55 protein-coding genes, 5 tRNA genes and 2 pseudogenes (2 of these 62 cut by a window edge) are annotated in these 57,671 nt (G+C 42.9%); 38 read left to right on the top strand and 24 right to left on the bottom strand.

All coding sequences use genetic code 11. The annotated features are described in order from the left end of the window. Together MHH79_RS01020 and MHH79_RS01025 are read left to right on the top strand one after the other, a co-directional pair. On the top strand, window positions 1–484 hold the end of the coding sequence (locus MHH79_RS01020; RefSeq protein WP_100506613.1) for a SulP family inorganic anion transporter. The gene continues 953 nt to the left of window position 1, outside the view; 484 of the gene's 1,437 nt are visible here — the last part of the coding sequence; its start codon lies off the left edge, out of view; it ends in the stop codon at window positions 482–484. 145 nt (window positions 485–629) lie between these two features. Continuing rightward, window positions 630–1,550 carry a bile acid:sodium symporter family protein gene (locus MHH79_RS01025; RefSeq protein WP_080030707.1) on the top strand — a complete coding sequence of 307 codons (921 nt, stop codon included), beginning with the start codon at window positions 630–632 and terminating at the stop codon, window positions 1,548–1,550. Window positions 1,551–1,559: 9 nt separating this feature from the next. Here MHH79_RS01025 and MHH79_RS01030 read toward each other — a convergent pair whose 3' ends face one another. The 13 genes from MHH79_RS01030 to MHH79_RS01090 form a co-directional block, all read right to left on the bottom strand. Next, window positions 1,560–2,312 (bottom strand): alpha/beta hydrolase, encoded by a 753-nt coding sequence (locus tag MHH79_RS01030; RefSeq protein ID WP_100506614.1) that lies wholly within the window; start codon window positions 2,310–2,312, stop codon window positions 1,560–1,562. Continuing rightward, the gene (gene feuC / locus MHH79_RS01035) at window positions 2,309–3,319 is read right to left on the bottom strand and encodes an iron ABC transporter permease FeuC (protein ID WP_003234980.1); all 1,011 of its coding nucleotides are present in this window, start codon (window positions 3,317–3,319) and stop codon (window positions 2,309–2,311) included. Before feuC ends, MHH79_RS01030 begins: the two co-directional genes overlap by 4 nt. Then, entirely contained in the window at window positions 3,312–4,316 is a 1,005-nt protein-coding gene (locus MHH79_RS01040) for an iron ABC transporter permease (RefSeq protein WP_340034908.1), read from the bottom strand. The genes feuC and MHH79_RS01040 overlap by 8 nt, the downstream gene beginning before the upstream one ends. Window positions 4,317–4,334: 18 nt before the next feature. Beyond that, complete coding sequence (gene feuA, locus MHH79_RS01045; protein ID WP_014478641.1) at window positions 4,335–5,288, bottom strand: iron ABC transporter substrate-binding protein FeuA; 954 nt, start codon at window positions 5,286–5,288, stop codon at window positions 4,335–4,337. Window positions 5,289–5,378: 90 nt separating this feature from the next. Continuing rightward, the gene (btr, locus tag MHH79_RS01050) at window positions 5,379–6,968 is read right to left on the bottom strand and encodes a bacillibactin transport transcriptional regulator Btr (protein ID WP_340034909.1); all 1,590 of its coding nucleotides are present in this window, start codon (window positions 6,966–6,968) and stop codon (window positions 5,379–5,381) included. Window positions 6,969–7,157: 189 nt separating this feature from the next. After that, window positions 7,158–8,402 carry an exo-beta-N-acetylmuramidase NamZ domain-containing protein gene (locus tag MHH79_RS01055; protein ID WP_340034910.1) on the bottom strand — a complete coding sequence of 415 codons (1,245 nt, stop codon included), beginning with the start codon at window positions 8,400–8,402 and terminating at the stop codon, window positions 7,158–7,160. A 13-nt stretch (window positions 8,403–8,415) separates the two neighbouring features. After that, the gene (gene nagZ, locus MHH79_RS01060; RefSeq protein WP_340034911.1) at window positions 8,416–10,344 is read right to left on the bottom strand and encodes a beta-N-acetylhexosaminidase; all 1,929 of its coding nucleotides are present in this window, start codon (window positions 10,342–10,344) and stop codon (window positions 8,416–8,418) included. 27 nt (window positions 10,345–10,371) lie between these two features. Then, window positions 10,372–11,697 carry an N-acetylmuramoyl-L-alanine amidase gene (amiE, locus tag MHH79_RS01065; RefSeq protein ID WP_015482714.1) on the bottom strand — a complete coding sequence of 442 codons (1,326 nt, stop codon included), beginning with the start codon at window positions 11,695–11,697 and terminating at the stop codon, window positions 10,372–10,374. 56 nt (window positions 11,698–11,753) lie between these two features. Further along, on the bottom strand, window positions 11,754–13,124 hold the full coding sequence (locus MHH79_RS01070) for a PTS transporter subunit EIIC (protein WP_015482715.1): 1,371 nt from the start codon (window positions 13,122–13,124) through the stop codon (window positions 11,754–11,756). Window positions 13,125–13,149: 25 nt separating this feature from the next. Next, on the bottom strand, window positions 13,150–14,001 hold the full coding sequence (locus tag MHH79_RS01075) for a MurR/RpiR family transcriptional regulator (protein WP_251218072.1): 852 nt from the start codon (window positions 13,999–14,001) through the stop codon (window positions 13,150–13,152). A 16-nt stretch (window positions 14,002–14,017) separates the two neighbouring features. Beyond that, window positions 14,018–14,932 (bottom strand): N-acetylmuramic acid 6-phosphate etherase, encoded by a 915-nt coding sequence (gene murQ / locus MHH79_RS01080; protein WP_015482716.1) that lies wholly within the window; start codon window positions 14,930–14,932, stop codon window positions 14,018–14,020. Between the two features lie 109 nt (window positions 14,933–15,041). Beyond that, entirely contained in the window at window positions 15,042–15,524 is a 483-nt protein-coding gene (locus MHH79_RS01085) for a GNAT family protein (protein ID WP_015382615.1), read from the bottom strand. A 12-nt stretch (window positions 15,525–15,536) separates the two neighbouring features. Further along, window positions 15,537–15,992, bottom strand: a complete 456-nt coding sequence (locus MHH79_RS01090) for a DUF523 domain-containing protein (protein ID WP_046340199.1) — start codon at window positions 15,990–15,992, stop codon at window positions 15,537–15,539. Window positions 15,993–16,171: 179 nt separating this feature from the next. Between MHH79_RS01090 and MHH79_RS01095 the strand changes: the two genes are divergently transcribed. The 12 genes and pseudogenes from MHH79_RS01095 to MHH79_RS01150 form a co-directional block, all read left to right on the top strand. Beyond that, window positions 16,172–16,246, top strand: a tRNA-Glu gene (locus MHH79_RS01095). A gap of 3 nt (window positions 16,247–16,249) precedes the next feature. Next, window positions 16,250–16,325, top strand: a tRNA-Val gene (locus MHH79_RS01100). Window positions 16,326–16,329: 4 nt separating this feature from the next. Continuing rightward, a tRNA-Thr gene (locus MHH79_RS01105) sits at window positions 16,330–16,402 on the top strand. A gap of 22 nt (window positions 16,403–16,424) precedes the next feature. Beyond that, window positions 16,425–16,509 (top strand) — tRNA-Tyr (locus MHH79_RS01110). A gap of 4 nt (window positions 16,510–16,513) precedes the next feature. Further along, window positions 16,514–16,585: transfer RNA gene (locus MHH79_RS01115), tRNA-Gln, on the top strand. A 230-nt stretch (window positions 16,586–16,815) separates the two neighbouring features. Then, complete coding sequence (gene sigW, locus MHH79_RS01120; protein WP_003223646.1) at window positions 16,816–17,379, top strand: RNA polymerase sigma factor SigW; 564 nt, start codon at window positions 16,816–16,818, stop codon at window positions 17,377–17,379. Window positions 17,380–17,392: 13 nt separating this feature from the next. Next, the gene (gene rsiW / locus MHH79_RS01125) at window positions 17,393–18,019 is read left to right on the top strand and encodes an anti-sigma-W factor RsiW (RefSeq protein ID WP_100506620.1); all 627 of its coding nucleotides are present in this window, start codon (window positions 17,393–17,395) and stop codon (window positions 18,017–18,019) included. A gap of 160 nt (window positions 18,020–18,179) precedes the next feature. Then, complete coding sequence (gene cdaA, locus MHH79_RS01130) at window positions 18,180–19,001, top strand: diadenylate cyclase CdaA (RefSeq protein WP_003223651.1); 822 nt, start codon at window positions 18,180–18,182, stop codon at window positions 18,999–19,001. Further along, the gene (cdaR, locus tag MHH79_RS01135) at window positions 18,994–20,448 is read left to right on the top strand and encodes a CdaA regulatory protein CdaR (RefSeq protein WP_047181997.1); all 1,455 of its coding nucleotides are present in this window, start codon (window positions 18,994–18,996) and stop codon (window positions 20,446–20,448) included. Before cdaA ends, cdaR begins: the two co-directional genes overlap by 8 nt. Window positions 20,449–20,466: 18 nt before the next feature. Further along, complete coding sequence (gene glmM, locus MHH79_RS01140; RefSeq protein WP_014478651.1) at window positions 20,467–21,813, top strand: phosphoglucosamine mutase; 1,347 nt, start codon at window positions 20,467–20,469, stop codon at window positions 21,811–21,813. A gap of 433 nt (window positions 21,814–22,246) precedes the next feature. Next, complete coding sequence (glmS, locus tag MHH79_RS01145) at window positions 22,247–24,049, top strand: glutamine--fructose-6-phosphate transaminase (isomerizing) (protein WP_015252962.1); 1,803 nt, start codon at window positions 22,247–22,249, stop codon at window positions 24,047–24,049. Window positions 24,050–24,095: 46 nt separating this feature from the next. Next, a pseudogene (locus tag MHH79_RS01150) lies at window positions 24,096–24,235 on the top strand (hypothetical protein); the annotation flags it as partial. Window positions 24,236–24,473: 238 nt separating this feature from the next. Here the strand turns inward: MHH79_RS01150 and alkA are convergent. After that, the gene (alkA, locus tag MHH79_RS01155) at window positions 24,474–25,385 is read right to left on the bottom strand and encodes a DNA-3-methyladenine glycosidase II (RefSeq protein ID WP_063335962.1); all 912 of its coding nucleotides are present in this window, start codon (window positions 25,383–25,385) and stop codon (window positions 24,474–24,476) included. 272 nt (window positions 25,386–25,657) lie between these two features. Here alkA and adaA point away from each other — a divergent pair, with 272 nt between their 5' ends. The 10 genes from adaA (at window position 25,658) to MHH79_RS01205 (ending at window position 35,526) form a co-directional block, all read left to right on the top strand. After that, window positions 25,658–26,296, top strand: a complete 639-nt coding sequence (gene adaA, locus MHH79_RS01160) for a bifunctional transcriptional activator/DNA repair enzyme AdaA (RefSeq protein WP_100506621.1) — start codon at window positions 25,658–25,660, stop codon at window positions 26,294–26,296. Continuing rightward, window positions 26,280–26,822, top strand: coding sequence for a methylated-DNA--[protein]-cysteine S-methyltransferase (gene adaB, locus MHH79_RS01165; protein WP_063335964.1), 543 nt, complete (start codon window positions 26,280–26,282; stop codon window positions 26,820–26,822). The genes adaA and adaB overlap by 17 nt, the downstream gene beginning before the upstream one ends. A gap of 519 nt (window positions 26,823–27,341) precedes the next feature. Further along, window positions 27,342–28,859 (top strand): NADH dehydrogenase subunit 5, encoded by a 1,518-nt coding sequence (locus tag MHH79_RS01170; RefSeq protein WP_340034912.1) that lies wholly within the window; start codon window positions 27,342–27,344, stop codon window positions 28,857–28,859. Between the two features lie 14 nt (window positions 28,860–28,873). Continuing rightward, complete coding sequence (locus MHH79_RS01175; protein ID WP_340034913.1) at window positions 28,874–31,489, top strand: YbcC family protein; 2,616 nt, start codon at window positions 28,874–28,876, stop codon at window positions 31,487–31,489. A 76-nt stretch (window positions 31,490–31,565) separates the two neighbouring features. Next, window positions 31,566–32,093, top strand: coding sequence for a carbonic anhydrase (locus tag MHH79_RS01180; RefSeq protein WP_340034914.1), 528 nt, complete (start codon window positions 31,566–31,568; stop codon window positions 32,091–32,093). A gap of 60 nt (window positions 32,094–32,153) precedes the next feature. Then, window positions 32,154–32,444 carry a DUF6407 family protein gene (locus MHH79_RS01185; RefSeq protein WP_015252954.1) on the top strand — a complete coding sequence of 97 codons (291 nt, stop codon included), beginning with the start codon at window positions 32,154–32,156 and terminating at the stop codon, window positions 32,442–32,444. Between the two features lie 57 nt (window positions 32,445–32,501). Continuing rightward, complete coding sequence (locus MHH79_RS01190; RefSeq protein ID WP_063335968.1) at window positions 32,502–32,876, top strand: DUF2294 domain-containing protein; 375 nt, start codon at window positions 32,502–32,504, stop codon at window positions 32,874–32,876. Window positions 32,877–33,373: 497 nt separating this feature from the next. Then, a complete protein-coding gene (locus tag MHH79_RS01195) occupies window positions 33,374–33,676 on the top strand; it encodes a metalloregulator ArsR/SmtB family transcription factor (protein ID WP_003234907.1) in 303 nt (100 codons plus the stop codon). 126 nt (window positions 33,677–33,802) lie between these two features. Then, window positions 33,803–34,975, top strand: a complete 1,173-nt coding sequence (locus MHH79_RS01200) for an MFS transporter (protein ID WP_063335969.1) — start codon at window positions 33,803–33,805, stop codon at window positions 34,973–34,975. A 299-nt stretch (window positions 34,976–35,274) separates the two neighbouring features. Next, window positions 35,275–35,526, top strand: coding sequence for a hypothetical protein (locus MHH79_RS01205; protein ID WP_236822441.1), 252 nt, complete (start codon window positions 35,275–35,277; stop codon window positions 35,524–35,526). A 119-nt stretch (window positions 35,527–35,645) separates the two neighbouring features. On the opposite strand, the pseudogene MHH79_RS01210 reads toward MHH79_RS01205, so the two are convergent. Beyond that, window positions 35,646–35,792: pseudogene (locus tag MHH79_RS01210) on the bottom strand (MerR family DNA-binding transcriptional regulator); the annotation flags it as partial. Window positions 35,793–35,922: 130 nt separating this feature from the next. On the opposite strand from MHH79_RS01210, the gene MHH79_RS01215 reads away from it, so the two are divergent. Genes MHH79_RS01215 through MHH79_RS01230 form a run of 4 tightly spaced genes read left to right on the top strand, consistent with a single transcriptional unit; the run spans window position 35,923 to window position 38,878 of the window. Then, window positions 35,923–36,900 (top strand): alpha/beta hydrolase, encoded by a 978-nt coding sequence (locus MHH79_RS01215; RefSeq protein ID WP_015382623.1) that lies wholly within the window; start codon window positions 35,923–35,925, stop codon window positions 36,898–36,900. Window position 36,901: 1 nt separating this feature from the next. Further along, window positions 36,902–37,573: a two-component system response regulator YbdJ gene (gene ybdJ, locus MHH79_RS01220; RefSeq protein WP_327844622.1), complete on the top strand. Its 672-nt coding sequence runs from the start codon at window positions 36,902–36,904 to the stop codon at window positions 37,571–37,573. Next, window positions 37,570–38,556 carry a two-component system sensor histidine kinase YbdK gene (gene ybdK / locus MHH79_RS01225; RefSeq protein ID WP_340034915.1) on the top strand — a complete coding sequence of 329 codons (987 nt, stop codon included), beginning with the start codon at window positions 37,570–37,572 and terminating at the stop codon, window positions 38,554–38,556. The genes ybdJ and ybdK overlap by 4 nt, the downstream gene beginning before the upstream one ends. 58 nt (window positions 38,557–38,614) lie before the next feature. Beyond that, the gene (locus tag MHH79_RS01230) at window positions 38,615–38,878 is read left to right on the top strand and encodes a hypothetical protein (protein WP_340034916.1); all 264 of its coding nucleotides are present in this window, start codon (window positions 38,615–38,617) and stop codon (window positions 38,876–38,878) included. Here the strand turns inward: MHH79_RS01230 and MHH79_RS01235 are convergent. Together MHH79_RS01235 and MHH79_RS01240 are read right to left on the bottom strand one after the other, a co-directional pair. Then, window positions 38,863–39,633, bottom strand: a complete 771-nt coding sequence (locus MHH79_RS01235; RefSeq protein ID WP_340034917.1) for a protein kinase — start codon at window positions 39,631–39,633, stop codon at window positions 38,863–38,865. The two genes, MHH79_RS01230 and MHH79_RS01235, sit on opposite strands and share 16 nt — an antisense overlap. 84 nt (window positions 39,634–39,717) lie before the next feature. After that, entirely contained in the window at window positions 39,718–40,575 is an 858-nt protein-coding gene (locus tag MHH79_RS01240) for a hypothetical protein (protein WP_340034918.1), read from the bottom strand. Between the two features lie 131 nt (window positions 40,576–40,706). Between MHH79_RS01240 and MHH79_RS01245 the strand changes: the two genes are divergently transcribed. The 4 genes from MHH79_RS01245 (at window position 40,707) to MHH79_RS01260 (ending at window position 44,165) form a co-directional block, all read left to right on the top strand. Continuing rightward, window positions 40,707–41,891 (top strand): DUF4885 domain-containing protein, encoded by a 1,185-nt coding sequence (locus MHH79_RS01245; RefSeq protein ID WP_063335971.1) that lies wholly within the window; start codon window positions 40,707–40,709, stop codon window positions 41,889–41,891. Window positions 41,892–42,208: 317 nt separating this feature from the next. Next, window positions 42,209–43,597, top strand: a complete 1,389-nt coding sequence (locus MHH79_RS01250; protein WP_015252942.1) for an amino acid permease — start codon at window positions 42,209–42,211, stop codon at window positions 43,595–43,597. Window positions 43,598–43,708: 111 nt separating this feature from the next. Then, window positions 43,709–43,957, top strand: a complete 249-nt coding sequence (csgA, locus tag MHH79_RS01255) for a sigma-G-dependent sporulation-specific acid-soluble spore protein CsgA (protein WP_063335972.1) — start codon at window positions 43,709–43,711, stop codon at window positions 43,955–43,957. A gap of 16 nt (window positions 43,958–43,973) precedes the next feature. Beyond that, on the top strand, window positions 43,974–44,165 hold the full coding sequence (locus tag MHH79_RS01260) for a DUF5370 family protein (RefSeq protein ID WP_003234886.1): 192 nt from the start codon (window positions 43,974–43,976) through the stop codon (window positions 44,163–44,165). Between the two features lie 26 nt (window positions 44,166–44,191). Here MHH79_RS01260 and blaOXA read toward each other — a convergent pair whose 3' ends face one another. Then, the gene (gene blaOXA / locus MHH79_RS01265) at window positions 44,192–44,995 is read right to left on the bottom strand and encodes a class D beta-lactamase (RefSeq protein ID WP_063335973.1); all 804 of its coding nucleotides are present in this window, start codon (window positions 44,993–44,995) and stop codon (window positions 44,192–44,194) included. Window positions 44,996–45,167: 172 nt separating this feature from the next. Here blaOXA and cypC point away from each other — a divergent pair, with 172 nt between their 5' ends. After that, window positions 45,168–46,421: a fatty-acid peroxygenase gene (cypC, locus tag MHH79_RS01270; RefSeq protein WP_021481914.1), complete on the top strand. Its 1,254-nt coding sequence runs from the start codon at window positions 45,168–45,170 to the stop codon at window positions 46,419–46,421. Between the two features lie 40 nt (window positions 46,422–46,461). Here cypC and MHH79_RS01275 read toward each other — a convergent pair whose 3' ends face one another. Then, window positions 46,462–46,722 carry a hypothetical protein gene (locus tag MHH79_RS01275; protein WP_003234883.1) on the bottom strand — a complete coding sequence of 87 codons (261 nt, stop codon included), beginning with the start codon at window positions 46,720–46,722 and terminating at the stop codon, window positions 46,462–46,464. 267 nt (window positions 46,723–46,989) lie between these two features. Between MHH79_RS01275 and MHH79_RS01280 the strand changes: the two genes are divergently transcribed. Beyond that, the gene (locus MHH79_RS01280; protein ID WP_309529910.1) at window positions 46,990–48,609 is read left to right on the top strand and encodes an APC family permease; all 1,620 of its coding nucleotides are present in this window, start codon (window positions 46,990–46,992) and stop codon (window positions 48,607–48,609) included. 46 nt (window positions 48,610–48,655) lie between these two features. On the opposite strand, the gene MHH79_RS01285 is transcribed toward MHH79_RS01280, so the two are convergent. Beyond that, window positions 48,656–49,537: a glycerophosphodiester phosphodiesterase gene (locus MHH79_RS01285; RefSeq protein ID WP_047182005.1), complete on the bottom strand. Its 882-nt coding sequence runs from the start codon at window positions 49,535–49,537 to the stop codon at window positions 48,656–48,658. Between the two features lie 98 nt (window positions 49,538–49,635). Next, on the bottom strand, window positions 49,636–50,970 hold the full coding sequence (glpT, locus tag MHH79_RS01290) for a glycerol-3-phosphate transporter (RefSeq protein ID WP_003246460.1): 1,335 nt from the start codon (window positions 50,968–50,970) through the stop codon (window positions 49,636–49,638). A 287-nt stretch (window positions 50,971–51,257) separates the two neighbouring features. On the opposite strand from glpT, the gene MHH79_RS01295 reads away from it, so the two are divergent. From MHH79_RS01295 to MHH79_RS01305, 3 genes are all read left to right on the top strand, one after another. Continuing rightward, window positions 51,258–51,506 carry a YbeF family protein gene (locus MHH79_RS01295; protein WP_063335975.1) on the top strand — a complete coding sequence of 83 codons (249 nt, stop codon included), beginning with the start codon at window positions 51,258–51,260 and terminating at the stop codon, window positions 51,504–51,506. Window positions 51,507–51,597: 91 nt separating this feature from the next. Further along, window positions 51,598–52,515, top strand: coding sequence for a helix-turn-helix domain-containing GNAT family N-acetyltransferase (locus tag MHH79_RS01300; RefSeq protein ID WP_063335976.1), 918 nt, complete (start codon window positions 51,598–51,600; stop codon window positions 52,513–52,515). Further along, a complete protein-coding gene (locus MHH79_RS01305; protein WP_340035144.1) occupies window positions 52,512–53,762 on the top strand; it encodes an MFS transporter in 1,251 nt (416 codons plus the stop codon). The genes MHH79_RS01300 and MHH79_RS01305 overlap by 4 nt, the downstream gene beginning before the upstream one ends. 33 nt (window positions 53,763–53,795) lie before the next feature. On the opposite strand, the gene MHH79_RS01310 is transcribed toward MHH79_RS01305, so the two are convergent. The 3 genes from MHH79_RS01310 to MHH79_RS01320 all read right to left on the bottom strand — a co-directional run bounded on the left by MHH79_RS01310 (window position 53,796) and on the right by MHH79_RS01320 (window position 56,292). Further along, window positions 53,796–54,224: a hypothetical protein gene (locus MHH79_RS01310; RefSeq protein ID WP_309529909.1), complete on the bottom strand. Its 429-nt coding sequence runs from the start codon at window positions 54,222–54,224 to the stop codon at window positions 53,796–53,798. 323 nt (window positions 54,225–54,547) lie between these two features. Then, window positions 54,548–55,468: a DMT family transporter gene (locus tag MHH79_RS01315; protein ID WP_015382639.1), complete on the bottom strand. Its 921-nt coding sequence runs from the start codon at window positions 55,466–55,468 to the stop codon at window positions 54,548–54,550. After that, complete coding sequence (locus MHH79_RS01320; protein WP_181218118.1) at window positions 55,465–56,292, bottom strand: AraC family transcriptional regulator; 828 nt, start codon at window positions 56,290–56,292, stop codon at window positions 55,465–55,467. Before MHH79_RS01320 ends, MHH79_RS01315 begins: the two co-directional genes overlap by 4 nt. A gap of 210 nt (window positions 56,293–56,502) precedes the next feature. Between MHH79_RS01320 and purT the strand changes: the two genes are divergently transcribed. Continuing rightward, window positions 56,503–57,671, top strand: partial view of a phosphoribosylglycinamide formyltransferase 2 gene (gene purT, locus MHH79_RS01325; RefSeq protein ID WP_301183770.1) — the 5' portion only. Its footprint extends 1 nt past the window's final position; only the first 1,169 of its 1,170 coding nucleotides appear in the window; it begins with the start codon at window positions 56,503–56,505; its stop codon straddles the right edge of the window (only 2 of its three bases are visible, at window positions 57,670–57,671).

Consider the following 57,671-nt stretch of genomic DNA (forward strand, 5'->3'; position numbering starts at 1 on the left):
AATGGCGGCGTTAGTGGCTGTAATGGTTATGGTGTCTGTCGGCACATTTGATTGGTCTTCCTTAAAAGGTCTCAAAAAAGCGCCGCTCACGGACTCGATTGTCATGGTTGTGACTGTGGTTACGGTTGTTGTGACGGATGACTTATCTAAAGGTGTATTTGTCGGTGTTCTTTTAAGTGCCGTGTTCTTTGTGGCAAAAATCTCGAAGCTGAAAATCGTTTCTCATGCAGAGGATCAAAAGCTTAGAACGTATCAAGTGAAGGGGCAAATCTTTTTTGCGTCAGTGACGGATCTTGCAAATGCGTTTATATATCAAGAGGATATTGAGCGGGTTGTGATTGACTTAACTGAAGCTCACGTATGGGACGATTCTGGTGCGGCCGCACTTGATAAGATTGTTGCGAAGTTTAAGGAACAAGGCATTGAAGCTGAGTTAAAAGGTTTGAATAAAGCGAGTAAATCTCTAATGAAACAGATGGCATAAAATAGAGAAGCCCAGATTAATGAGATCTGGGCTTTTTTATATAACATACACTTAAGCAGCATTGATATAATAGAGAGAAGAGAAATTTTAAATAGGGGACTTGCATATGATGCTTCAGAAGCTGAACCGTGTATTGGGGAGAGTGATGCCGCTGTTGACGCCGACTAGTGTGGTGCTGGGCGTGCTGCTGTCTCAGTTTTTACATGGGTATGAATGGGCTGTGCCTTGGATCTTTGCTTTTATTACGTTTGCAGGCAGTTTGAGCGCGAACTTTCAATCTTTGAGACATGCATTGTCTCACCCTCTCCCTATGATTCTTGCACTATTCGTTCTTCATATTTTTATGCCGCTTTTTGCTTGGGGCAGCGGCCATCTTATTTTTAAAGGTGATCCTTTGACGATTACCGGTTTAACATTGGCTGTTGTGATTCCTACGGGGATTACAAGCTTGATTTGGGCAGCGATGTACAAAGGGAATGTCGGTTTGACACTTTCGATTATTCTAGTTGATACTGTGCTGTCACCGCTAATCGTACCGCTGAGTCTTTCATTGCTGGCCGGCGCTCAGGTTCATATGGATGTGTGGGGAATGATGAAAGGTCTGATTATAATGGTCGTGATTCCTTCTTTTCTGGGCATGCTGTTTAATCAGATGTCATCTCCAGAAAGAACTGCGTCTGTGAGCAGTGCGCTGTCGCCTTTTTCAAAGCTTTGCTTGATGGCAGTGATTGCGATTAACAGTTCAGCGATTGCTCCTTATTTCAAATCCATTGATTTGAGATTTGCAGGAATAGCTGTAACGGTATTCTTTATCGCGTTAACAGGCTATGCCGCTGCTTGGCTGATCGGAAAAATGATGAAAAGGCGGCAAGAGGAAATAGTCTCTCTTATATTTACGGGAGGCATGAGGAATATTAGTGCCGGCGCAGTTCTTGCCGTTACGTTCTTCCCGTCTCAGGTTGCCGTTCCTGTTGTGATCGGCATGCTGTTTCAGCAGATATTGGCTGCTTTGTTTGGCTATATGCTGAATCGTTTTGAATTAAAACCAATGTTGCAGAAAGCATAAAAAAACCGCTCATAGGGTTGAGCGGTTTTTTCCGTATAGCCATTCGAGCGCGTTGATGAACTGTTTGCAGAAATACTTGCGATGGTGCACCGCTCCTTTTTCAATTGAAAGACACAACTGGTCTTCAGTGAAGCCTTTTTCTTTTAGACTTTGATGAACTTGCTTTGTTTTTTTCAGCATATGTCGCTGAATGGATTGTTTTTCACGGCCTTCTTCACTCCCGACAGACATGAAAACACGTGCAGTGCTGGGCTTTAAAGAAGATATATGAATGGTTTCCGCTGCATTCTCGTACCAGTATGAACCAGATATAGAGCCTATTTTCCCGAACATTGACGGATATTTTAATAAGGCGAACATTGAGATGAGGCCGCCTAATGAGGCACCAATCATTCCTCTTGACTGCGGTTCCCTGGTGACGTTCCAGTTTTCTTCGATTAGCGGAATGAACTGGTTCGTTATATCAGACAGATAGTGATATCCCATTCCGCCGAAGTCCGTGAATCGATCACTGAGTGATGCAGCCGGCCATGGGGTGTATTCATCAAGCCGGTTTTCGGGTTCGATACCAATTAGCAGGAGTTCAGGGAGCCTTTGCTGTTGAAACATGCTTTCTAAAAATTCAATTTCGTCGTGAAACAAAGAATTGCCATCCTGCACATAAACAGCAGGAAATCCCCCGCTGTCTGTGCTGTAGGAAGGAGGGAGGTACAGCGTGAACCTCCTGTTGCCGGCTTTGTGTTCTGAAAGAGATCCTTTCAAGCATTCTCCCCCTTTTTTTGCTTGAAAAGCAAATATAAGAAATAAGGAACTCCGAGGATCGCCAAAATGATGCCTGCGGGCACTTCTGCGGGCTGAAAAAATAGTTTTCCGGCAAAGTCTGCGCTTATCACAAGAAGCATCCCGATTAAACCGCTCAGTGGCAGGATATAGCGATGTTCGACGCCAGCCAGTCTCCGTGAGATATGGGGAGCAATTAAGCCGACAAACGCCATGCTTCCCGCTACGGAGACACAGGCGCTGATGATTGCTACACAGGCTACGAGCAGGATGGTTTTTTCTTTATTTGATGAAATGCCGAGGCTTCTGACTGTGTCTTCATCAAAACGAATGGTGTCGAGCAGGCGGGATTTGCCGATAAGAATCGGTATAAACAGCAGCATCCATGGGAGTACGGCTGTGATATACGTCCAGTTGGCAGACCAGATGCTTCCGTTTTTCCACACCATGGCCATTTGATAGTCTTGCGGGTCCATTTTTAAAGATAAAAACAAAGACAGGGCGCTGAATCCTGAATTGATCGCAATCCCTACCAGAATAATTCTTCCTGAATCTAAATTGCCTCTGTGCCATGCAAATATGTAAATCAGGATTGCCGCGATGAGCCCGCCTATCAATCCAAAGAGCGGCATTCCCATCGCTGCCGCTATGGATGTCACTTCCTTCTGGCCTTGGAATAAGAGCATAAACGCTACAATGCCGGCTCCTGCCCCTGCGTTGATTCCGAGAATTCCAGGATCAGCAAGCCCGTTTCTCGTGATGGCCTGGATAACAGCGCCTGCAATGCCAAGACCGAGTCCAATAATAGCAGCCATGACAACCCGCGGCAGTCTTAAATCGAACAGCAAAATTTCATACTGCGGATTCGGGTCGATTTGAAAAAGAGTGGAGAGCAGCTCAGCAGGACGAACAGAAAATGATCCGCTCGTTAAGCTGAAATAGCTGACAACAAGAATCAAAGCGATGAACAATGCATATTTTTTAGCCATTTTGCTCCCCTCCTTTTCGTTTAATTAAATAAAGGAAGAAAGGTACGCCGATAATGGATGTTACGACCTCAATCGGTGTTTCAAACGGATAGTTGATAAATCTGCTTGCGAGATCACACAGGGTTAAAAAGATTCCGCCCAAAATACAGGAGCACGGAATCAGCCTGCTGTAATCAGAGCCGACGAGAAATCTCGTGATATGCGGAACAACCAACCCGCCAAACGCAATTTTTCCGGCCAGCGCTACGGCACTGCCGGTTAGAATGATGACGGAAAGCATCGCCATGATTTTAATGGTTTTTTTCTTTTGCCCCAGGCTTTTAGAAATGTCGTCCCCTAATGATACAGCGGTTACCTTTTTGCTGAGAGAAATGGCCATTATGATGCCAATCAGGAAAAACGGAGCGGCAAGCTTCAGGAAATCTGGACTCATTTGATGAAGTCTGGCACTGTACCAGAAACTGAGATCCTGAGAAATTTGAAAATAAATCGACATGGCCGCTGATAAGCTGCTGAGCAGCATGCTTGTGACTGTGCCGATGATGGCGAGTTGCACGGGGGTAAATCCGTTTGGCATCATGGCGGCAAGGCCGAATACTAACACAGCTCCTAACGCTGAGCCGATAAAAGAGTATATCATCATTTCAATCGAAGATGATTGCGGGAGCAGAACCATGCAAAGCGTAATGATAAACGCTGAACCATCTGAAACACCCATAATGGATGGCGAAGCTAAATAATTGCGCGTAATGCCCTGCATAAGCGCTCCAGAAACAGCAAGGGCTGCCCCTATGAGCAGAGCGCCGGCAGCCCTTGGAATCCGGGAGTGCCATATAATTTGATGGTCTGTGTTTCCCGGATCGAAATGAATAAGAGATGTAAAAACAATATCTGTGCTAAGATGCTTTGCCCCATAAAGGATTGAAAGCAAAAGTGACAGCGCTATAGCGAATGGAGAAGTAATCAATATGATACGTGTCCACTGTTTTGAATACATACAAAAACCTACTCTGAATTAGTTTTGTGTCAATTTTTCAGCAGCCGCTTTCAGGAAACGGACTTTGCTCCAAGCTGTGCCGCCTTGTGCGAGAGGGTCCACTGAGTTGACATACACATGGTCTTCTTTGACTGCTTTAAGGCTTTTCCAGATTGGATTTTTCTCTAAATCTTTTAAGGCATCAGGTTTGTCTGCATTTTCATCATCAGAAAATTGGACGAAAATATGGTCCGGGTTCATTTCACTTAATTTTTCTAATGAAATCAGCTCTTGCGCTTTTGCAGCTTTTACTTCGTTCGGCGCCTTAAGGCCTAAATCACCGTATAGTGTGGAGTTGAAATACACCTGTTCAGGGTAAATGTAAATGTTGCCTTGTCTGATTCTGATGACAAGCGCTTTTGAATCTTTCGCTTTATCGTTGATTTTTGTTTTTGTTTCTTTTAGATCCTGTTCATAGTCTGCAATAATTTTCTTTGCTTTTTTCTCTTTTCCAGTCAGCTGGGCAAGCAGCATCATGTTTTCCTTCCAGTTTGAAGAGATATGAGAAACTGGGATCGTCGTGCCTGCTGTGCTGATTTTTTGAAGCGTTTTTTCCGGAAACTTTGTTGAAGCAAGGATAACATCCGGCTTCATTTCAAGAATCTTTTCAATATTTGGCTCCATTTTTTCTCCGGTTGGTTTGGCTTTATCAGTGATGTCTTTGAACATATCAGGGAATTTGCCGGAGAATGAAATTGCGCCTTGCGGATGAACGTCAAGCAATTTCGCGTCTTCCATTGATTCAACGCTTCCCGTAATGGCGATTTTGTCTGTCGGTACAGTTACTTCATATGTTTTATCAAGGTATTCAATTTTCTTCTTCTCAGATGCTGTGCCGCTTGCCTTGCTGGCAGTTGATTCATTTTTGCTGCCGCAAGCTGCCGCCGTCAGAGCGAGAAGCAAGATTAATAAGGTAAGAGATATCTTTTTCATCTATAGAGCCTCCTGTTCAATTGATAACTATTATCAATTGGAATTATAGAGAATGAACAGATATAACACCATGGACAAATTCCTGATTTATCATGGACAATCTCCGGATAATAAAGAAACAGTTTGCTGAACGATGCGTTCGTGCCCGCAAGCTGAGTATTCATTCCACGGGTCAAGGGATAGAAGATAAACACGGTTATTCCGTACCGCGCTTAGGTTTTGCCATGCTTCTGTCTGCTGTAATTGCTGGTAGTAAGCTATGGTCTCCGGCTCTTTAAAAAGAAAAAGCATCATACAGTCAGCTTGGTAATTTGCGATATTTTCTAACGAAATCGCTTGTTCTGAAGGTGTGTCAGCCGTTGTTGCCGAGCTGAAACCTAAATCCCCAAAGAAAACTTCGCGGACACTTCGGTTATGTGCCAAATAGAAGTTTTGCTTATGCAGCCTCAAAAAGAGAAAACGCAGCCCTTGAACGTGCTGAAGTGTTTTTTTGGCGGCTGTTGTCTGCTGGTCATAATCCGCTAGCCACTTTTCTGCTTCGGACTCCTCCTTTAAAAATGAGGCAGTTTGCAGAAAGTGGGTTCTCCAGCTTTCTTCTGAAGGAAGGTACATGACTTCTGCGATGCGATTCAGGCGATCTTGTTCTTCTGGAGAAATAGAATCCATGCTGACAATCACATCTGGTTCTGCCTGTGATAACGTGTACAGGTTTTCTTCCCACTTTTCATTAAACCGGTATGCACTGAGCTGGACAGGTATATCTGTCGAATAATGCTGATAGTAGTAAGACGTCCATTTCGGATGCAGAGCGGCCGCAAAAGGTATGTGGTGAAGAGGGATGAGATGGCCCATTGTGCCCCTTCCGTATGCGGCGATTTTCTTTCGGCGTTTTTTCATATAGCTTGTAGGTGAACAGCCTGTATGTTTTTTAAAGATTCTGCTGAAATAAAATTCATCTTGATAACCGGTTTGGTGTGCAATTTCTTTCAATTTGCAGTTTGATTTTGCCATGAGCCGTTTTGCCTTTGTGATTCGTGTTTTCGTAATAAATTCTGTTACGCTCTGTCCTGTCCATTTTTTAAAGCTTTCACTGTAGTGTTTGGCACTGATTCCTGCCATTTGCGACAGCTGGGCAAGCGTGATTTTTGTATCGGCATGGGTTTCGATATAGTGTTTTGTTTTTTCGATTGCTGAATGTGTATCCGTTTGATCAGATAAACTGGCAGTAAAGAGGTCATAAATCAGGCTTTGTACTTCAATCACACATTTTAGCTGAGAAAGCTGAGACGATTCATTCCATAGTGCGGCAAGTTCTTGAAGCCGGACTGCAAGATTCTCGATATGTGAAACATTCATAAGCTTCAGGTTGGCTAATTCCGATTCTATGCACGGTGTGAAAATATCTTGTCCGGTTTCCTTGATATAGCTTTGAAGCCTGATTAGACAGGCTTCTATATGTCCATCGGCTGCTGGCGTAAAGCCAAAGGTCTCGTTAGGCGGACAAACATAAAGTGTCTTTTTTTGCAGAGGATTGGTGTTTGTTCCGATCGAAATATAGCCGTTTCCTTTTAAATGAAAAATCAGCACGAATGAATCGGCTAATTGCTGTTCTGAGAAGAGATCACTTGTCTTTTTTAGATATTCAATTTGTACCGGTTGATAAATCACTGCATTTTGCACGAGTAGACCACCTTTTCAGAAACGTTCAATTGATAATCATTTTCAATAAAAATTGTACCAAATAAATGAAAGTTTTCCTATATAAAGCGTGTGGGTTTTTAGCATGAAAAAACCCTTACTCGTGTGTAAAAGTAAGGGTCTTTCGTTCGATAAGAATATGTTACACGTGTAACATACAATGCTCACGTTCTAATAAATGAGATATTTTTTTCTTGTTTTGTTGAATTGTTGGAGTGTTTTTTCATAGCTGTTTATGATGTCCTCAATCGAAGTTCCATTTTCAATTTTTGTCCTGATCCAGCCGTTGCCTGCCAGTTTATTAAATGAACCTGTTGACAGGAACTCAAAATCCTCAGGATAGAGATCGTGTATGGTTTTAATGACTGAAAGACCTGTTTTAACGGCTTCAAACTTATCTCTGTCTGTCACATAGAGCTGCACACCGTGGCAAAGTGTTCCTTGATGTTTAGAAAACGTGGGTGTGAAGGATGCTGCCCTAAATGTAACGCCCGGCAAATGGAGGCTGTTTAATGTTTCTTCAAGTTCTGTGCTTTTGATAAAGGGAGCTCCGATCAATTCGAATGGCTTTGTTGTCCCTCGCCCTTCGGATATATTTGTTCCTTCAATCAGCCCGGTTGCAGGATAAACAAATGTGCTTTCCACCGTCGGCATGTTAGGCGAAGGGAGGACGAAAGGCAATCGGGTATCGTCAAAATCCATTTTTCGTTTCCAGTGTTTCATTTTTACCACTGTAAGATCGGCATCAATATCAAATTCTTTGTTGAACAGTAAAGCCAATTCGCCTATCGTCATCCCATGCTTCAATGGAATGGGATACAATCCGACAAATGAGGCGTATTCAGGTTCTAAGATTGGCCCTTCAATATGATTCCCGCCTTGAGGATTCGGACGGTCCAGCACCATAAATGGAATGCCGTTTTCTTTAGCGGCTTCCATTGCGTATGCCATTGTATAAATGTACGTGTAGAAACGGGTCCCGACATCCTGAATGTCAAACATTAGAATATCGACATTTTTTAGCATTTCTGGAGTCGGTTTTTTCGTTTTTCCGTAGAGGCTGTATACGGGAACCCCGGTTTTTTCGTCAATGTAAGAGCCTACTTCGTCTCCAGCCTGGGCGTCACCGCGGACGCCGTGTTCAGGGCCGAATAAAGCTGTCAGTTTGATATCCGGGTTCTCGTAAAGAATATCGACACTGCTTTTCAGAGATGCGTTTACTCCGGTTGGATTGGTGATCAGTCCGATACGTTTTCCCTTGAGCTGTTTTTTATAGTCTGGCAAGAGCGTGTCTATACCAGTTTGGACTTTAGGCTTTTTAGCCGTTTGATTCTTTGGATCGGGTGAAGAAGAGGCAGCGGTTATCGTTCCGAACATCATGAGCCCTGTCAGAAAAGCGAATATTGTTTTTCTCATGTGTCCCTCCTTATTAAAGCGGTTTTCCCGTTTTGATATTTAATCCGTAGCCATATGGATAAAGGGTGTCCCCCGGGTTCGTGACTGATGGGATGTCAACTGGAAGTGTGCCTTTAGGTTTTGCCTGGCCGAATATCGCCATCACTCCGGCTGGAATATTAGGTTGAAGATAACGGCCATTTGCGTATCCTTTAAAGCCATAGACTGCAATCAGTGCCTTTGCTTCTTCGAAATTGGCGGCATCATAGGGGTTGCGCAGGCTCATTAAGACAAATGGTTTGTTGTGCTGCAGTGCGGCTTTCATGACAGCTCTCGGAAACACGGTGGCCCATTTGCTTGAATCTGATATTGTGTCGTCGATGACACCGTCGTTGACGACAGGGTCATTTTTGACGACATAGGAGCCGGTTATGATATAATCAGCCTTTTTTACTTGTTTTGCATGCTCGGCATTAAATACTTGATTGGCAAAATTCATTTTGCTGAGGGATACGGATTTGATTTTCTTTCGCTTGATGAGATCGTGAATGGTTTGTTCGATTGAAGCAGTTTGTTCTTCGTAAGGTGCCACAATTAAGATTCGGCTGCCTTTTTTGGGCTTGAACGGCAAAGTGTGCTGTTCATTTTTTAATACGGTCACTGCTTTTTCAGCTATTTTTTTCTCTGCTTTCAGGTGCTGCTTGCTTCCTACGATTTTTTTGGCTTTGGCTATTTTTTCTTTTGTACTGTCGCTGTTTCGCGCTGGATACATGCCGCGTTTTATTTTCAGGGAAATGATTCTTTCAACTGATTTGTTGATTTGTTGTTCAGGAATATCCCCGTTTTTCACGGCTTCTTTCAAAGCTTGAATAACACGTGCGAATTTCTGTTCTTCTTTCATTGAAGTGACTGAGGCTGGCATTAATGCAATATCGACACCAGCTTTTACGGCCATGACCACAGCCTCTTCCTGACCGAAATGATCTGCGATTGCCTTCATATTGAGCGCATCGGTAACGATGACCCCATTAAAGCCCATTTCCTGACGAAGAAGACCTGTCATCACTTTTTGCGAAAGTGTAGCTGGAACCAGAATGTCCGATCCATCGAGTTTGCTTTTGTATGTGGTGTCGTCGAAGGCAGGGAATTGAACATGGGCTGTCATCACCATATCAGCACCAGCATCAATTGCTTTTTGAAAAGGATAAAGCTCGACCTCACGAAGCCGTTCTTGGCCATGGGAAACGAGCGGCAGTCCATAATGGCTGTCAACGTCCGTGTCTCCATGGCCCGGGAAATGTTTGAGGGCAGACGCGATATCCTGCCGCTGCAACCCTTTCATCGTGTATAAACCGAGGCATGATGTCAGTTCTCGATTGGAGCTGAATGACCGTACGCCGATTACAGGATTATCGGGATTATTGTTAATGTCCACGACAGGGCTGAAATCTGTATTGATGCCTAAGGCAGAGAGCTCTTTCCCGATGATGCTGCCGGTCTGATACGCATTGATTCTGCTTCTGGCTGCGCCCAGCGCCATATTCCCTGGGAAATTAGTGCCCTCCCCTAACCTCGTTACAATGCCGCCTTCCTGATCAATACTCAGCATGAGCGGGATTTTTGGACTTGCCTTTTGGTAATCGTCTGTCAGTTGGACAGTTTGTTTTGTTGTTTTTACATTTTCTGCAAAAAGGATGATGCCTCCGAATTGATATTTCTTGACGAGGCTGGCGACTTCATCATTCATTTCTGTAAGGGCTTGCGGAGAGGACTCGCCTTCCTTTTGCCAGTTTCTAAAATCAGGCATCAGCATCTGGCCGAGTTTTTCGTCTAACGACATACGATTGACAATCTGATTGGCATCGATTGCACGTTTGGATGCAGAGGCTTCTGTCTGTCTGGCCCCGAAAAAGCATGAAATAAAGAGAACGGCTGAAAGGATAAGCGGAAAGACAGGTCTCATAGAAACTTCCTCCTATCGTCTAATCATTCATTCCATCGCTTCATAAATCGCGGTTATGACACTTCCATAACTGCCTGTTGCAAATTGATCACCTTCAAAGACGTTTGGATTTTCTTCCGGATCAATAACTGGTGTATGCTTTTTATTTGTTAACAATGCGATGCCTAAATTGTATGCTGGATCAATAATTGTAACTGTCCCTGTCCAGCCGGTATGCCCGTAAGCATTTTCACTGGCATGAGGGCCAAACATCCATTCCATGCTTTTACTTCCGTTCCGCCTCCAGCCAAGAGCGAATGTCGGATCTGTTGCTGAAGGTGCTGTAAACAGGTCGGCTGTTTTCTGATCAAATAAAGAAATATTTCGGTATGAACCTTTGTTTAACATGACTTGCAGCAGTATGGCCATATCATCTGCATTTGAGAACAATCCGGCATGCCCAGACACGCCATCCATTGAGTAAAACGCTTTTTCGTCATGCACTTCTCCTTGCAGCGAGTTTGTGCGGATGTTAGGGAATTGAATAACGCCGTCACGTGTATTGCCCATGCGTTCAGTAGCTGCGAACTGTTTCGGTTTAAAGCCCTTTTGCAGCGGATTGTACAAGGTATGCTTCAGCCTGAGCGGTTTGTAGAGCTCTTGCTCCGTGTAGACATCAAGCGGTTTGCCGGTGAGTTTTTCGACAATACATCCGAGTAGCATATATCCAATGTCACTGTATACGTGCTTTGTCCCAGTTTGATAATCGAGCGGAATTTTCGTCAAATATTCAATCGTTTTGTCCCGTTCCTGGGAATAGTACTTGCCGGCTTTTTCCGGCGTGTAAAAGTAAAAGCTTGATGGGAGTCCTGATTGGTGCTGGAGGACATCGATGACACGTATCTTGTCTTTTCCTTTTATGAGGTCACCCGGCTGATCCTTGAAACCCGGCAAATATGCAGAAACTTTTTCATAGACGTCAAGTTTTCCTTGGCTGACTAAGCGCTGCAATGCAAAATTTGTTGCGTACATTTTTGTATTTGAGGCTAAGTCAAACATCGTGCGGGTTTTCATTTTGGCCGGACGGCGCAGCAGTTCTGATCCTTCGTACTTTTTACTGTAGCCGTATGCTGCTTTTTTTATGATGCGTCCATCCTTCACCACCACAAGAACGGCGCCTGGAAATCCTGCTGCAATATCCCGTTCTATCATCTGATCTACCTTCCTTAGCTTCTTCGTCGAGAATTGTGCAGTTTCTGCATTTATGGTTTTCGGCTCAACCAAGTTGTCTGCTGTTTGTGCGAAGGTTTCATTTGGCGCGAATATCGATAGGGTTAAAATGGCACTGAATATGAACAGTGTCTTTGTTTTCACAGGCTAGCCCCTTTCTGTGCTTCTATCCCGTTTACTATCCCTAATACAGAAACAATTTAATCGAACTGTGAAGCCATTTCATCTTTATATCCGAATGCATAGGTTAATAAAAAGCCGGCCGCGTAGGAAATAAAGAGCCCAATGATATACAAAATGATTTGCGAAGGCAGGACTAGAAAGGAAAGCGGCAGTCCGGAGACACCAATCGCAATGGTGGCTACTTGAAAATAAGCTTGAAAGGCGCCGCCGATTCCAGCTCCTAAACATGCTGTTAAAAACGGACGGCCAAGCGGCAGCGTCACTCCGAAAATAAGCGGTTCACCAATGCCGAGCAGTCCCGATGGAAGCCCGCCGGCGATTGCTTTCCTCAGTGTTGTTTTTTTCGTCTTCACGAAGACGGCAAAGGCCGCGCCTACCTGTCCTGCACCTCCCATAGCCAAAATAGGGAGCAGAGGGTCATTGCCAATTGAATTGATTAGTTCCATGTGCACAGGCGTCAAGCCTTGATGCAGTCCGGTTACGACGAGAGGAAGGAAGGTTGCGCCCAGAATAAAGCCCGCAGCGATGCCGCCGATGTCCAGGATGGACAGTAGGCCGGATGTAATGGCATCAGAAATGAATCCGCCTAAAGGCATAAATACGACATACGTTACGATTCCGGTGATTAACAGTGAAACGGTGGGTGTGACAATGATATCGAGTGATTGAGGAATAAAACGGCGAATAAATTGTTCGGTGTAAGCAATGAATATGGCTGCGAAAAGGACGCCGATCAGACCTCCCCTGCCCGGGAGAAGCTCTTCTCCAAATAAACTGATTTTTGCGATCTCCGGATTGATAATCAAGATCCCGGCCAAAGCCCCAAGTGCGGGTGTCCCGCCAAATTCTTTCGAAGCGTTAATACCAACGAGAATGCCGAGATAAGTGAACAGCCCTGATCCGATGACTGTCAGGATAACCGCAATTTGTGAGTCTGCAGAGAGCCAGCCTGCTTGAATAATTGCTTTGGTAATCCCAGTAATTAAACCGGAAGCGACTAGAGCGGGAATAAGAGGGATAAAAATGCTGGCAATTTTACGTAAGAAAAGTTTAAAAGGAGTGGCGTTTTTTCGATTGATATCGGCTTTCTTTTTGGCCGCTGCTTCTTTGACATCGGCACTTTCTTCTGCTGCTGACACGAGCTTTGAGAAAGCAGCTGTAACATGATTGACGACTCCTGTGCCGAGGATAATTTGTAAGGTTTCAGCTTCAACGACCCCCAATACGCCGTCAAGCTTTCTTAAAGCCTGAGCATCCGCTTTGCTTTCATCGTAAGGCGTAATGCGCAGGCGTGTCATGCAATGCGTATATGAAGAAATATTGGATTTTCCTCCGCATAGCTCAAGGATTTTCTGTGCGAGATGATGGTAGTTATTTTCTTTGCTCATTAAAACCCCTCCCCTTCAAGATGCCTTATTTTATTCTCATAGATTGTATGGCTGTTCTCGTTTTATCGATATAACCGGTTGTCGTTTCATACTGCTCAGCCGCCATGCCTAAAAACAAAACATCAATTATAAAAAGCTGGGCGAGGCGGGAGGAAGTGGCTGCACTTCGAATCAAGGCTTCATTGGAATGGGCTGTATACAAAGGGACATCAGCCAGTGCGGAGACGGATGTCTGACTGAATTGTGTGAGGCTGATCGTTGTGATGCCTTTTTCCTTGGCCATGGCGAACAGTTCAATGATTTCCTGTGTCTCTCCTGAAAACGAAATGGCGAATACGATGTCGTCTTTATCTGCATTTGCGATTAAAGATGCCACAAGATGAGTGTCTGTAAACGCGGTTGCTTGTTTATGAATGCGAAGCCACTTTTGCTGGGCGTCCTTGGCGACAATGCCGGAAGCCCCGAGGCCGATAAAATGCACGGTATGAGCTTTGAGAAGCAGAGAAACCGCTCGTTCAAGCTCTTTGTAGTCCATCAGGTCTGAAGTATCCTGAATGGCTTGAATGGCATTGCCGGCCGTTTTTTCGGAAATGGAGGGCAGCGGCTCGTGGGGAACAATATCCCGGTAGCCCTGAAAAGTTGGCTTTGCCAGATCGCCCGCTACTCTCATTTTTAAATCTTGAAATCCTTTTAAACCGAGTGATTTGCAGAGCCTGATGACGGCAGCGTCACTTGAATTGGCTAAGGCGCTAATTTCGTTGACGGTGCTTTCGATTGCTTTGTGAGGATGGGCTAGGATATAATCTGCAAGTTTGCGCTCGGATGGAGGGAGCTTATGCTTCATTGATTGGATGATCGCTAAACCGCCTGTGGCCATTCTAGTTCTCTCCTTATCATGGATGGTAATGTTCGATTGCTTTGTCAATGAAACCGTTTGCTTCATCGAGTAATGTCTTTGCTTGTTTCTGATCTGTGCTTGTTTTGAGCATGACGATTGCTGTTTTGACGTGATGATCGGCTTGTTCCAGGGTGTGCCTGGCTGTGTCGTATGAAGCATTTGTAAGGCTTTGGATGATGCTGATGGCGCGTTCTTTTAGTTTTTTGTTGCTGACGTTGACGTCTACCATCAAGTTTTCGTAAACCTTGCCGATTTTGACCATTACAGCGGTAGATATCATGTTTAGAATCATTTTATGAGCGGTTGCGGCTTTCATACGTGTTGATCCTGTAATGGCCTCAGGTCCGACGACAACCTCAATGCTGTGATCCGCATCCTTGCTGATGGCGGAATTTTCATTGCAAGTAAGGGCGATGGTGTGTGCTCCGACTTTGCGGGCGTATCTTAGGGCGCCTGCGGCGTACGGTGTGCGGCCGCTTGCTGCGATGGCAATGACGGTGTCATTTGAAGTGAGCTGTATGTTTCTTAAATCTTCACCTCCTGCTTCTTCACTGTCTTCAATGCCCTCTGCTGCCTGTAAAAAGGCTTTGGGGCCTCCAGCCATGATTCCGATGACCTGATCAGGGCTTACGCTGTAGGTGGGAGGACATTCAACAGCATCCATGACGCCGAGTCTACCGCTTGTGCCGGCGCCTGTATATATGAGCCGGCCTCCATTTTGAAACGATTCATATGCGCAGTCTACAGCTGTTTTGATGTCGGGGAGAACCTCCTGAACGGCTGCAGCGACTTTCATATCTTCGTTGTTGATCATTTTGAGGATGCCGAGAGTGTTTGCTTTGTGGATTTCAACTGTTTGGCTATTGCGTGATTCCGTTGTAAGACGGTGAAGGTTTAATGGTTCTGACATGAGGATGCCCCCTGTTTTAAAATGATATATCTCAATATTCAGTATATTCATTTCTGTTATGATATTTCAACTATGTTTTTAAATTTTTGAAATTTTATTTCACTCAAGACTATAAGAAATGATGAAGGATCAACTGTTCTCCAAGCGGCCCGATTCTTCGCCGTCCTTTATCAAGGAACCCGCTTTTCATATAAAGGTGTTTTGCGCGTATGTTCAGATGATTGACGGCCAAGATGATTTCGTCGCACCATGGAAAATATCCGCTCACAAAAGCGGGAAGCAAAATCATGGCTTTTTTCGCATAGCCTTTTCCGTGGTGCACAGCGTTTAAAGACAGGGAGCTGAGCAGTAAAGCAAATGGATTGTTAGAATAGGAAGCAAGCGTTTCTTTTGATGCATGTAAAATGAAAAAACCGACTGGAAGGTCGTCTTTTAAGATGACAACCGGGTATCGGTCCTGTATGCCCAGAGCCTGAGACAGCACCTCTTTCGGGAGGGAGGTAAAGCGTTTGTCATCATTAGTGAGCGTGAATGATTGAAGCTCGGGCAAGTGTTCAGGCTTATAGAAGGATAAAGAAATGTCTTGAGTCATGGGGTGGCCTCCTTACAATATGTCGTCAAGCTCGTTTTCCGAAATGACGCGGTAGCCCGCTTGTTTTAACAATGCGGCGGTTACTCCGTTGCCGGTGATTTTTTTGCCAGAGAATGTGCCGTTATAGATAAAACCGCTTCCGCAAGATGGACTGTTTTCTTTTAATATGACAGCAGAAGCGTTGATTTCTTTTGCGTAAGCCAATGTTTTCGCGGCGCCTTCCATATATAGTTCTGTGACGTCTTCTCCTGAAGCGGTCACGATTTTCGCTGTTCCATTGAGGACATCCTCGCCGGTGCCTCCTATGATTTCTGCGGGTTCGCGTGGGGTAGAGAACCCGCCGAGAAGCTCAGGGCAAGCCATGACTGCTTTCTTTTCATCGACGAGTTTTCTGATTTTCTCCGACGCTGCGTGAGAGCCGTTATATCTGCATTCAATGCCTCCAAGGCAAGAACTGACTAGAATCATATTGGTTTCTCCTCTCTTGCTTTGCTTGTCTCTATCATAAAATAAATGGCTTTAGTTGGGAGGCTTTTTCAGTTAAAAAAGGAGTTAAAAAGTTTGAAAATAAAAAATTTAATTTTCCTCTTTACAAACAGGGGGTGACCTGTATATAATAACTTTTGTCAGCTCGACGAGAACACAACGGCCCGTTGGTCAAGCGGTTAAGACACCGCCCTTTCACGGCGGTAACACGGGTTCGAATCCCGTACGGGTCACCATTTGGAGGATTAGCTCAGCTGGGAGAGCATCTGCCTTACAAGCAGAGGGTCGGCGGTTCGAGCCCGTCATCCTCCACCATCTTGCCGGTGTAGCTCAATTGGTAGAGCAACTGACTTGTAATCAGTAGGTTGGGGGTTCAAGTCCTCTTGCCGGCACTGTTTTTTCAAAATTTTATGTGGAGGGGTAGCGAAGTGGCTAAACGCGGCGGACTGTAAATCCGCTCCCTCAGGGTTCGGCAGTTCGAATCTGCCCCCCTCCACCATTATTGGGCTATAGCCAAGCGGTAAGGCAACGGACTTTGACTCCGTCATGCGTTGGTTCGAATCCAGCTAGCCCAGTCACAGACACCTTTGATCAAAAGGTGTCTTTTTTCTTTTCGGAAAAATCATTCCAACTTCTAACTGTTCAGTCTGTATAATAATTTTAAAAATATGTTAAGGTAGTTTATTCACGAATTACCATCTACACCCTGCCAAAAATTTGATAAACTTATTTTATAAAAAAATTGAAACCTTTTGAAACGAAGCTCGTATACATACAGACCGGTGAAGGCAGAGGTTAGATAAATATGGAAATGATGATTAAAAAAAGAATTAAACAAGTCAAAAAAGGCGACCAGGATGCATTTGCGGACATCGTAGATATTTACAAAGATAAAATTTATCAGCTTTGCTACCGTATGCTTGGCAATGTGCATGAGGCGGAGGATATTGCACAGGAAGCTTTCATCAGAGCGTACGTTAATATCGACAGTTTTGATATTAACCGGAAATTTTCAACTTGGCTTTATCGAATCGCGACCAATTTGACCATTGACCGCATTCGCAAAAAGAAGCCGGATTATTACCTCGATGCAGAAGTGGCTGGTACGGAAGGCTTGACCATGTATTCTCAAATCGCCGCAGATGGTGTTTTGCCTGAAGATGCAGTTGTGTCGCTGGAGCTCTCAAACACGATACAGCAGAAAATTTTAAAGCTTCCTGACAAATACAGAACAGTCATCGTATTAAAGTATATTGACGAACTCTCATTAATTGAAATCGGGGAGATTCTAAACATTCCTGTGGGGACTGTGAAAACGCGGATTCACAGAGGCAGAGAGGCTCTTAGAAAACAATTAAGGGATCTTTAAGTGGGGTGATGAAATGAGCTGTCCTGAACAAATTGTGCAGCTTATGCATATGCATCTTGATGGAGATATCCTTCCAAAAGATGAACACGTATTAAATGAACATCTGGAGACATGCGAGAAATGCAGAAAGCATTTTTACGAGATGGAAAAATCCATAGCGCTCGTACGGAGCACATCGCATGTCGAAGCCCCCGCGGATTTTACCGCTAATGTCATGACAAAATTGCCTAAGGAGAAGAAAAGAGCTTCTGTAAAAAGATGGTTCAGAACTCATCCCGTTATCGCAGCTGCTGCGGTATTCATCATTTTGATGGGCGGAGGTTTTTTTAACAGCTGGCATAATGACCACAATTTCAGCGTATCCAAGCAGCCGAATCTTGTGGTTCATAACCATACTGTGACCGTGCCAGAAGGTGAGACGGTCAAAGGTGATGTCACTGTCAAAAACGGCAAGCTGATTATTAAAGGCAAAATAGATGGGGATGTAACCGTCGTAAACGGCGAAAAGTATATGGCCTCTGCTGGACAAGTCACCGGTCAGATTGAAGAAATCAATCAATTATTCGACTGGACATGGTACAAGATGAAGTCTGCGGGGAAAAGTGTACTCGATGCATTCAGTCCGAACGGAGAAGAGTAAAGCGCGTTAGCCGCTTTGCTCTTTTTTTGCGGGCTGAGAGGGCTGGCACATTTCACTTGCTAAATCGAAATGTGGTATAATGGGCTCGCTATGTAAAGTACATATGCGTAACACGTAAAACACAAAATACGAAATGACTGAAATCTTGGAGGACGAGGAAATGGCTTTTGAGGATATCCCTTTTTTGCAGTACCTCGGCAATGCCGTTGATATTCTCCTTGTTTGGTATGTGATATATAAATTGATTATGGTGATACGCGGCACGAAAGCGGTTCAGCTGTTAAAAGGAATTGTAGTCATCGTGCTTGTTCGTATGGCCAGCCAATATTTGGGCCTCAGCACACTTCAATGGCTGATGGACCAAGCGATAACATGGGGATTTTTAGCAATTATTATTATTTTTCAGCCTGAGCTGAGAAGAGCGCTTGAACAGCTAGGCCGCGGCCGCTTTTTTTCGAGGAGCGGCACGCCTGTTGAAGAAGCGCAGCAGAAAACGATTGAGGCCATTACAAAAGCGATCAATTATATGGCGAAACGCCGTATAGGCGCCCTGCTGACCATTGAGCGGGATACTGGAATGGGGGATTATATTGAAACCGGCATACCACTGAATGCCAAAGTCAGCTCTGAGCTGCTGATCAATATTTTTATCCCAAACACCCCGCTTCACGACGGTGCGGTGATTATGAAAAATAATGAAATTGCCGCGGCCGCCTGTTATCTGCCGCTTTCTGAGAGCCCGTTTATTTCAAAAGAACTGGGCACGCGGCACAGAGCAGCTGTCGGTATCAGTGAAGTAACAGACAGTTTGACGATTATTGTGTCTGAAGAGACCGGCGGCGTCAGTGTGGCAAAGAACGGCGACCTTCACAGAGAGCTTACAGAAGAAGCGCTGAAAGAAATGCTTGAAGCCGAGTTTAAGAAAAACACCAGAGACACTTCTTCTAACCGCTGGTATTGGAGGGGCAAGAAAAATGGATAAATTCTTAAACAACCGCTGGGCTGTGAAAATCATTGCTCTGCTTTTCGCGCTCTTGCTCTATGTGGCGGTTAACAGCAACCAAGCACCGACTCCGAAAAAACCGGGTGAATCTTTCTTTCCGACATCAACAACTGATGAAGCAACTCTGACTGATATTCCGGTTAAAGCGTATTATGATGATGAAAATTACGTCGTGACGGGTGTTCCGCAAACGGTTAATGTCACGATAAAAGGCTCGACAAGCGCCGTGAAAAAGGCTCGGCAGACCAAAAACTTTGAAATATATGCCGATATGGAACATTTGAAAACCGGCACACATAAGGTTGAGCTTAAGGCCAAAAACGTGTCGGATGGGCTGACAATCTCAATTAATCCGTCTGTTACGACAGTGACCATTCAGGAACGGACGACCAAAAGTTTTCCCGTAGAAGTGGAGTACTACAACAAAAGCAAGATGAAAAAAGGCTATTCTCCGGAGCAGCCGATTGTCAGTCCGAAAAATGTGCAGATTACCGGATCGAAAAATGTCATCGATAATATTTCTCTTGTAAAAGCTTCAGTGAATTTGGAAAACGCAGATGAAACGATTGAAAAGGAAGCGAAAGTGACTGTCTATGATAAAGACGGAAACGCGCTTCCTGTCGACGTGGAGCCCTCGGTCATCAAGATTACCGTTCCGGTGACAAGCCCGAGTAAAAAAGTGCCCTTTAAAATTGAACGGACAGGAAGCCTTCCTGACGGTGTCAGCATAGCGAATATTGAATCCAGCCCCAGTGAGGTAACGGTTTACGGCTCACAGGATGTGTTGGATTCTCTTGAATTTATTGACGGCGTCAGCTTAGATTTAAGTAAAATTAACAAGGATTCCGATATCGAGGCAGATATTCCGCTTCCTGACGGTGTCAAAAAAATCTCGCCGTCAAAGGTGACTTTGCATATAGAAGTCGATAGTGAAGCGGATCAGAAGTTCGAGAATGTCCCTATCAAGACTGTAGGGCTGAGCAGCTCACAAAACATTGAATTTCTTGATCCTGAATCACAAGCGATAGACGTAACGGCTAAAGGCTCTCCCGCGAATATAAAAAAACTGAAAAAATCAGATATTGAATTGTATGTGAATGTTTCAGATTTAGAGGACGGGGAGCATAGCGTGAAGCTTGAAGTGAACGGGCCACAGAATGTAACCTGGTCCTTGGGGCGGAAAAACGCCAAAATCAAGCTGACGTCTAAGAAAAGCAATACATCAACGAATGATAACAGCAGCAATACATCAGGGAATCAGGATGACACAGATAAACAAACAAATGATCAAAAGAACAATCAGCAAGAAGATACAAAGAACACTGATAAAAACAGCAACGATCAAAACCAAGACGAAAATAAAGATCAAAACCAAGATCAGGATGAGGATGAATCCACTGCGAATTCACAATCCTCATCGGAATAAAAAAGGAGCGATTATAAAATGGGCAAGTATTTTGGAACAGACGGTGTAAGAGGTGTCGCCAATAGTGAGCTTACACCTGAGCTGGCCTTTAAAGTCGGACGTTTCGGCGGTTATGTGCTGACAAAAGACAAACAACGTCCAAAAGTGCTGATAGGCCGCGATACACGCATCTCCGGCCATATGCTGGAGGGAGCCCTTGTCGCCGGACTTTTATCCATTGGCGCAGAAGTCATGCGCCTAGGTGTCATTTCTACACCAGGTGTATCTTATTTGACAAAAGCGATGGATGCAGAGGCGGGCGTCATGATTTCCGCTTCTCATAACCCAGTGCAGGATAACGGCATCAAATTCTTTGGGGGAGATGGATTTAAGCTTTCTGATGAACAGGAGGCTGAAATTGAGCGCCTGATGGACGAACCTGAGGATAAGCTGCCAAGACCTGTCGGAGCAGACCTTGGACTTGTAAACGATTATTTTGAAGGCGGACAAAAATATCTGCAATTCTTAAAACAGACAGCTGATGAAGATTTCACAGGCATTCATGTGGCATTGGACTGTGCCCATGGCGCAACGTCATCCTTGGCGACACACCTGTTTGCTGATTTAGATGCAGATGTTTCTACAATGGGGACTTCCCCGAACGGATTAAACATTAATGACGGCGTCGGTTCGACTCATCCCGAAGCGCTCAGCGCGTTTGTCAAAGAGAAAAACGCGGATCTCGGTCTTGCGTTCGACGGTGACGGCGACCGCCTGATTGCTGTAGATGAAAAAGGAAATATTGTAGACGGCGACCAAATCATGTACATATGCTCAAAACACCTGAAATCAGAGGGCCGTTTAAAGGATGATACTTTGGTTTCAACCGTGATGAGCAACCTCGGCTTCTATAAGGCGCTCGAAAAAGAAGGCATCAAAAGCGTGCAGACAGCTGTCGGCGACCGCTACGTAGTAGAAGCAATGAAAAAAGACGGCTACAACGTCGGCGGAGAGCAGTCAGGACATCTTATTTTCCTTGATTACAACACGACAGGGGACGGATTATTGTCTGCTATTATGCTGATGAACACTTTGAAAGCCACAGGCAAGCCACTGTCAGAGCTTGCAGCTGAAATGCAGAAGTTCCCGCAGCTGTTAGTCAATGTGAGAGTGACTGATAAATATAAAGTTGAAGAAAATGAAAAAGTAAAAGCAGTTATTTCTGAAGTTGAAAAAGAAATGAACGGCGACGGCCGGATTTTGGTGCGCCCTTCAGGAACTGAACCGCTCGTCCGTGTCATGGCTGAAGCGAAGACGAAAGAGCTGTGCGATGAGTATGTCAATCGCATTGTTGAAGTCGTCCGGTCAGAAATGGGATTAGAGTAACGAAGTCTATTATCAGAGAGTGAACAAGACAAGCGAGGTTTACATAAGATAATTGTGAGACATACGGCAAAGTTGTTTAAAAAACAATTGACCGTTTATGCCACATGTTGTAAAATCAAGCTTGTCTTGTTCTTATTTTCTCAATAGGAAAAGAAGACGGGATTATTGCTTTACCTATAATTATAGCGCCCGAACTAAGCGCCCGGAAAAAGGCTTAGTTGACGAGGATGGAGGTTATCGAATTTTCGGCGGATGCCTCCCGGCTGAGTGTGCAGATCACAGCCGTAAGGATTTCTTCAAACCAAGGGGGTGACTCCTTGAACAAAGAGAAATCACATGATCTTCCAAAAAACATGTAGGAGGGGACGATTGAAAGTCCCCTTGAAATTTGACTTTCTTCGTCTCCTTTTACAATCTTAGGAGGAAGAAAAATATGTGTGGAATCGTAGGTTATATCGGTCAGCTTGATGCGAAGGAAATTTTATTAAAAGGGTTAGAAAAGCTTGAGTATCGCGGTTATGACTCTGCTGGTATTGCTGTTGCCAACGAACAGGGAATCCATGTGTTCAAAGAAAAAGGACGCATTGCAGATCTGCGTGAAGTTGTGGATGCCAATGTAGAAGCGAAAGCCGGAATTGGGCATACTCGCTGGGCGACACACGGCGAACCAAGCTATCTGAACGCTCACCCGCATCAAAGCGCACTTGGTCGCTTTACACTTGTCCATAACGGCGTGATCGAGAACTATGTTCAGCTGAAGCAAGAGTATTTGCAAGATGTAGAGCTCAAAAGTGACACCGATACAGAAGTAGTCGTTCAAGTAATCGAGCAATTCGTCAATGGAGGACTTGAGACAGAAGAAGCGTTCCGCAAAACACTTACACTGTTAAAAGGCTCTTATGCAATTGCTTTATTCGATAACGACAACAGAGAAACGATTTTTGTAGCGAAAAACAAAAGCCCTCTATTAGTAGGTCTTGGAGATACATTCAACGTCGTAGCATCTGATGCGATGGCGATGCTTCAAGTAACCAACGAATATGTAGAGCTGATGGATAAAGAAATGGTTATTGTCACTGATGATCAAGTCGTCATCAAAAACCTTGATGGTGACGTGATTACACGTGCGTCTTATATTGCTGAGCTTGATGCCAGTGATATCGAAAAAGGCACGTACCCTCACTACATGTTGAAAGAAACGGATGAGCAGCCTGTTGTTATGCGCAAAATCATCCAAACGTATCAAGATGAAAACGGCAAGCTGTCTGTGCCTGGCGATATCGCTGCCGCTGTAGCGGAAGCGGACCGCATCTATATCATTGGCTGCGGAACAAGCTACCATGCAGGACTTGTCGGTAAACAATATATTGAAATGTGGGCAAACGTGCCGGTTGAAGTGCATGTAGCGAGTGAATTCTCCTACAACATGCCGCTTCTGTCTAAGAAACCGCTCTTCATTTTCCTTTCTCAAAGCGGAGAAACAGCAGACAGCCGCGCGGTTCTCGTTCAAGTCAAGGCGCTCGGACACAAAGCCCTGACAATCACAAACGTACCTGGATCAACGCTTTCTCGTGAAGCTGATTATACATTGCTGCTTCATGCAGGCCCTGAGATCGCTGTTGCGTCAACGAAAGCATACACTGCACAAATTGCAGTTCTTGCGGTTCTTGCTTCTGTGGCTGCTGACAAAAACGGCATCGATATCGGATTTGACCTCGTCAAAGAACTCGGTATCGCTGCAAACGCAATGGAAGCTCTATGCGACCAGAAAGACGAAATGGAAATGATCGCCCGTGAATACCTGACTGTATCCAGAAACGCTTTCTTCATCGGACGCGGCCTTGACTACTTCGTATGTGTCGAAGGCGCACTGAAACTGAAAGAGATTTCTTACATCCAGGCAGAAGGCTTTGCCGGCGGAGAGCTGAAGCACGGAACGATTGCTTTGATCGAACAAGGAACACCAGTATTCGCATTGGCTACTCAAGAGCACGTAAACCTAAGCATCCGCGGAAACGTCAAAGAAGTTGCCGCTCGCGGAGCAAACACATGCATCATCTCACTGAAAGGCCTAGACGATGCGGATGACAGATTCGTACTGCCGGAAGTAAACCCAGCGCTTGCTCCGTTGGTATCTGTTGTTCCATTGCAGCTGATCGCTTACTATGCTGCACTGCATCGCGGCTGTGATGTTGATAAACCGCGTAACCTTGCGAAGAGTGTTACTGTGGAGTAATAAATGTTTAACCCCTTTGGATAAGATTGTCTAAAGGGGTGTTTTTATGTCCAAAAGAGAAAGAACATCTACAGTGGAAAAATGGATTAAAGAAGTTGATGGTACAGGAACAGGTACAGACTATCGGCCATGGCTAAAGATTCAAGATGTTTCCTCATTAGGTCGGTTAACGAGGTTAAAAGGCATAAAGACTTTTGCCTAACTGAGTTTTCTGATGTTAATACAGATATAAGAGAGCAGTTGGAATAAAGCATGCTAGAAATCCGAAAACCGAAGAGTCTATTGGAATGATAACGTGTTTTTTTATTGACAATTAATAAAGACAAAGAATTCTTGAAGTCGTACGTACAATGTACTTGTGGGACTAGGTATTTAAAGTTCATTCTTTTTTTATTGAGTACATTCCGGTTTAAGTTGAAATGATTCAGTAAAGGACACGCCATAAATAAAAGGTAGCGTATGACTCCCATTTTTTCCATGAAAACGATATTTCTAAGATTTCATCTTTCGTAGGCTTTCGATTCATATTACGTAATATTTTTATCGAATGAATTAGACCCACATCATCGATTGGAAAAGCTGTCGGGAACCTAAGGCAGCGCATTAGAACATAATTGGCTGTCCAAGGACCGATTCCTCGTATTTTAATTAAGTTTTTTTCAGCATCTTTAAAGTTCATTTTCATTAATTTTTCCCTCGATAATTCTCCACTTTCCATTAATCTGGCTATTCCAATGATATATTCACTTTTTTTTACCGTCATTTTAATATCTGCCAGGTCGGTAGGGGTTAACCGTGCAATTCGCTCGTACGGTGGGAACACCCAATACTTTTTACCATTCCATTCAATAGAATCGCCAAATGCTTCTACAAATTGCTTCTTTAAGGAGTACGCGAAGGCTAAGTTAATTTGTTGTCCTAAAACTCCCCAACATAAAGCTTCAAATAAATCGGGAATGCCGATCACTCGCAACCCATAAAATTTTCGGGCAGGCATTTTAAGTAATGGATCTGCTTTTGCCATTTCATAAAATGGTGTTAAATCCTTATCAAGATCAAACCAGTCATGAATATATTTTACAATCTCTTCCCGTTTCCACTGCTCAACAGGTCTAGAATCGTTTAGGAATTGAACAACCATTTGTTTATTATTGATTACGCTTACCTGCACTAAGCACCGAATTTCCCCAATGGCTATAACTTTTGTAATGATATTGTTCTCTATCTCATACATGCATTCATTTTTTTCCCTGGTTAGATAGCCTAGGTTAGCATTCATGTCGAAAATTTCAGGTAATGTAATGACAATAACATCATTGACTTCATGCCATGTCACTTTTTCATTCTCCTTATCTTAAATAATTATAAGAAAACTCACGCTGGTTGAAATTAGTTTATCACATAATCATCTTTACTCATTTTGTTATCTTGCTATTACATTCTAACCGCCTTATTTTTTTCTATTTATGAGGTTATAGTGTAGTTATCAAGAATGCTAAACGGGAGTAGATAAAAATGGCTCATGATATAAAAAACGCGTGTCGAAAATTTAAATTGAGATTCAATTCAAAATGAATTAGATGAGCCATGTAAGGAGAGGTGAGATAAATGCCGGATAGTATCAATAACGAACATAAAGAGAGCCATGATCATAGAATTTCGAATGATGCAGAAATGATAACAGATGAAAAGTGGGAAGCAATTATAAATAATGATGCAGCGTACAATAATCAATTTTTCTACGCTGTAAAATCGACAGGGATATTCTGTAAACCATCCTGTAAATCTCGCGTTCCGAAAAAAGAAAATGTATGTATTTTTCCAAACGCAGAACAAGCTCTCCGCGCAAATTTTCGCCCTTGTAAACGTTGCAAGCCCACTAATGAAAAAATGCCTGATAGCGAGTGGATTGATTTAATTACTGAATACATTGATAAAAATTTCAAAGAAAAATTAACGCTAGAATCGTTAGCAGATATTTGTCATGGGAGTCCGTATCATATGCATCGAACATTTAAAAAGATTAAAGGCATTACGCTGGTTGAGTATATACAACAAGTTAGAGTACACGCGGCTAAAAAGTATTTGATTCAGACAAATAAAGCGATTGGAGATATCGCTATATGTGTGGGTATAGCTAACGCGCCTTATTTTATTACTTTATTTAAAAAGAAAACTGGACAGACACCTGCACAATTTCGTGAAATGAGTAAAATGGAGGAAACGTACAATGGAAACAAAGAATAAACCGACCCTTTATTGGTCTTTACTAATGTTCAAGGATTGGAATTTTTATATTGCTTCAACTTTAAAGGGGCTTGTGTTTGTAGGTTCACAGAACAAACCAATCGAGGAATTGTTCGAATGGGCTAAGAAACGCTTTCCAGGAAGTCTTCTTGTTGAAGATGATGATAAGCTTGAACCCTATGCCGTTGAAATCACCCAATATCTAGAAGGAAAGCGGAAAAACTTTACTGTTCCAGTTGAGTACGCCGGTACGCAATTTCAGCTAGCAGTCTGGAATGCACTTTGTGAAATTCCTTATGGACAGACGAAATCCTATTCCGACATTGCAAATGATATAAATAAACCAGCAGCTGTTCGTGCTGTAGGTGCGGCTATTGGGGCTAATCCGGTATTAATTACTGTACCGTGCCACCGTGTAATAGGAAAGAATGGCTCATTAACTGGCTATCGGGGCGGATTTGAAATGAAGACACTGCTCCTTGATCTGGAAAAGCGAGTTTCATCTGAAATGAAGGTTCCTCATTGAAAGTGAATCATCATCTATAATGGGTTGGATTCTTTTAGAGGAAAGTAAAGACCAGTTTACTGATAAACTTGACAACTTTTAAAATTTAGCATATCTTATACGTAACTTAATAATCGATGCAGATGTTTATTTTTCCTTTTAATATGTAGGCCTTTAGCATTCTTTTCATATTTCATTTTAAATATTGATAGGATGAAAAAGTATCCTAATAAAAAAGGAAGAGAACATGAGTCGATTTATTTGATAATCAGGACTGTATTAAAGGAAATGAAATCATAGCATAAAGTAAAGACAAATAATAAGGTAGCTCTTCAAAAAACTTCGCTGAAGTTAGTTGAAGTGAAGCCGACAATTTTCAGGATTCAATGATCTAACATAATCATTGAAATTTTGAAGTTGTCGGCTTTTTTGTTGGAAAAAAATAGAGATAAATAAAAATTGAAATAAATAATAGACAAATATGATCTGATTGAAAGGTCTTTTGACCAATAATGAGTTTTAAAAAAGGGAGAATTTAGAATGTTAGTTTCGCTGAGTTTGTCATCATTATTAACATTATTTTTTATTATGCTTATGGCTTCTGGGATTAGTGGACTATTGTTTTTACATCCGCGAGTACCCTTGAGTTTTGTTCGCATTCATATTGGGATCTTGGCTTTACCACTTTTGGTTTCCTTACTGATTCTTGCCAATAGTGGTGTGAGTGGAAATGTTGGCCCTTGGCACTTAGATTCCTTAGCTTGTTTAATGACTTTCTTTGTTCTTGCAATTGGATTCATCATTCAGCGTTTTTCTGTACGTTACTTAATGGGGGATCGATCTTATCGAAAATATTTTATGCTTTTTACTTTCACAACAGGAGCTGCTTCAATGACATGGTTAAGTGGTGATCTCCGCTTGATGGTTCTATTTTGGGGAGCAACTCTTGTTGGTTTAACCTTACTTATTAGGTTAAACAGTGCTTGGCAAGTGGCTAGTGAAGCAGCCAAAATTTCTGGACGGTTATTTTTGTTAAGTTGGTTTTCTTTGTTTTTTGCGATGATGTGGCTTTTTCATGCCACAGGTCAATGGCAGTTATCATTGGTTGTAACAAATGAAAGTTTAGCTGGGCTGGGAGAATGGGAGAGAACAGGGATTCAGCTATTGATTGTACTGGCGGTGATCATTCCTGCAGCTCAATGGCCATTCCAAAGATGGTTGGTTGAGTCTATTGTTGCTCCAACCCCTGTTTCTGCAATTATGCATGCAGGTTTAGTAAATGCTGGAGGAATAATACTAACTCGATTTTCACCGCTATTTCATGGTGGTATCGCTTCGATTATCTTACTTCTGCTTGCTGGCATTTCTGTATTGATTGGAACTGGAATTAGTTTAGTCCAGGTTGATTATAAACGCCAGTTAGTAGGCTCCACGATTGGACAAATGGGGTTTATGCTCATTCAGTGTGCATTAGGCGCCTATATAGCAGCCATTATTCATCTTATTTTACATGGTTTATTCAAAGCTACGTTGTTTCTACAAGCTGGTTCAGCAGTAGGGCGTCATGAAGTATCGGCTCGTACTAATGAAAGAACATCCTATATATGGGTCATGGCTGGTCGGATTTTATCCTTAGTTATAGGCGTTGCTTTTTGGCTCGCTGCTCCTGGAGAGGTGTATCAATTCATTAGTGCGCTGATCTTAGGGTGGTCATTGTCCGTTTCTTGGACTCAGCTTGTCGCTTTTGGAGAGGGCCGAATTGGCCGAATTGCCGGCTTAACTGTTTTAGGAGGAGCAGCCCTCGTATATTTTATCATTCATAACCTTTTCTATAAGTGGCTGCATACAACCATTTTTCAAAGTGTTCAACCTCCAATGTCAGCTGTCATGATTGTCGTATGTCTCTTACTATTTGGCAGTGCTTTAGGTACGTGGGTTGCTCGTCATCGTTCTTCCGTTTTTTTCGCGGTACTCTATCTTTGGTTAGTTCGATTAGGTGAAGCAAAACCAAAGTCAGTAGAGAGTCACCCAGACTACCTTAAACAATATATTTCATAAGGAGCTAATCTGAGATGGGCATTACATCCGTATTAACGAAAGATAATGTAAAAAAGATAGATACAGATATTGATGTTCAAGAAAGGGATCTTAACGTTTTCATTACATTTGCCAGCCGAGTGATTGCGCCACTTTGGCCTATTTCTACATTTGCTGCACGTAATCCGTGGATGGGACTTGAAAACCAACCTTTTGATCAGGTTGCAAGTTGGTTGAAAAACACTCGCGATGTTGATATATACCCTAGTGCGTCTATGATCCGTTCAGCAAAGAATAAAGGTGAGATTGATGAAGATTTTGTGGAAATGGGGCTGCAGCGCTGGCTTGATTCACATTCCTATCACATCCCACGGGACGTGGCAGAGCGATTTTGTCATGCTGCATTAAAGTTAGATCCCCTGCCTTCCGACCTTGTATCATCACATGAGCTGGAGAAATTAGTAGATGAATGTAGTGGATTGGATCATATCGAGAATGTTTTTATGCAACCACTAAGTTCGCATATAGAGAATCAAGATGGTGAAAGGCTAGTCAATATACTAGATCATCATGTCATTAAGTGGAGTAAATTATATCTTGATGACTCTCAAGCAGGCTGGACAATGCCTAATCGTGAGGAAGGTTTCTATCGTGCTTGGCAGCATCTCATTCAATATGATCCAGCACTTAGCAAAAAGCAGCGAGAAAGGGTAAAGGGTTGGCCGAAAGAGGCACATTTGGCTTTACAGGAAGCCTTATTCGCACTAGAAATCCCAGAGTCAGAAATCCAGACTTATCTTGAAGGTCATTTACTTTCATTACCTGGATGGGCAGGGATGATGCTTTGGCGCTCCCAGCAATCGAGCCACGAACATGCACTCCTAACAGAATATTTAGCGGTTCGAATATCCATGGAGTGGGCTCTTATAAAGCCATACTTACCTTTGACTAATGAACGATCTAAGAAAAAAATTTCAATTGCTCCCCTTATAGCAGCTTGGATTCATTGGGGTGGGCTTACATTAGAAGAATGGTCACAGATGACGGCCATTGAACAAAACGAATATTTATCATTTGCCTACAGCTTTGATGAGAAACTTCGCAAGAAACTTTGGTTAGAAGCTTGGGAACAAACATACACTGATCGATTAAGCCAGAAGATCATCTCGAAACAACGTGAAACCGGCGGTAAAAAATCTGCATTAGCTCAATTAGCATTCTGCATCGATGTACGATCAGAACCTTTTCGTCGTCAACTAGAAAAAGAAGGCCCGTTTGAAACGATTGGTATTGCTGGTTTCTTCGGGGTGCCGATTGCAACTTGTGAACTTGGCAGTAAACACAGTCATGCTTCCTTGCCGATCATACAAAAACCGCAAAATAAAATAAAAGAGTTCGCAGATGAGGATGTATTCAAAAAATACAATCAACGGAAGCAAGCAATTCATTCTTTAAGCCATACCTTTAAAACGATGAAGCAGAATGCGCTCTCGAGCTTACTACTGCCTGAGCTAAGTGGACCTTGGCTTACTCTGCAAATGGCAGCCCGTAGCTTTGTGCCAAGAAAGGCGGGTCATTTCATTCGTAATCTCCGTGAGGCTTGGTTGCGCAAACCTGATACAAAACTCTCGCTTCATCATGATGCTACAGAAGCAGAAATACCTGTGGGTTTTACTGATGAAGAAAAAGTGAACTATGCTCGCCAAGCATTAAAAATGATGGGATTAACGGAAAACATCGCACCATTGGTCGTGATTTGCGGGCATGGCAGTCAAAGCACTAATAATCCTTATTCTGCAGCCCTTGATTGTGGTGCCTGCGGTGGAGCGGCCGGTGGATTCAATGCAAGAGTTTTAGCTGCTTTATGTAATCTATCAGAGGTACGAGAAGCTCTTTTAGCTGAAGGAATTAAAATTCCTGAGGATACGGTTTTTGCAGCAGCTGAACATAATACAACAGTAGATGAATTACATTGGCTTTATGTACCAGAGCTTTCCGAAGCTGCACAAGAAGCATTTGAACAAATTGAAGCCGTTATGCCGAAAGTGAGACATCATGTAAACGCAGAACGTCTGGCCCAATTACCGAATTTCCAATCGAAGCTAAAAAATCCGAAGGCTGAGGCAAACCGATTTGCGGAAGATTGGAGTGAGATACGTCCGGAATGGGGACTGGCTCGTAATGCCGCCTTTATTATCGGTAAACGTGAACTAACTCAGGATTGTGATTTGGAAGGCAGAGCCTTTCTCCATAATTATGATTGGAAGCAGGATGAAAGCGGTGAACTCCTAGCAAATATTATTGCAGGGCCTGGAACTGTAGCCCAATGGATTAATTTACAATATTACGCATCAACGGTAGCACCTCATTATTATGGCAGCGGAAATAAAGCAACTCAAACCGTTACTGCAGGTCTCGGCGTTATGCAGGGGAATGCAAGCGACTTGTTAGCCGGACTGCCTTGGCAATCGGTCATGGAATCAGATCACGAGGCCTATCATTCTCCTCTTCGTTTATTGATACTCATCCAAGCACCTAGAGAATATGTAGAACGGTTATTAAATCATGACTCAGCATTTCTGCAAAAAGTTCAAAATGGATGGGTCCGACTGGCTAATATTGATCCAGAAGGATGTTGGGAAAGCTGGTAATGATGAATCTAAGCATTTATCAAATGGATTTGTTATTCAAAATAAAAATGATAAACATAAGGAAGAGGTGTGCTGTATGAATGTAAACCAAAATAAAAAAGTATTATTTTTGACGGATATTGAAAACGGTTTGGAGCCTATTTTACAAGAAGCGACTAACACTTCTGCAGAGAATATGTTGACTATACAAAGCTATGGTGCCAGTATTTCACATCCTTTTGGAGAAATCATGAGGTCTGTTATTTTTGCAATTTACCAGGAAGATGTTGAGGAGATTTTTGTAGTAGGAACAAAAGACAAGAAGACTTCCGCAGGTAATGGACTAACTCAACTTGAAACAATGAAAGATAAAATACAAACATTGGATTATCTCTTTCAAAATTGCAAGCCTGAATTTTTAGGTGGTACGGTCGATGAATGGCTAAATGAAAATAGCAGTGACACCATTGAAAAAAGTGTTGATATGATTCGACATCATCCACTAGTGCCGTCATATGTTAAAGTTAGAGGTTTATTCGTTCATCATAAGGATGGAAAACCCTCAATTATGGAGGGTCCTGATGCTAAAACAGGTCAAGCCATACCTGATCATTGCTTGTCATGATGAAATGCAGGTTCAACTTCTAAACACCATATATGGAGAAAGCAGTTCTAAGGAGATTGTATGAGCGCTAATTTAACTGATTTTGTCACGAAAACAATAGAGGACATGAACTCGTTTGATCGTGAAAATATGGAATGTATGAAAAAACTAATTAGAAAAGCAATTGATTTTTATCATCTTAAATCTTATGAAGAAGTTGAGGAAACCCATTCAGGAAATGTTCGATTTTTGCATGTCCACTCTATGATGGAAGAAAATATGTTATCCAAAATGATAGTGGTCACAAGAAACGGTAAAACTGATTTGGATATTGAAGGTGTATATGAAGGATATGTTGTAAGAGAATATTAATGAGACGAAATCACAAATAGAATATGCCAATTTTTTTGCTCAGGAGATGTATTAGATATGAAAAAGTCGAAGGGTTCTATTGAATCAGAGATCAGTAAGTCCATTACTCAATGGGAGAAGGATTATCTTGGGCGGGGGTCTGTATCTGTTAAGACTGATATACTGCGGGACATGATCATCGTCAATTTAAAAGGGATTTTAACACCAGCCGAATATGTAGTTTGTGGATCAAAAGAGGGTATGTTATCTATCAAACAAACTCGTTCGGAGTTAGTCGAATCAGGTATAGAAGGCCTTAAGGATATTATCCTTAAAATAACTGGAGAAAAAGTGAAAAGTTTTCATACTGATTTAAGCTCCCGGACAGGTGAACGAGTGATGGTATTTAAATTATGTAATGATCTAGGGAAAAATTTGGAAAAGATCTTATAATCTAAAGAAATTAAAATGTTTTGACGGTATGGAATCTGTTGTGAATTGAACATAATGAACTGCCGCTTCTTTTGTTTTACAATTATGGCATCATTGATAACTTTTATTCATAACCTAAGCGGACATAAAGAGATGTCAATTCATAGTACACTGACTTGTTATTCCTGTCGAAAGATCTAACATCCGCTGTTGTTATGAGCGGATGTTTTTTTACATCTATTTTAAATACATGAATTTGATGCTGGTGATTAGTCACTTGAACAATATTAAATTCATTTTAATTGAAAACATCCTTGTCACCTGCCGGGTTCCCCCAAGTGTTTAGTGACATGATTATGAGACCAATTTCGTAAAGCTTGATGATAAATTTAAGCGGTGAACAAAATTGATATGCTGTCTTCAGTTTCATTTCACGGAATTAGTCAGAGATAAACCTTTAATTAAATATATCCAGAAAACGGATTGACATATCGAAATATAACGATATAATAATCGATATGGAACCAATTGAAGTATTCAAAGCCTTATCAAATGAATCAAGGCTGCAAATTTTACAATGGCTGAAGGAGCCCGATCGTCATTTTGCACCCCATGAAGGGATTGATATGAACACAATCGGGGTATGTGTCAGTCAAATAACAGACAAATTGAAAATGACGCAATCGACAGCTTCTCAATATCTTACCATCCTTTTAAGAGCCGGCTTGATTAAGGCGGAGCGTATTGGAAAGTACACATATTACAAAAGAGATGAAGAAGCCATTGGGAAACTTGCTGACTTTCTTAAAACAGAGATATAAAAATAAACATCAAAAGATGTTTATTTTTACACCATACATATCGACATATTACGATGTGTTTATTTTTTATAATAACATATCGATAATTCGTGATATGTTTATTAATAATTAAGGAGTGAATGTTTTATGTCTAACACTTGGAAAATTTATATTTTAGCCATTGTCAGCTTTTTAGTTGGAACCTCAGAGTACATCATTTCCGGAATTTTGGATCAAATTGCTCATACTCTCGGGATCACTTTAGCTGCCGCGGGCCAGCTTATTACCATTTTCTCACTTGTATATGCTCTTTCTACACCCGTACTTATGGCGTTGACAGCAAGTATGGATAGACGCAAATTGATGATGTATGCCCTAGGTTTGTTTGTGTTCGGTAATGTCCTGGCTTTTGTACTGCCTGGTTATGGATGGTTTATTGCAGCGCGGATCATTATGGCGATGGGAGCAGGTGTGGTGGTTGTCACCGCCTTAACGATTGCCGCTAAAATTGCATCGGAAGGGAAGCAGGGAAGTGCCATCGCTACGGTCGTGATGGGATTTACCGCTTCTTTAATCATAGGTGTTCCGCTTGGAAGAATGATAGCAGTAGCTTTAGGCTGGAAGTCTGTATTTGGTGCCATTGCTTTGTTGGGATTGATCGCGGTGGTCGTTATATTCTTTACTCTTCCGCATACTGAAGGGGATAAACCTGTGCCTTTGCTTCAACAGCTTGCTCTTTTTAAGAAACGGAAAGTGGCTATGGGATTATCAATCACTTTCTTCTGGCTCGGGGGATATTCTGTTGCTTACACTTATTTGTCACCGTATCTCTTGAACATCTCAGGTATAAACGGCAAGTTGCTTAGTGGTGTTTTGCTTATATTTGGAATTGCCAGTTTGGTTGGATCAAAGTTTGGGGGATATAGCACCGATAAATGGGGAGTGCCCTTTACACTCGTTGGCGGGATGACGTTGCATATCGTCACACTGATTCTGCTGTCACTTGTTACTCATTCCTATATCGGAGTGTTGGTGATTCTCATATTATGGTCGTTTGCCGCATGGTCCACCGGTCCGACACAGCAATTTCACCTGGCTACAATAGAACCGGAAATGTCAGGTGTTTTACTTAGCATGAATCAGTCAATGATGCAACTCGCTATGGCAGTTGGCGCAGGGATAGGGGGCGTTTTTGTAGAAAACGTATCATTGGCTTCGATTACCTGGATTGGTGCGTTAGGGGTTATGATTGCCATTATTTCATCATTGTTGATTTTCAATTCGCAACCGAAACAAGCGCTAAAAGATATCAATCAATAATTTCGAAAGATCTAACATCCGCTCGTTATACAAGCGGGTGTTTTTTTATAAGCTCATGTAGAAGGCACACTGAAGCTGAAAGGGATTTTTGCCGACGGAGAGCTGAAGCACAGCAAGTTATAATATACTAGGAAGGGAAATAACGGTATGGCGGAAGGGTTCTAGCGCTTCCCGCCTGTAAGATCATTACTTTGAGGATGTGTCATCGTGAATAATCAAGAGACGTATATTGAAATTAGAGGATATCGCAGTACATCAACAAAATGAGAGAGTATTCAGTGCTAATTGATGGGGCTGAGATGGGAACTATCAAAGATGGAGGAAGGCTGCGAATTGATTTACCGCCTGGTGAGCATGTTATTCAAGTGAAGATTGCTTGGTGTACAAGCCCAACTTTGAGGTTTACTTTAGCGGAAGGAGAAGTGTTGAAGTTTAGATGCGGTAGTCCGCTTCGAGGTTGGAAGTTGCTTTTGGCACTTTTTTCTGTTTTGGCACGTCCTGAAAATTATCTGTTTATCGAGCAGGAAGAAGAGAAAAAAGCTTTGTGGTGACTTTGTTGTGTGAATAAATAGGAATAAATAGATTAAATACCCCTGAATTATGTTTTGTGAAAGATTGATATAAGCGGTAGCCTTCTCAATGTCGTTCTCGGTTGGAGAAGGCTGCGTATAAGAAATTCTCGGACTTTGCGGATAGACCTTCCGATTTTAGGATTAATGTCTTCTGGGTGGATGAGTCCGATTTCATCATGGTATCGCAGTGTTTTTGTTGATACTTTGCATATCTTTGAAAATTCGCCGATCGATAGCCGAGTGATCACCTCTATGCTCCAAATGTACACCTTTCCGTAAGGGCAAAGTCAAATGTGAAAATAAAACTGTTCCAAAGTTAATCAGTTATTTATTTTCATATCGTATCCTTTCAGTATCACGTGAAAGGAGCATCATATGAAAACATTATGGAAAGTCCTCAAAATTGTTTTTGTCAGCTTGGCTGCTTTGGTTTTGCTTGTATCCGTCTCGGTATTTATTTATCACCATTTCCAGCTAAATAAGGAGGCGGCACTGCTGAAAGGTAAAGGCACATTAGTCGATGTTGACGGTAAAAAGATGAATGTGTATCAAGAGGGAAGCGGGAAGGATACGTTTGTGTTTATGTCCGGTTCGGGGATTGCTGCGCCTGCTTATGAAATGAAGGGGCTGTACAGCAAGTTTTCAAAAGAAAATAAGATTGCTGTTGTAGATCGGGCAGGTTATGGATACAGTGAAGTGTCTCACGATGACAGAGATATTGATACGGTATTGGAACAGACGAGGAAAGCGCTTATGAAAAGCGGAAATAAGCCTCCTTATATTTTAATGCCTCATTCGATATCCGGGATTGAAGCAATGTATTGGGCACAGAAATATCCTAAGGAAATCAAGGCCATTATTGCGATGGATATTGGATTGCCCCAGCAGTACGTCACGTATAAATTGAGCGGAGTTGACAGATTGAAAGTGAGAGGGTTCCACCTGTTAACCTCGATTGGTTTTCATCGGTTTATGCCTTCCGCTGTATATAATCCTGAGGCGATTCGGCAGTCGTTTTTAACTGATGAAGAAAAAGAAATCTATAAAGCCATTAACTTTAAGCAATTTTTTAATGCAGATATGGAGCATGAGCTTTTACAGTCTTACCAAAACGGCAGCAAATCTGTGAATCTGCCGGCACCAAAGGAAACTCCCGTCTTGATTTTAGATGCGGTCTCTGACCAAAATAGACATTCAAAGTATGCTATACAAAACCGAAAAGACTATGAAGCGTTTGCAGCTCAATTCAATACTGCCGATATAAAGGAACTGAGGGGAACACACAGTATTTATTTATATCAGCCTGATCAAATATATAAACTGTCCATGGAGTTTATGAGAAAGGTTCGCTAAGATGAAGGGTTATCATATTTTAATCGTTGAAGACGATGAGATGATTGGTGATTTGCTGCAAAAGATTTTGCAGCGTGAGGGATATCGTGTGATATGGAAAACAGATGGAGCGGATGTGCTTTCGGTGATTCAGAAGGTGGATTTGGTCATTATGGATGTGATGCTGCCGGGTGAAGACGGGTATCAAATGTCTGCAAAAATCAAAGAGCTGGGGCTGGGCATTCCGGTTATTTTTCTTTCGGCCCGTAATGATATGGACAGCAAGCTTCAAGGTTTGCAGATCGGCGAGGATTATATGGTAAAGCCCTTTGATCCGAGAGAGCTGCTATTAAGAATGCGGAATATGCTTGAGCATCATTATGGCACCTTTACGCAAATCAAACATTTGTATATTGATGCGGTAACGAAAAAAGTGTTCAATGAAAGCCTGCATGATGAGGTATTGTTTACTGCGATTGAGCGGAAAATTTTCTTTTATTTATATGAAAATAGAGACAGTATCCTGACAAAGGAACATTTCTTTGAATATCTATGGCAGCTCGAAGATAGAAACCCGAATATTGTCAATGTGCATATTAAAAAAATCAGAGCTAAAATCAATGATCAAGCGGGTGAGATGATTGAAAATATATATGGAGAAGGGTATCGGCTGAATACCGTTGTGAAGAAATGAAGCTCAAGACAAAATATCAGTTGTTATTGTTTACGGCCGTCATTAGTGTTCCGATGCTATTGCTGGCGGTCAGTGTTTTGATGTCTGTGATTTATGACAGCATGTTTAAAACGATGAATCATGGTATGCCCTTTCACAGGTCGTTTGCGTACCCGGCAATGATCGTTGTATTTTTGATATCACTCTTATTGTTAGCTTTTTTATTTTCAAAGTCGATTCATTCTCTATTGCATAAAATCAATCTATTAAATCAAACCATTCGGCTTTTGGCGAGTGATCAAAGGGTGCCCGATAAAATTGAAGTGAAGCGTGCTGATGAAATCGGGGAACTGATCAAGTCGGTCAATTTGTTAATTGAACGGACGACATATCGTGAACTGGAGCTGAGACAGCAAGAGGAAATCAAAAAGGAGCTTTTGCAAAAACTGCGGCATGACATTAATACACCTTTAACGGCTCTCAGGCTGCAGTTATTTTATTTGGAAGATCAATGTCATGGTCAGGCTGTATTCGAATCATTGTATCAGCAAATCGAATATATCTCGGAATTAACCAATGAATTCAATCTATATTCCGCTGAGACGCTGGAAAGCTCTTATATTGTAAATGAAGAAGTGCGTCTAAACGAGCTATTAGAAACAGCGGTGAAAAAGTGGGATTATTTATACAGTATGAGTGGGATTGAGCTGCACTATAAGCCGGCAGATTCAGATGTGATATGGATGAGCAACGCGTTATGGATGCAAAGGCTGTTTGATAATATTTTTCAAAATACGTTAAAGCATTCAAAAGCTGAAAAGATGGAAGTCACGATTGAACATGGCGATGTTTTTATTCGTGATGACGGCATTGGATTTGATCGGAATGAGAGCAGTGAGGGACTTGGGTTAAAGATTATTGAGGATACATGCAGGCTGCTTGCGATTACTTATGAGCTGCATACAAATGATAACGGAACGGGGTTCTTGTTTTCAAAAGAGTGACCCCGCTGATGTTTTTCTTTCTCCTATAAAATTTATATAATAGGGAGAAAGAAATGGGGTGAACATCATATGTTTAAAAAAATCATCAAAACGATTAAGTACCTCTCAAGCAGTTCTAGTGACCGATATCGCAGACACCGGCATTACAGCAGCAGCCGGCGCAGACATTATCGCAGCTACAGCAGCAGCTCAGGCAAAAGAAGACACTACGACCGTTATGGCGGCAGTCATCGTTACAAACGCCGGAGCTACAGCAGCAGTTAATCCAAAAAAAGTTCTTGTTCCGCTATTTGGGACAAGGGTTTTTTATGTGACCGATTGAATGGCCCGGTTTAGATCCTCGCGAATGGAAGCGGTGTGCTGATACTCTTCCTCGATGCCCAATAATCTTTTCAGCAGCAGGGTTACTTCCTTTGTCAGTGTTAATTCCTCCAGCCAAGTGCCGTTTTTCTTCTTTTTTCCTTTATATTGAGAGTACAGCAGGAATAACAGCGTTTCTCCGAGATCGAAGAAGTCATCCTGTTTTCGTACCTTTATTTCCTCCATTTCTTCAAGAGTCAATTGTTTGGCAAGGCCGAAATCGATGAGGCAGAGCCTGCCGTCATTGATGATGATATTAGGCGTTCTGATGTCGCTGTGGAAAATAAGGCGATCATGCAGGTATTCTATAATCTCAAGCAGCTGCGAAATCAGTTGTAACGCCATAAGCTCTGTGAACGGCTGTTTTCGAAAAAATAATAATTCTTCTATATTTTCTCCCTCAATGAACTGCATGACATAATAAGCCTGTCCGTCTATGATGAACTCATCTATGAAGCCCGGAATTTGCGGGTGGTGAATGCTTTTGAGCAGTTTTATTTCCTGCTGGAACCGGACTTTTTCTTTTTCCTTTTTCGCTTTTGTCGTCCGAAGCTGTTTTAAGACATATGGTGTTTGAGTTAGGATATCGGTGCACAAATAAACCAAACCGTAGCCTCCCATACCGAGGCACTCTTCAATTTTGTATTGATGATTTAAGATAACGCCGTTCTTTAGAGGGCGGTCAAAAAGCAGTTTTTTTAGAAGTTTTAATGCCATGTCTGCACTTCCCTTGGTTGTACTGATTATAGTTTACCTTCTAACGGAGAATAAAAAAGAGCCGGATAACCGGCTCGGTATAAGTTAAAACTGCTTTGTCACGTCGTATTCATAATCTATTTTTGCTTTTACGTTGCTCATCGTCGATCTGGCAGTCGCTAATGTATTATATTTAAAACTCCATACCTTTGCCACACTGAGTTGATCTGACAAAGAGATATCATAAGACCCTGAAGTCGAGCTGTTTACAAGAGCACGGCGCCATTCGTTGTTTTCGTTCGTCATGATCAGGTGGCGTGTATTTCCCTGGCTTGGTGTTTGAGTGGCGGTGGTTTGAACTCTGGTTACAATGGCATCACGCGGTATCCCGGATTGGTTTGTTAAATCAACCTTGATCACGCTGGAGTCAGAACCTGAGAGGCTAAGGCTTGTATTTCCTTTATTTTCAGCAACGCCGCTGAATTGGAATGTTCCGCTGCCTGATTTGATTCGGTCTTCAATTGAAAGTGTAAAATACATGTTTCCGGTATAGGTGCCTCGTGACACTTTCACATAAAAGGTATCCGTCGTGTTTTGGGCGTCTGCATTTGCATAAATAAAAGAAGAAAACGTGTTAGGGTTAATGACTTCTGTCCCTTGAGAAACAGGTATTCTATTCTTATCATAAATTTCAATCTTCATCCCTGTATACGCGCTCTGGTATGTACTCCTCACGTATACTTTTTCTCCCTTATTAGCCGTAAAAGTGAAATAGGCTTCATCTTGACCAGCTTCCAGTATTGTTGTATCGATATTTTTATATTTCCAATAACCGATCGGCATTGCGGTATCAAATGAATTGTTTCCTGTGATAGCAGTGACTCCGACAGCTGATGCCGAATACGTAAAGGTGGATAAGACAGACAGCATAACAGCGAATGGAATAAGCCATTTTTTCACCATACAAACAACCTCCTTTTATTTCCATCATACATAATAACGATTTAAGTGTAAATAAATGTTTTTTGAGGTTAATATATACATTATCTTTGCCGATAAAAAAGAATAAGAGAGAATACTCGGGAGGGAATTCAATGCGTCTGAATCGGCAATTTATCCGCACTCAGCTGATGGCACAGAACATATTGAGCAAGAATGCGCCTGCCAAACGGGAGAATGCGACTGAAAATCCAGCGGCAGTTCTGGAAAAGGCATACAGCAGGCTTAAGTCACAATCTTCAACTGGGGGAATCAATCAGTTCAATTATTCTAAAACCAGCGTGTCGGGAAACAGCGGGACGTTCAGCAAAGTGTATCAATCAGCGAATGATCGAACAGTGACAGACACAGGGGAAGAAACAGTGATTCAATCCCAAAACCCCTATGAATCTGAGAGTGATATCAGAATCAAAATACTAGATGAAAAATACAGCAGGATGAATGCGATTAACAAAACAAAGTCTGATCCATTAGGCTATATTAAGGATAAGTACCAAAATTCAAAGTCTCCTTATTTCAGAAGTGATCTGTCAGCTGCAGAAAGACAGGCCGCTTACGATAATGAAACAGAATGGTTATTCAAAGGGAAGGCGCAAAACTATAACCTTCAGGATGCTGCGTTTCGGAATGTCACATTTCATGGGGAAGTGGAAGTTGAGAATGAAAAGGTGTATCAGCGGGGACAGGTTAACCAGCAGCTGCAAGTGCTGTTGAATCGAAACCATATTCATATTCCAGAGGGGACAGAGCTGACGTTTACGATTACGCCGATTGACTATCAGGTGCTGGTGCGCGGGACAGACGATCAGGATCTGATCAAGCAAATTGAGCAAGTGCTGCAATCTGGAGACAACAGCAAAGAACTATTTTTACACATCATGAAAAGCCAAAGCAGTGATTCGACACAATTTTCCGAAAAGGCCTATCAAAAGTATCAGGCAGCTCGTGAGATGTACGAAGTCACAGGCTACCATTTGAAGGATTTAGAAGTGATTGATGGGCGGTACGTCACGCCTGAGGGACGTGACTTAATAGATGTATATAAGGAAGAGCTTGAAAAAGATCCAGTGCAGAAACAAACGGCTTCTTATGCTATATCTTACTATCGTTCAGAGCTCAGTAAAATCGCGGAAGCCGGGTATAATGCCATTCCGGATTTCATCCTCTCAATTGATTACAGCAATGGATCTCTGAGAGATGTGGGACAAAGCAAGAGCTACGGGACTGGAGATACCGGGTGGCTTGAAGCATTAAAGCGTCAAACGGGTGTGAATTATTAGGTAAGCTGTTCATGTAGAACAGCTTATTTTTTATGAGAATCTAAGGGATGTATTAATCCCAATATTCAAATAATTTTATTATTTTTATATAAAAGATTTTAAAAGAAGTGAACGATTCAAAACTCTGAACAAAGGTGTTTACCTGAAAAAAACAATTGTATTTTCCAGAGAAATTTATTATGATGAAATAAGTAATTTAGGAGATTATATAACAATTTTAAGTTTGAATTTTCTGATTGTTATCACTGATTCATGTGAAGGCAAGCAGGTCTGCTGTTTTCTCATTTATGAGTATTTTGTTAGGAGGAGGAAGAGGAGTGGCAAATAAAGAATTAAAGAGGGGCCTGGGCGCGCGCCATATTCAGATGATCGCCTTGGGCGGTACGATCGGTGTTGGCTTGTTTATGGGTTCTGCCAGCACGATTTCATGGACTGGCCCATCTGTCCTTCTGGCTTATGCAATATGCGGAATTTTTATCTTTTTTATTATGCGTGCGATGGGTGAAATGCTGTATGTCGAGCCGAGCACAGGTTCTTTTGCGACGTTCGGCCATCAATATATTCATCCGATGGCAGGTTATATAACAGCATGGAGCAACTGGTTCCAGTGGATTATCGTCGGCATGTCAGAAATTATCGCTGTCGGTTCTTATATGAAGTATTGGTTCCCGGATTTGCCTGCTTGGATACCTGGTATCGTGGCAATGGTGATTCTTGGTGCGGCGAATTTAATTTCTGTTAAGTCGTTTGGGGAATTTGAGTTTTGGTTTGCGATGATTAAAATCGTCACGATTATCTTGATGATTATTGCGGGAATCGGAATTATTTTCTTCGGTTTTGGCAACGGCGGAGATGCGATCGGTTTGTCGAACCTGTGGTCTCACGGGGGCTTCTTTGCAGGAGGTTTCTCAGGTTTCTTCTTTGCACTGTCTCTTGTCATTGCGGCCTATCAAGGAGTTGAGCTGATCGGGATTACAGCGGGTGAAGCGAAGGATCCGCAAAACACGCTAAGAAATGCGATTCAAAGTATTATCTGGCGTATTTTGATTTTCTACATTGGCGCTATTTTTGTGATCGTGACGGTATATCCTTGGGATGAGCTCAACTCACTCGGAAGTCCGTTTGTGTCTACGTTCTCGAAAATCGGAATTACGGCAGCGGCCGGCATAATTAACTTTGTCGTGATTACTGCTGCAATGTCCGGCTGTAACAGCGGTATTTTCAGCGCGGGCCGCATGCTGTATACACTGGGTGTCAATGGACAAGCACCGAAATTCTTTAAGAAGATTTCACGCAATGGTGTGCCGCTGTATGGCACAATTGCGGTGCTGATCGGTTTGGCTGTCGGTGTTGTACTGAACTATATCGCGCCGCCGAAGATCTTTGTCTATGTATACAGCGCAAGCGTGCTCCCAGGGATGATTCCTTGGTTTATCATTTTGATCAGCCATATCGGATTCAGAAAAGCGAAGGGTGCTGCATTAGATAAACATCCATTCAAAATGCCGTTTGCTCCTTTTACAAACTATTTGACGATTGCTTTCTTGCTGATGGTTCTGGTTGGCATGTGGTTTAACGATGATACTCGTATCTCCCTGATTGTAGGCGTGATTTTCTTAGCGCTTGTGGTCATTAGTTATTATGTGTTTGGGATTGGCAAACGCACGCAGGCCAATTTGACAAAAAGCGAACAAGCAGCTGAATAACGATAAAAAAGAGACATTCACGGATGTCTCTTTTTTTATTTTTCACGTATGGATTTTCCCTATTTTAGCAAGCTATAGGGTAAAGATAGCAGAAGGAAAGGTGTTCATAAAATGGATGTTACACTCGGTTATTTGCGCGAATCACTTTCGAATCATCTAGAAAATGAAGTCTGCCAGCGTATTTGCAAGAAGATGCTGGCGAAGCGTTATGCAAATGAAGAGGAATTTGTAAAAGACTTAGATGATAATGAAATGTCTTTTTTGAACCAAGTATTAGAAAAAGAAATTAAGTATGCCCAGAATGAACAGGATCAAAAACGGGCCAAGGAATTAAACGAGGTGTATGAATTACTGCTTTGAGAAAGGCGGGAAAGAAATGGGAGCAATTGAACGAAGCGGATATACATTTCAGCCGGAGTTTAGCGTTGTCCGTCAAAACGGAGCCATCCATGTGTACCATCAAGGAGAATTTGTGGAAGAAATCGAATTTGAATTTAACGGGGAATATCCCGATCATGATTTGATTGAAGAGCTTGTGAATCATTATTGTTTTGAGCATGAGATTTAGAGCCCTGCCGTGCAGGGCTCTTTTATTTAGGATCTGATCAGGCCATACTTTTTCAGGATATCCACGGTGATGTTTTTGGCTTTTGTGCCGGAATCATCGACATTGGTGACAAAGACATAAGAGCCATGCTCTGTTTTGATGAATCCGACAAACCATCCTAATCCCATATCTGTCAGGCGGGTTCCGGTTTTCCCGTAGAGCGTGTAATGATCGCCTTCCTCTTGAATCATCATGCGCTTGACGGTTTTCATTACCGGCTTGTCAAATGGAAGCTCCTCTTTAAATAGTTTCTCCAAAAAGGTTTCTTGTTCCAGCGGAGATATTGTGAGCGAGCTTTGCAGCCAAAACTGGTCGATTCCCCCGCTGATATCCTCGTTGCCGTAAGATAGTGTATGAAGCCATGTTTTCATTCTTTCCTCGCCGATATCTCTCGCTAATGCCTGATAATACCAGATTGCGGATTCGCGCATGGCCGAGCCAAGCGTATGGTCGCGGTTCCATGATTCGAATTCACGCTTGACCCCGTCCCATCGTTTAACATCGTATTCATCTCTTACAGCTTTGACCTGCAAACCGATTAAAGCGTTCACGACTTTAAAGGTGGATTGCGGAGTTTGTCTTTGATTTGCCCGTTTTCTGTTATAGACAAATGTCTGATCCTTTTGTAAATCGTGAAGAATGAAGGTTCCATCCGTATCCTTGAATTCGTCATCGACATTCATTCTGCTGACATTCAAGTGTTTTTCATGAGCAGATGATGCTGCGTGGACGGAGAAGCCGCCGATCCCTGCAATACTCAGCACAAGCACAACATATATCCATTTTTTCATTTTGTTCTCCCCTTCGTTTTGATTAACTACCTTTTCTCTATTTCGTTTGTTCTTCCTTTAAAAAATAATCAAAAAGCGCTTAAATTTGGTTTTGTAAACAAATACTGTTACTGGGTTTATAGTCGGAAGATAACGTGAAAATAGAGGGTAAAAAGGAAGGCAGGGTAAGCGGATGAATGAGCAGATTCCACATGACAAAAGTCTCGATAACAGTCTGACACTGCTGAAGGAAGGGTATTTATTTATTAAAAACAGAACAGAGCGCTACAATTCAGATCTGTTTCAGGCCCGTTTGTTGGGAAAAAACTTTATTTGCATGACTGGCGCTGAGGCGGCGAAGGTGTTTTATGATACGGATCGATTCCAGCGGCAGAACGCTTTGCCTAAGCGGGTGCAGAAATCGCTGTTTGGTGTTAATGCGATTCAGGGAATGGATGGCAGCGCGCATATCCATCGGAAGATGCTTTTTCTGTCATTGATGACACCGCCGCATCAAAAACGTTTGGCTGAGTTGATGACAGAGGAGTGGAAAGCAGCAGTCACAAGATGGGAGAAGGCAGATGAGGTTGTGTTATTTGAAGAAGCAAAAGAAATCCTGTGCCGGGTAGCGTGCTATTGGGCAGGTGTTCCGTTGAAGGAAACGGAAGTCAAAGAGAGAGCGGATGACTTCATTGACATGGTCGATGCGTTCGGTGCTGTGGGACCGCGGCATTGGAAGGGAAGAAGAGCAAGGCCGCGTGCGGAAGAGTGGATTGAAGTCATGATTGAAGATGCTCGTGCCGGCTTGCTGAAAACGACTCCCGGAACAGCGCTGCATGAAATGGCTTTTCACACACAAGAAGATGGAAGCCAGCTGGATTCCCGTATGGCAGCCATTGAGCTGATTAATGTATTGCGGCCTATTGTCGCCATTTCTTACTTTCTTGTGTTTTCAGCTTTGGCGCTTCATGAGCATCCGAAATATAAGGAATGGCTGCGGTCTGGAAACAGCCGGGAAAGAGAAATGTTTGTGCAGGAGGTCCGCAGATATTATCCGTTCGGCCCATTTTTAGGGGCGCTTGTCAAAAAAGATTTTGTATGGAATAACTGTGAGTTTAAGAAGGGCACATCGGTGCTGCTTGATGTATATGGAACGAACCACGACCCTCGTCTATGGGATCATCCCGATGAATTCCGACCGGAACGATTTGCGGAGCGGGAAGAAAATCCGTTTGATATGATTCCTCAAGGCGGGGGGCACGCCGAGAAAGGCCACCGCTGTCCAGGGGAAGGCATTACAATTGAAGTCATGAAAGCGAGCCTGGATTTCCTCGTCCATCAGATTGAATACGATGTTCCGGAACAATCACTGCATTACAGTCTCGCCAGAATGCCGTCATTGCCTGAAAGCGGCTTTGTAATGAGCGGAATCAGACGAAAAAGTTAAATTAAAAAGCTCTCTTCCTTTATCGAAGAGAGCTTTTTGATTACTTCTTTTTTTCATCGTAGTATTGGACGGGATACATGGAGCCCTCTGATACCATTTTGTTGTCCTCGATATCTTGCGGGTCCGGGTGGCCGGCTTTATCGACTGGGAACGTTTCCATGTCTGGCTGTTTTGTTATTTTCATCTTCATGCTGTGAATGAATTCTCTTGCCTTTTGGCGATTTGACGGGTCTTTTAATAGATAAGAAGTGATGCCGACAGTTGAAACAGCGAGACCTGAAAGTAACAGCTTTTGTTTCATGGTGATACTCCTTTCTATTTTAAGAATAGTGTTTCCTGTATCATTCCCGTTTTGGAAATAGCTAAACCTATTGTGTTTTTATCATTGGGGTTCACAGTAAATTCCATTTAAGAAGAAACTAGTGACTTCATTCCTGTATTGGAAGGTAATATACATTGACTTATTATAGTTTCAGTCAAAATTCGATAAATATTGACAAAGTAAAGTAATCAGAATAATAATATAATTAGCAAGAGAATGTCATCATACATGAAAGGTGTTTACGATATGAATCAATTGCATCGAAGAATGGGAACGTTTTCCCTCATGATGGTCGGGCTCGGATCGATGATCGGTTCAGGCTGGCTGTTCGGGGCTTGGCGTGCGGCTCAAATAGCAGGGCCAGCTGCTATTATTTCATGGGTTATTGGAATGGTCGTCATTTTATTTATTGCTCTTTCTTATAGTGAACTAGGTTCTATGTTCCCTGAAGCGGGGGGAATGGTGAAATATACGCAATATTCACACGGTTCGTTTATCGGTTTTATTGCGGGCTGGGCCAACTGGATTGCGATTGTGTCCGTCATTCCGGTTGAAGCGGTGGCCTCCGTTCAATATATGAGTTCTTGGCCTTGGGAATGGGCGAAATGGACAAGCGGTTTGGTGAAGAATGGAACGCTGACTGGGGAAGGACTAGCATTTGCCTCTGTATTGCTTCTCATTTATTTTCTGCTGAACTACTGGACAGTCAATCTATTTTCGAAAGCGAATTCATTAATTACGATTTTTAAAATTATTATTCCGGGTCTTACGATTGGAGCTTTGCTGTTTGTCGGATTCCACGGAGAAAACTTTACTGGCGGTCAAAGCATTGCGCCGAATGGCTGGGCAAGTGTGCTGACGGCGGTTGCCACTTCAGGTATCGTTTTTGCGTTTAATGGTTTCCAAAGCCCAATTAATATGGCGGGAGAAGCAAAAAATCCGGGGAAATCAATTCCGATTGCGGTTGTCGGCTCTCTTTTCGTTGCAACAGTGATTTATGTCCTGCTGCAGATCGCCTTCATCGGAGCGGTGAATCCTTCTGATATTGCTCACGGCTGGAGCCATCTGAATTTTAATTCTCCTTTTGCTGATCTGGCGATTGCGCTGAATATTAACTGGCTTGTTATTGTGTTATATGCAGATGCATTTGTATCACCGTCTGGAACAGGGATTACGTATACGGCGACAACGTCCCGAATGATTTACGGAATGGAAAAAAACAAATACATGCCGAGTATATTCGGGAAGCTTCATCCGATTTACGGCGTTCCGCGACAAGCAATGTTCTTTAACTTGATTGTGTCGTTCATCTTTTTGTTCCTGTTCAGAGGGTGGGGCGTATTAGCGGAAATTATTTCCGTTGCTACGTTAATTTCTTATATCACCGGCCCGATCACAGTGATGACATTGAGACGGACGGGGAAAGACCTGTACAGGCCTCTTCGTTTAAAAGGCTTAAGCGTGATTGCGCCGCTTGGATTTATCTTTGCGTCACTGGTGCTGTATTGGGCACGCTGGCCGTTAACAGGACAGGTTCTGTTTATTATCCTGATCGGTCTTCCGATTTATTTCTATTATCAGGCGAAGGCGAAATGGAAAGGGTTTGGCCGGAACTTTAAAGCCGGCGTCTGGATGGTGTTTTATCTGCTGGCCATGATGGTCATTTCTTATTTGGGCAGTGATAAATTCGGCGGCCTGAATGTCATTCATTATGGCTGGGATATGGTTCTGATTGCGATGGTATCACTTGTATTCTATGTGTGGGCGCTGAAGAGCGGCTACCAGACAGAATACTTAAAGGATGCGAAAGAGATAAATTCTCAGCTGCATAATGGACAGTCAGAAGCTGCTGCCGGAAAAGAATAAAATATAGAAGAAAACCTTGCGATAGTTGTCGCAAGGTTTTTTTCGTTTAATAACCCTTTTTTACTTTGTGGAAAAGATCAGGATAGTTGGTGAACACTCCTGTTACGCCCCAATAAAGGAGGCGATGCATATCAGATTCATTATTGACTGTGTAAGGGTGAAGCAGGAGGCCGTGGCTGCGGATCATACGGACGTTTTCTTGATTTAAAGCTTTATAATCCGGGCCCGCACCGACAGCGTATGTTTTGATTTCTTCCAGGGCAGCATCTGTCATTGACGCCATTTGTTTGGCTTCCAACAATTGAACGGTCGGCAGGTTTGGCTGTAATTGATGGACTTTTACCAGGCTTTCTTTGCTGAACGATTGAATGATCACCTGGCCAGGCTTAGAATGCTTCCCCAGTAATTTATGTTTCTGCAAAGAAGCGATCAGTTTTTCTTCCATACCTGGGTAGGTGTCAGGCGATTTTGTTTCAATGTAGTAGTTCGCGTGCTTTCCGAAACGGTCTAATACCTCTTCTAATGTAGGAACTTTAAGGCCGACGTACTGCGGCTTTGCTTTTTCCGGATAGGCTTCATTAAACCAAGAACCGGCGTCAAGCTTCTTAATGTCTGCGAGCGTATGGTCTTTCACCCAGCCCGTTCCGTTTGTGGTACGGTCCAGTTTTTCGTCATGCATGACAATCAATTTCCCGTCTTTTGTCATTTGCAGATCCAATTCAATATAATCAGCTTTCATTTTCTGAGCGGTTTCGTAAGACAGAATCGTGTGCTCAGGCACATATCCAGAAGCCCCTCTGTGCGCGACGGTCAGGATACGGTCAGGTGACAGCAGGTTTCCTTTTGACGCTGCCGACACTGGCGTTACCATAAATGAGAGTAAGCCCAGCGACAGAACAAACAAGGCCAGTATTCTATTTTTTCTCATGATTTCTCCTCCTTATAGATAAGCACTACCTGTCTTTCATATTAAAAAACGGATGTAAACGGCGTGTTGGAAAACTATTAATCTTTTATGTGTCTTTCTTAAACATGCTCTGCCCGTTTTCCTGTATTCCACGTCAAAGCCAAGAAGACGATGGCAAGAATGCAGGATGAGATCAGCATGATAAAGCCGCCGTTCCAGTTAAAACGGTCAACGACAAAGCCCATAATGGCGTTTGCGAAAGCGGATCCGCCGATGTATCCGAAAAATCCGGTCAAACCGGCTGCAGTTCCGGCTGCTTTTTTCGGTGCTAGATCGATCGCTTGCAGGCCGATTAGCATAACAGGTCCGTAGATTAAGAAGCCAATGCTGATTAAGGCGATATTGTCTACGAGCGGATTGCCGGCCGGATTCAGCCAGTACACCAATACGGCAATGAAAACACCCGCCATAAACAAAACGCCTGCCGGTGCCCGGCGGCTTTTGAAGAATCGGTCACTGATCCAGCCGCACAAGATCGTTCCCGGTATGCCTGCGTATTCGTAAAGAAAATACGACCAGCGCGAGTCTTCAGGAGAAAAGCCTTTGGCTTCTGTTAAGTAAGTAGGCGCCCAGTCAACCACGCCGTACCGCACGAAATAAACAAATACATTGGCAAAAGCGATGTACCAAAGAAATTTGTTGTTCAGCACATATTGAAAAAGAATTTCTTTTGTTGTTAATTCTTTTTCCTGATTTTTAAAAGCGTGTTTTGGATAGTCATTCCGATACTCTTCAATTGGCGGGAGTCCGCAGGATTGAGGCGTATCACGAACCAATAAAACAATTAAAAATGAAATGATAATGGCGATGATGGCAGGGAAGAAAAACACGCTTTTCCAAGTGACGAACATCGCGATCCCAAGAGTGACAAGCGGAGCAAGAATACCGCCGCCTATGTTATGGGCGACATTCCAGATCGACATTTTTGTGCCGCGTTCACTTATGGAGAACCAATGGGCCATCGTCCTGCCGCATGGCGGCCAGCCCATTCCTTGAAACCATCCGTTGATAAACATAAAAATAAACATGATGGTGACGCTCGAAGTCACCCAAGGCATTGAAACGAATAGAATATTAACGATTGCTGATAAAAATAGGCCTGTCGCCAGAAAATATCTCGGATTACAGCGGTCAGACACCATTCCCATGATGAATTTGCTGAAGCCGTACGCAATGGACACAGCGGCCAGCACCAAACCTAGTTCTGTTTTCGAAAATCCCTGTTCCTGCAGATAAGGAATGGCAAAGGCAAAGTTTTTCCGCAGCAGGTAGTAGCCTGCGTAGCCAATGAAAATACCAATGAATACTTGCAGCCTGAGCCGTTTGTATGCCGCATCCATCTTTGAATCATCCAGTCTCTCAATATGAGGAGCCGGTTTAAATATATTAAGCATTAACAATTATCCCCCTTTGCTGTTTGTGCTGGATGTGTGGCGTGCCTCCTTTCCCAAAAAACAAAAAGAGCCAGAAAACACCCCTTGTCAAAAGGGGTTGGATTTCTGGCTCTCCTCATCTCCATCCAAGCTATTAACTTATCATGATAGCGCTTTCTTAAATTATCATAGTCCGGAGCGAATGTAAACGGGTAATTTTCAAATTGGGCCTTAGGGAAGTAAATATTATCCTTTTACTAAATGAAGTTTACTAGTAACATAAAAATCTGGAGGGAGGCTGTTTAAAGGTGGATGAATTAGATATCGCATTCTTTATTTTACCGTTAGGAATTATGCTGCTATCGATTGTCGGGACCTGTATTTGTAAAAAACCGTATCTGATGCCAATGCTTAGTTTGGTGATTTCTCTTGTGCTCACCTTTACCATTTTTAATGAATCATTTTTGGGATGGGCTGTTGTCTATAGCTTGGTTTCTCTGGCTTTATCCTATATCACATTGATTGTGGTAAGGAAAAGGAAGGAATCAGGAAATTAAAAAGACCTCACTTTCTAACATATCGTTGACTAAAGCAACTATATGTGATTATAATTGCCTTAGTCAATAATATTAGAAAGTGGGGATTGATTTGAAAACAAGAGAATCATCTGTTGGGTTAAAATTCAGAAAGTTCAATCGATTTTATACAAACGTCCTTGGTTTTCTTAATGAGCACATTTACGACAGCCCGTTTTCCTTAACAGAAACACGGATTTTATTTGAGATTTATAATACGCCTAATTGTACGGCAAAAGCTCTTCAGGATAAACTGGGGCTTGACAGGGGATATGTCAGCAGGATTGTGAAGCAGTTTGAAAAAGAAGATTTGATCTATAAACAGAGGAGCAAAGATGACGCCCGCCACCATTATATTTTTGTCACAGAAACAGGAAAAATGATTTATAAAAAGCTGGAGGAGAAAGCCAACGAACAAGTAGAACTGATGCTGAAGGAAATCAACCAAAAGGAGCAGCACAAGCTTACCGAGGCGATGGCAGAGATTGAAGCGATCCTTTCACAGTCGCTTTCTGCCAGAACATCAGAGATATCGATTAGAGATTATTTTCTTTCGGAGGATCTACAACTCCTTATTGAGAAACAAAGACAATTTTACGCGGAGGCTCACGGTTGGGATGACACGTTTTTAGCTTATCTTCAGGAGACATTTGACGCTGACATCGAAAAAATATGGATTGCGGAAAGCGGCGGGAAATTTGCCGGCTCTGTCGGGTTGGTCAAGCATGATGAAAAGACAGTCCAGCTCAGATGGTTTCTGGTTGATGCGGATTTTCGGGGCAGGGGGCTCGGCACGCAATTGCTGGAGCATCTGGTTGCATACTGCCAAGACATGAAGTTTGACCGCATTTTCCTTTGGACGGTGAGTACCATGGCTGAGGCTCGTCCGCTCTATGAAAAATTTGGATTCAAGATAAGTGAAGTGAAACAAGAAGCGCCATTATGGGGACAGCAGCTGACAGAAGAACGGTGGGATTTGGAGCTGTCATGAAAAGACTGCATTATGCTTGGATCATCGTCTCTGTCACCTTCTTGATCTTATTGGCGGTTCAGGGGGTGCGGCTGTCGTTTGGTGCGTTTGTGGAGCCGTGGGAACGGCAATTTTCAATGGATAGAAGCACCATCTCGCTGATTTCGACGATGAGTTTTATTGTTTATGGCATATCACAGCCTGTGATTGGGCGGCTTGTGGACAAATGGGGTGCCCGGGCTGTTTTGGCATGGAGTGCGTTACTGACAGGAGTCAGCATTTTCTTAACATACCTTGTGACTTCGCCTTGGCAGCTGTTTCTGCTTTATGGGCTGGGTGTCTCACTTGGAGTGGGCGGAGCATCGAATGTGGCGGCAAGTGTATTGGTCGTCAATTGGTTCAGCAAAAAGCGGGGACTAGCCTTTGGGATCATGGAAGCAGGCTTTGGAGCGGGGCAAATGCTTCTCGTTCCCGGCTCACTCATGTTGATCCATTGGTTTAGCTGGAAGCTGACGGTTGTGGTGTTGGGACTGCTGTTAATCGTGATTGTCTTTCCGGCTGCGCTGCTGATGCTGCGGAACAATCCTTCAGAAAAGAATACAGAGCCGATAGGCGGACTGGCTGCATCAGAAAAAGAAACAGCACCCAAAACAACAGCTCTTTCAGTGGCCGGGATGTTTCGTATGAGACAATTCTGGTTCTTGATTTTTCCGTTTTTGATCTGTGGATTTACGACCGTTGGGCTGATGGATACCCATTTGATTCCGTTTTCTCATGATCATGGCTTTTCAACGACAGTCACGAGTGCTGCTGTCAGTCTGCTGGCAGGCTTTAATATTGCTGGCATCTTGCTGTCCGGAATTGTAGCGGACCGGTGGAGCAGCCGGAAAATCCTGTGCTTTTTATATGCGGTGCGGGCGCTGTCGATCGTGATTCTTATTTACAGCCACGAGCCTTACTTGCTTTTAGCCTTTGCGATTCTGTTTGGATTAGTGGACTTTGCAACGGTAGCACCGACTCAAATGCTCGCCACCCAGTACTTTCAAAACTACTCGATCGGCCTCATGATTGGCTGGCTGTCACTCGCCCATCAGATCGGATCGGCACTAGGTGCGTATGTGCCCGGCGTCATCTATACGGTAACGGGTGAGTATACACTGGCTTTTTATTTGTCGATTGGAATGCTCGTGCTTGCGAGCGTAATGAATGTGATGCTGAGGGAGCCAGCTGTGGTTACGCGTGACAGTGCGGCTGTGGTAGACAAGTGATGAGGACAAAGGGAAAGCATCTCTGATTTGGGATTATTCAGAGATGCTTTTTTTGTATTTTTGTTCTAATACGAAGTCGATCATACCGACTATGCGGGTGTTTTCGGATTTTTGTTTGAAGCGTTCAGAAATTTGAACTTTTCTTGAAAATGGGGAAACACCAAATACCCATATTAGGCCAATTAACACAAAAAACATTTGTACACCCATTTCTATTAAATCATTATAATGAGAACTGAAAAAATAAATATATAACGTTATTAATGTTACTGTAAATACGATTTTGACAGTGTGTTTGAATGTGAGCTGTGGTTCAATTAAACACACTTTCATTTGGTTGAGTGTGAAAGAGTCTTGTTTCATTAGGTACATAAGTAAATCATTATCGTTTTGACTGATAGGGTACAAGTCAGTTTCTATTTTTTTTGTGATCTCCTGATATTTATGTATATTACTTTTCATATAGAATCCTCCCTTAAGAATAACTCCATGAGTCCTCTAAAAGGACCCATGGAGATCAAGGCTATTAATAATGTACGGAAGAGTACTGCAACTGCCCTTCTTCAGGGCCTTTTTTAAATGTAATCGAAGTTTTAAGTCCAGAAGTAGCGTTGTTATATATTGCAACGTCAAAAAGGTACAAATTAAGTATTCAATGTTTGAGTTATTGAATTACATAAAGTTCAGTCGGTAAGCAAAGACTGGTAGGTAGATTTTGATAAAGTCGATTTGGAACGCAGTGAGCGCCGTTTGTGTCTGCCCATACACCCCGTGTATAGATGCCGTTAAGCATCCATTTTACATCCGTTCTCCATCAGCTTCGCTTTCGGTTTCATCTCCGAGATGTAGAGGCCTAAAAGCGTAAGGGCGCCTCCTAGAAGAGCGATCCATGTCATGTTTTCATGCAGGATCAGGACGGAAGCGGCGATTGTGATAACCGGGACCATGTATATATACGCACTGGATTTGACGGCTCCGAGCACGCCGACTGAGTAATTCCAAGTGGCGAAGCACAGGGCCGAAGCGCCAATCCCTAAGAAAAGCATGTTGAGTATATTTGAAGCTGATGAAAATCGGCTTAGGTCAAAATGGAAGTCGAACAAAAATAAAGCGGGAACCATAAACAATAAACCATACAAAAATACTCTCTGTGTCAGCTCGATGATGTGGTGTTCGTAAGCGCTTAATTTTTTCATGAATATCGAGTATCCGCCAAACACGAGAGCAGCCCCGGCAGCCATGATGTCTCCGAGCGGATTTAGACGCAGTACGATATTGCCGTTGAACGTAATCAATAAAAGCCCGATCAGTGCCGAGCCAAATCCAATGAAAAAAGTCAGCCGCAGTTTTTCGCCTTCAAGCAGAAAATGGGCCAAAACCGCAGTGATCATCGGAATAATGGACACGATCATGCCGACATTGGATGCGTATGTATAGGTGAGAGCTATATTTTCTAATAGAAAGTATAAGGTTACGCCAAATAAACCAGCCCCGGCAAATAACAGCTCCTGTCGCCAATTCCTGAAAGGAATCATGTTGGGACGGACGAGGATAAGAGCGATAAAGCCCATCAAAAACCGATAAAATAATATTTCCATTGGAGAGAAGTCAGCCAGCAGAACTTTTGTCGAAATAAAGGTCGTCCCCCAAATCAGAATGGTCACAATGGCTGCGATATGCCCCGCAGTTTCTCTTTGTATGTTCATCTGTGAAGCTCCTTTTCAAAAATCTTCATGTATTGCTTCGGCGTCAGCCCCACCTGCCGTTTAAAAAACTTCGTCATATGGCTCTGATCGCTGAATCCTGTCTGAAAAGCCGCATCAATCGGCCTTACCCCTTGTTCAAGGAGTTTTTTCGCTTGATTAATCCGGATTGTTTCCATGTAGCTATTAGGGGTAATGCCTTTTTGTTTTGTAAATGAACGCAATAAATGATACTTGCTCCAACCTGTTAATTCACTCAAATCATTGAGCGTGACATTTTCGGCATAATGCTCTTCTAAAAATTCACAAACCATTTTGACTTCGTCTGATGGTTCTGGAACGCTGCTAAGGAACGTGACATCTGAATAATGGCGGATCAGCTCCTCTAATAGATGAAGAAACAGCTCCTCCTTACGCAAAGCTTGTTTTTCCTCGGATATCAAAATATGCAATTCCTGCAGGCTGGCTGTCAGCTCATGGCGGAATAACACATGCTGGGAGAAATAAGGGAGATGCCCGGCGCCAGTAATCTCTTTCACCGCCTTCTCCATGATATCCGGCATGACATTGATACACCGATAATCAAGCGTCCGGCCGTCAATCTGTTCACAGCTATGCGTGTCACGAGGGTTAAAGAGGAGAAGATCACCTGGATTGATGATATATTCTTGATCCTGACAGACCAGATACCGTTGCCCTTTTTCAATAAATCCAATCACATAATAATCGTGAAAGTGGTTCGGGAACTTTTGCATAATTCCCTTGAAACGGTAGGCTTCTATATGAAGGTGTGGGTCAAGCTGCAGTGTGCGGGTTTCATTTTGCATGGGATGCCTCCTGTCGGTGTGGTGGTCTTGGATTAAGTGTAGCATGATTTTGGGGGATTTCTTGTATGATGTTGCTGTTTAGCAATAGAGAAAGCAGACCGTTATTGGTCTGCTTTCGTTTAAAGAATTTAATTAACCCTCAATAATAATTTTATCTTTTTTAATAAAAATTTATTTTTCAAATATTTCAGTTATAATGGTTTGGAACAGATAGGAGGGGCAAAGATGTATCAATCAAAGAAGGTTTTATTGTTAGGTTCAGGTGAGTTAGGTAAAGAGGTAGTGATTGAAGCCCAGCGTCTTGGGGTACAGACGGTGGCAGTTGACAGTTACGAGCATGCTCCGGCGATGCAGGTCGCACATAACAGTTATGTCGTTGATATGCTGGACCCAGAGCAGATCAGAGCCATTATTGAGAAAGAAAAGCCGGATTTGATTGTGCCTGAGGTGGAGGCGATCGCGACGGATGAATTGCTGAAGCTTGAAGAGGAAGGATTTCATGTCATCCCGAATGCCCGTGCGGCCAAGCTGACGATGGATCGGGAAGGCATCAGACGGCTTGCGGCGGAAACGCTCGGACTTGCGACGGCTGGCTATGAATTTGCGAATACATATGATGAATTTATACAAGCGGCAGCACAGATCGGTTTTCCTTGTGTCGTTAAACCATTGATGAGTTCTTCTGGAAAAGGCCAAAGCATCTGCCGCTCTGAAGCGGATTTAGAGAGCTGCTGGGAGACGGCGATGGAAGGCGGACGGGTGAAAAACGGCCGCGTAATCGTTGAGGAGTTTATCCCATTCGAATCAGAAATCACACTTTTAACCGTACGTGCGGTTAACGGTACGGCATTTTGCGAGCCGATCGGTCATGTGCAAAAGGACGGGGATTATATCGAATCATGGCAGCCGCATGATATGACAGAGCAGCAAATAGAAGAAGCGAAGCATATTGCGAAAACGATCACGGATGAGCTTGGCGGATACGGCCTGTTTGGTGTTGAGCTGTTCCTTGCGAAAGATAGGGTATATTTCAGTGAGGTATCTCCCCGTCCGCATGATACAGGCCTTGTCACGCTGGTGACGCAAAATTTGTCAGAATTTGCACTGCATGTCCGGGCGATTCTAGGCTTTCCGATTACAGAAATCACACAGCTTTCTCCTGGCGCCAGCAGGCCCCTCAAAGCGCCGGAAGAATTAGCGGATTACACTGTTGAAGGATTGGAAAACGCACTGGCAGTCCCAAAGACTCAAGTGCGCGTCTTTGGAAAGCCGATAACGAAAGCCGGACGTCGTATGGCAGTTGCGCTCTCTGCTGCTGATTCAGTTGAAACGGCAAGAGAGAATGCAAAGAAAGCGTTGGACCAGCTAACGATAAAATA

This window comes from Bacillus sp. FSL K6-0993 (assembly GCF_037977205.1).
GTDB classification, from domain to species: Bacteria; Bacillota; Bacilli; order Bacillales; family Bacillaceae; genus Bacillus; species Bacillus subtilis.

Coding starts and splice junctions, on each gene's coding strand:
- MHH79_RS01320 (WP_181218118.1), bottom strand. CDS start 56,292: ATGCAAAATGAAACCCGCACACTGCAGCTTGACCCACACCTTCATATA.
- MHH79_RS01075 (WP_251218072.1), bottom strand. CDS start 14,001: ATGGCCACAGGCGGTTTAGCGATCATCCAATCAATGAAGCATAAGCTC.
- adaA (WP_100506621.1), top strand. CDS start 25,658: ATGCCGGATAGTATCAATAACGAACATAAAGAGAGCCATGATCATAGA.
- MHH79_RS01260 (WP_003234886.1), top strand. CDS start 43,974: ATGGGAGCAATTGAACGAAGCGGATATACATTTCAGCCGGAGTTTAGC.
- glpT (WP_003246460.1), bottom strand. CDS start 50,970: ATGCTTAATATATTTAAACCGGCTCCTCATATTGAGAGACTGGATGAT.
- MHH79_RS01280 (WP_309529910.1), top strand. CDS start 46,990: ATGAATCAATTGCATCGAAGAATGGGAACGTTTTCCCTCATGATGGTC.
- adaB (WP_063335964.1), top strand. CDS start 26,280: ATGGAAACAAAGAATAAACCGACCCTTTATTGGTCTTTACTAATGTTC.
- glmM (WP_014478651.1), top strand. CDS start 20,467: ATGGGCAAGTATTTTGGAACAGACGGTGTAAGAGGTGTCGCCAATAGT.
- glmS (WP_015252962.1), top strand. CDS start 22,247: ATGTGTGGAATCGTAGGTTATATCGGTCAGCTTGATGCGAAGGAAATT.
- MHH79_RS01240 (WP_340034918.1), bottom strand. CDS start 40,575: ATGGTGAAAAAATGGCTTATTCCATTCGCTGTTATGCTGTCTGTCTTA.
- MHH79_RS01315 (WP_015382639.1), bottom strand. CDS start 55,468: ATGAACATACAAAGAGAAACTGCGGGGCATATCGCAGCCATTGTGACC.
- MHH79_RS01070 (WP_015482715.1), bottom strand. CDS start 13,124: ATGAGCAAAGAAAATAACTACCATCATCTCGCACAGAAAATCCTTGAG.
- rsiW (WP_100506620.1), top strand. CDS start 17,393: ATGAGCTGTCCTGAACAAATTGTGCAGCTTATGCATATGCATCTTGAT.
- MHH79_RS01305 (WP_340035144.1), top strand. CDS start 52,512: ATGAAAAGACTGCATTATGCTTGGATCATCGTCTCTGTCACCTTCTTG.
- cdaR (WP_047181997.1), top strand. CDS start 18,994: ATGGATAAATTCTTAAACAACCGCTGGGCTGTGAAAATCATTGCTCTG.
- MHH79_RS01190 (WP_063335968.1), top strand. CDS start 32,502: ATGAAAAAGTCGAAGGGTTCTATTGAATCAGAGATCAGTAAGTCCATT.
- MHH79_RS01025 (WP_080030707.1), top strand. CDS start 630: ATGCCGCTGTTGACGCCGACTAGTGTGGTGCTGGGCGTGCTGCTGTCT.
- sigW (WP_003223646.1), top strand. CDS start 16,816: ATGGAAATGATGATTAAAAAAAGAATTAAACAAGTCAAAAAAGGCGAC.
- MHH79_RS01175 (WP_340034913.1), top strand. CDS start 28,874: ATGGGCATTACATCCGTATTAACGAAAGATAATGTAAAAAAGATAGAT.
- ybdK (WP_340034915.1), top strand. CDS start 37,570: ATGAAGCTCAAGACAAAATATCAGTTGTTATTGTTTACGGCCGTCATT.
- csgA (WP_063335972.1), top strand. CDS start 43,709: ATGGATGTTACACTCGGTTATTTGCGCGAATCACTTTCGAATCATCTA.
- feuC (WP_003234980.1), bottom strand. CDS start 3,319: ATGGCTAAAAAATATGCATTGTTCATCGCTTTGATTCTTGTTGTCAGC.
- MHH79_RS01170 (WP_340034912.1), top strand. CDS start 27,342: ATGTTAGTTTCGCTGAGTTTGTCATCATTATTAACATTATTTTTTATT.
- MHH79_RS01205 (WP_236822441.1), top strand. CDS start 35,275: ATGGGAACTATCAAAGATGGAGGAAGGCTGCGAATTGATTTACCGCCT.
- MHH79_RS01090 (WP_046340199.1), bottom strand. CDS start 15,992: ATGATTCTAGTCAGTTCTTGCCTTGGAGGCATTGAATGCAGATATAAC.
- MHH79_RS01215 (WP_015382623.1), top strand. CDS start 35,923: ATGAAAACATTATGGAAAGTCCTCAAAATTGTTTTTGTCAGCTTGGCT.
- MHH79_RS01055 (WP_340034910.1), bottom strand. CDS start 8,402: ATGAGAAAAACAATATTCGCTTTTCTGACAGGGCTCATGATGTTCGGA.
- MHH79_RS01040 (WP_340034908.1), bottom strand. CDS start 4,316: ATGTATTCAAAACAGTGGACACGTATCATATTGATTACTTCTCCATTC.
- MHH79_RS01285 (WP_047182005.1), bottom strand. CDS start 49,537: ATGAGAAAAAATAGAATACTGGCCTTGTTTGTTCTGTCGCTGGGCTTA.
- MHH79_RS01245 (WP_063335971.1), top strand. CDS start 40,707: ATGCGTCTGAATCGGCAATTTATCCGCACTCAGCTGATGGCACAGAAC.
- cypC (WP_021481914.1), top strand. CDS start 45,168: ATGAATGAGCAGATTCCACATGACAAAAGTCTCGATAACAGTCTGACA.
- MHH79_RS01180 (WP_340034914.1), top strand. CDS start 31,566: ATGAATGTAAACCAAAATAAAAAAGTATTATTTTTGACGGATATTGAA.
- blaOXA (WP_063335973.1), bottom strand. CDS start 44,995: ATGAAAAAATGGATATATGTTGTGCTTGTGCTGAGTATTGCAGGGATC.
- nagZ (WP_340034911.1), bottom strand. CDS start 10,344: ATGAGACCTGTCTTTCCGCTTATCCTTTCAGCCGTTCTCTTTATTTCA.
- MHH79_RS01185 (WP_015252954.1), top strand. CDS start 32,154: ATGAGCGCTAATTTAACTGATTTTGTCACGAAAACAATAGAGGACATG.
- MHH79_RS01310 (WP_309529909.1), bottom strand. CDS start 54,224: ATGAAAAGTAATATACATAAATATCAGGAGATCACAAAAAAAATAGAA.
- MHH79_RS01275 (WP_003234883.1), bottom strand. CDS start 46,722: ATGAAACAAAAGCTGTTACTTTCAGGTCTCGCTGTTTCAACTGTCGGC.
- murQ (WP_015482716.1), bottom strand. CDS start 14,932: ATGTCAGAACCATTAAACCTTCACCGTCTTACAACGGAATCACGCAAT.
- MHH79_RS01195 (WP_003234907.1), top strand. CDS start 33,374: ATGGAACCAATTGAAGTATTCAAAGCCTTATCAAATGAATCAAGGCTG.
- ybdJ (WP_327844622.1), top strand. CDS start 36,902: ATGAAGGGTTATCATATTTTAATCGTTGAAGACGATGAGATGATTGGT.
- MHH79_RS01200 (WP_063335969.1), top strand. CDS start 33,803: ATGTCTAACACTTGGAAAATTTATATTTTAGCCATTGTCAGCTTTTTA.
- cdaA (WP_003223651.1), top strand. CDS start 18,180: ATGGCTTTTGAGGATATCCCTTTTTTGCAGTACCTCGGCAATGCCGTT.
- MHH79_RS01235 (WP_340034917.1), bottom strand. CDS start 39,633: ATGGCATTAAAACTTCTAAAAAAACTGCTTTTTGACCGCCCTCTAAAG.
- MHH79_RS01085 (WP_015382615.1), bottom strand. CDS start 15,524: ATGACTCAAGACATTTCTTTATCCTTCTATAAGCCTGAACACTTGCCC.
- feuA (WP_014478641.1), bottom strand. CDS start 5,288: ATGAAAAAGATATCTCTTACCTTATTAATCTTGCTTCTCGCTCTGACG.